The organism is Pseudomonas sp. MWU16-30317 (assembly GCF_020515695.1).
GTDB lineage: Bacteria > Pseudomonadota > Gammaproteobacteria > Pseudomonadales > Pseudomonadaceae > Aquipseudomonas.
The window spans coordinates 115,343-163,887 of the sequence record NZ_JAIWJA010000013.1 but is presented as its reverse complement, the minus strand read 5'-3'; the positions used below and the strand labels follow the sequence as shown (position 1 = coordinate 163,887).

Annotated in this window: 39 protein-coding genes and 1 rRNA gene (1 of these 40 cut by a window edge); 28 read left to right on the top strand and 12 right to left on the bottom strand. The window is 63.2% G+C overall.

Going from position 1 to position 48,545, the window contains the following annotated elements; all coding sequences use genetic code 11:
* Nucleotides 1-196 precede the first annotated feature (196 nt).
* From rrf to recD, 4 genes are all read left to right on the top strand, one after another.
* Nucleotides 197-312: ribosomal RNA gene (rrf, locus tag LIX93_RS27365) — 5S ribosomal RNA — on the top strand.
* Between the two features lie 232 nt (nucleotides 313-544).
* Nucleotides 545-4,012 (top strand): exodeoxyribonuclease V subunit gamma, encoded by a 3,468-nt coding sequence (recC, locus tag LIX93_RS27360; RefSeq protein WP_226507173.1) that lies wholly within the window; start codon nucleotides 545-547, stop codon nucleotides 4,010-4,012.
* Nucleotides 4,009-7,698: an exodeoxyribonuclease V subunit beta gene (gene recB, locus LIX93_RS27355; protein WP_226507172.1), complete on the top strand. Its 3,690-nt coding sequence runs from the start codon at nucleotides 4,009-4,011 to the stop codon at nucleotides 7,696-7,698. Before recC ends, recB begins: the two co-directional genes overlap by 4 nt.
* The gene (gene recD / locus LIX93_RS27350; protein ID WP_226507171.1) at nucleotides 7,695-9,785 is read left to right on the top strand and encodes an exodeoxyribonuclease V subunit alpha; all 2,091 of its coding nucleotides are present in this window, start codon (nucleotides 7,695-7,697) and stop codon (nucleotides 9,783-9,785) included. The genes recB and recD overlap by 4 nt, the downstream gene beginning before the upstream one ends.
* Nucleotides 9,786-9,839: 54 nt before the next feature.
* On the opposite strand, the gene LIX93_RS29670 is transcribed toward recD, so the two are convergent.
* From LIX93_RS29670 to LIX93_RS27320, 5 genes are all read right to left on the bottom strand, one after another.
* Complete coding sequence (locus LIX93_RS29670; protein WP_275948761.1) at nucleotides 9,840-11,372, bottom strand: amino acid ABC transporter permease/ATP-binding protein; 1,533 nt, start codon at nucleotides 11,370-11,372, stop codon at nucleotides 9,840-9,842.
* 137 nt (nucleotides 11,373-11,509) lie between these two features.
* The gene (locus tag LIX93_RS27335; RefSeq protein WP_226507170.1) at nucleotides 11,510-12,304 is read right to left on the bottom strand and encodes an ABC transporter substrate-binding protein; all 795 of its coding nucleotides are present in this window, start codon (nucleotides 12,302-12,304) and stop codon (nucleotides 11,510-11,512) included.
* A gap of 29 nt (nucleotides 12,305-12,333) precedes the next feature.
* Nucleotides 12,334-13,377, bottom strand: coding sequence for a 2-oxoglutarate and iron-dependent oxygenase domain-containing protein (locus LIX93_RS27330; protein WP_226507169.1), 1,044 nt, complete (start codon nucleotides 13,375-13,377; stop codon nucleotides 12,334-12,336).
* Nucleotides 13,374-14,240 carry a TIM barrel protein gene (locus tag LIX93_RS27325; protein ID WP_226507168.1) on the bottom strand — a complete coding sequence of 289 codons (867 nt, stop codon included), beginning with the start codon at nucleotides 14,238-14,240 and terminating at the stop codon, nucleotides 13,374-13,376. Before LIX93_RS27325 ends, LIX93_RS27330 begins: the two co-directional genes overlap by 4 nt.
* 193 nt (nucleotides 14,241-14,433) lie before the next feature.
* Nucleotides 14,434-15,399, bottom strand: a complete 966-nt coding sequence (locus LIX93_RS27320) for a LysR family transcriptional regulator (RefSeq protein ID WP_226507167.1) — start codon at nucleotides 15,397-15,399, stop codon at nucleotides 14,434-14,436.
* A gap of 162 nt (nucleotides 15,400-15,561) precedes the next feature.
* Here LIX93_RS27320 and LIX93_RS27315 point away from each other — a divergent pair, with 162 nt between their 5' ends.
* Nucleotides 15,562-17,088, top strand: a complete 1,527-nt coding sequence (locus LIX93_RS27315) for a CoA-acylating methylmalonate-semialdehyde dehydrogenase (protein ID WP_226507166.1) — start codon at nucleotides 15,562-15,564, stop codon at nucleotides 17,086-17,088.
* A gap of 11 nt (nucleotides 17,089-17,099) precedes the next feature.
* On the top strand, nucleotides 17,100-17,981 hold the full coding sequence (mmsB, locus tag LIX93_RS27310) for a 3-hydroxyisobutyrate dehydrogenase (RefSeq protein ID WP_226507165.1): 882 nt from the start codon (nucleotides 17,100-17,102) through the stop codon (nucleotides 17,979-17,981).
* A gap of 91 nt (nucleotides 17,982-18,072) precedes the next feature.
* Here mmsB and LIX93_RS27305 read toward each other — a convergent pair whose 3' ends face one another.
* Entirely contained in the window at nucleotides 18,073-19,359 is a 1,287-nt protein-coding gene (locus LIX93_RS27305) for an OprD family porin (protein WP_226507177.1), read from the bottom strand.
* A gap of 559 nt (nucleotides 19,360-19,918) precedes the next feature.
* On the opposite strand from LIX93_RS27305, the gene LIX93_RS27300 reads away from it, so the two are divergent.
* From LIX93_RS27300 to LIX93_RS27230, 15 genes are all read left to right on the top strand, one after another.
* Nucleotides 19,919-20,353 (top strand): biotin/lipoyl-containing protein, encoded by a 435-nt coding sequence (locus tag LIX93_RS27300; protein ID WP_226507164.1) that lies wholly within the window; start codon nucleotides 19,919-19,921, stop codon nucleotides 20,351-20,353.
* Nucleotides 20,354-20,373: 20 nt separating this feature from the next.
* On the top strand, nucleotides 20,374-21,729 hold the full coding sequence (gene accC, locus LIX93_RS27295; RefSeq protein ID WP_226507163.1) for an acetyl-CoA carboxylase biotin carboxylase subunit: 1,356 nt from the start codon (nucleotides 20,374-20,376) through the stop codon (nucleotides 21,727-21,729).
* Between the two features lie 5 nt (nucleotides 21,730-21,734).
* Nucleotides 21,735-22,154, top strand: a complete 420-nt coding sequence (locus LIX93_RS27290; protein ID WP_226507162.1) for a hypothetical protein — start codon at nucleotides 21,735-21,737, stop codon at nucleotides 22,152-22,154.
* Between the two features lie 10 nt (nucleotides 22,155-22,164).
* Complete coding sequence (locus LIX93_RS27285) at nucleotides 22,165-22,932, top strand: 5-oxoprolinase subunit PxpA (RefSeq protein WP_226507161.1); 768 nt, start codon at nucleotides 22,165-22,167, stop codon at nucleotides 22,930-22,932.
* Nucleotides 22,933-23,072: 140 nt separating this feature from the next.
* On the top strand, nucleotides 23,073-23,819 hold the full coding sequence (locus LIX93_RS27280) for an SDR family oxidoreductase (RefSeq protein WP_226507160.1): 747 nt from the start codon (nucleotides 23,073-23,075) through the stop codon (nucleotides 23,817-23,819).
* A gap of 96 nt (nucleotides 23,820-23,915) precedes the next feature.
* Entirely contained in the window at nucleotides 23,916-24,617 is a 702-nt protein-coding gene (locus LIX93_RS27275) for an amino acid ABC transporter permease (RefSeq protein ID WP_226507159.1), read from the top strand.
* A gap of 6 nt (nucleotides 24,618-24,623) precedes the next feature.
* Nucleotides 24,624-25,382: an amino acid ABC transporter permease gene (locus LIX93_RS27270; protein ID WP_226507158.1), complete on the top strand. Its 759-nt coding sequence runs from the start codon at nucleotides 24,624-24,626 to the stop codon at nucleotides 25,380-25,382.
* Between the two features lie 14 nt (nucleotides 25,383-25,396).
* A complete protein-coding gene (locus LIX93_RS27265; RefSeq protein ID WP_226507176.1) occupies nucleotides 25,397-26,125 on the top strand; it encodes an amino acid ABC transporter ATP-binding protein in 729 nt (242 codons plus the stop codon).
* A gap of 90 nt (nucleotides 26,126-26,215) precedes the next feature.
* On the top strand, nucleotides 26,216-27,049 hold the full coding sequence (locus LIX93_RS27260; RefSeq protein ID WP_226507157.1) for a transporter substrate-binding domain-containing protein: 834 nt from the start codon (nucleotides 26,216-26,218) through the stop codon (nucleotides 27,047-27,049).
* A gap of 51 nt (nucleotides 27,050-27,100) precedes the next feature.
* Nucleotides 27,101-27,370 (top strand): hypothetical protein, encoded by a 270-nt coding sequence (locus LIX93_RS27255; RefSeq protein ID WP_226507156.1) that lies wholly within the window; start codon nucleotides 27,101-27,103, stop codon nucleotides 27,368-27,370.
* A gap of 759 nt (nucleotides 27,371-28,129) precedes the next feature.
* The gene (locus tag LIX93_RS27250) at nucleotides 28,130-29,332 is read left to right on the top strand and encodes a pyridoxal phosphate-dependent aminotransferase (RefSeq protein WP_226507155.1); all 1,203 of its coding nucleotides are present in this window, start codon (nucleotides 28,130-28,132) and stop codon (nucleotides 29,330-29,332) included.
* A 176-nt stretch (nucleotides 29,333-29,508) separates the two neighbouring features.
* Nucleotides 29,509-30,222: a GntR family transcriptional regulator gene (locus LIX93_RS27245; RefSeq protein WP_226507154.1), complete on the top strand. Its 714-nt coding sequence runs from the start codon at nucleotides 29,509-29,511 to the stop codon at nucleotides 30,220-30,222.
* Nucleotides 30,219-31,256, top strand: a complete 1,038-nt coding sequence (locus tag LIX93_RS27240) for an ADP-ribosylglycohydrolase family protein (protein WP_226507153.1) — start codon at nucleotides 30,219-30,221, stop codon at nucleotides 31,254-31,256. Before LIX93_RS27245 ends, LIX93_RS27240 begins: the two co-directional genes overlap by 4 nt.
* A 66-nt stretch (nucleotides 31,257-31,322) precedes the next feature.
* A complete protein-coding gene (locus tag LIX93_RS27235; protein ID WP_226507152.1) occupies nucleotides 31,323-32,789 on the top strand; it encodes a cytosine permease in 1,467 nt (488 codons plus the stop codon).
* A complete protein-coding gene (locus LIX93_RS27230) occupies nucleotides 32,779-33,717 on the top strand; it encodes a PfkB family carbohydrate kinase (RefSeq protein ID WP_226507151.1) in 939 nt (312 codons plus the stop codon). Before LIX93_RS27235 ends, LIX93_RS27230 begins: the two co-directional genes overlap by 11 nt.
* Nucleotides 33,718-33,860: 143 nt before the next feature.
* On the opposite strand, the gene LIX93_RS27225 is transcribed toward LIX93_RS27230, so the two are convergent.
* The 3 genes from LIX93_RS27225 to LIX93_RS27215 form a co-directional block, all read right to left on the bottom strand.
* Entirely contained in the window at nucleotides 33,861-34,838 is a 978-nt protein-coding gene (locus LIX93_RS27225) for a biotin-dependent carboxyltransferase family protein (RefSeq protein ID WP_226507150.1), read from the bottom strand.
* Nucleotides 34,835-35,545, bottom strand: a complete 711-nt coding sequence (gene pxpB / locus LIX93_RS27220; RefSeq protein ID WP_226507149.1) for a 5-oxoprolinase subunit PxpB — start codon at nucleotides 35,543-35,545, stop codon at nucleotides 34,835-34,837. Before pxpB ends, LIX93_RS27225 begins: the two co-directional genes overlap by 4 nt.
* Nucleotides 35,546-35,611: 66 nt before the next feature.
* On the bottom strand, nucleotides 35,612-37,150 hold the full coding sequence (locus LIX93_RS27215; protein WP_226507148.1) for an MFS transporter: 1,539 nt from the start codon (nucleotides 37,148-37,150) through the stop codon (nucleotides 35,612-35,614).
* Between the two features lie 318 nt (nucleotides 37,151-37,468).
* Here LIX93_RS27215 and nac point away from each other — a divergent pair, with 318 nt between their 5' ends.
* Complete coding sequence (nac, locus tag LIX93_RS27210; protein ID WP_226507147.1) at nucleotides 37,469-38,386, top strand: nitrogen assimilation transcriptional regulator NAC; 918 nt, start codon at nucleotides 37,469-37,471, stop codon at nucleotides 38,384-38,386.
* Nucleotides 38,387-38,472: 86 nt separating this feature from the next.
* Here the strand turns inward: nac and LIX93_RS27205 are convergent, their stop codons facing one another.
* Nucleotides 38,473-38,787 (bottom strand): putative quinol monooxygenase, encoded by a 315-nt coding sequence (locus tag LIX93_RS27205; protein WP_226507146.1) that lies wholly within the window; start codon nucleotides 38,785-38,787, stop codon nucleotides 38,473-38,475.
* A gap of 181 nt (nucleotides 38,788-38,968) precedes the next feature.
* On the opposite strand from LIX93_RS27205, the gene LIX93_RS27200 reads away from it, so the two are divergent.
* Together LIX93_RS27200 and LIX93_RS27195 are read left to right on the top strand one after the other, a co-directional pair.
* Complete coding sequence (locus LIX93_RS27200; RefSeq protein WP_226507145.1) at nucleotides 38,969-39,550, top strand: NAD(P)H-dependent oxidoreductase; 582 nt, start codon at nucleotides 38,969-38,971, stop codon at nucleotides 39,548-39,550.
* Between the two features lie 64 nt (nucleotides 39,551-39,614).
* Nucleotides 39,615-40,511: a LysR family transcriptional regulator gene (locus LIX93_RS27195; RefSeq protein WP_226507144.1), complete on the top strand. Its 897-nt coding sequence runs from the start codon at nucleotides 39,615-39,617 to the stop codon at nucleotides 40,509-40,511.
* A gap of 29 nt (nucleotides 40,512-40,540) precedes the next feature.
* Here the strand turns inward: LIX93_RS27195 and LIX93_RS27190 are convergent, their stop codons facing one another.
* Together LIX93_RS27190 and LIX93_RS27185 are read right to left on the bottom strand one after the other, a co-directional pair.
* On the bottom strand, nucleotides 40,541-42,454 hold the full coding sequence (locus LIX93_RS27190) for a methyl-accepting chemotaxis protein (protein WP_226507143.1): 1,914 nt from the start codon (nucleotides 42,452-42,454) through the stop codon (nucleotides 40,541-40,543).
* A gap of 235 nt (nucleotides 42,455-42,689) precedes the next feature.
* On the bottom strand, nucleotides 42,690-44,273 hold the full coding sequence (locus LIX93_RS27185; RefSeq protein ID WP_226507142.1) for an aldehyde dehydrogenase (NADP(+)): 1,584 nt from the start codon (nucleotides 44,271-44,273) through the stop codon (nucleotides 42,690-42,692).
* A gap of 362 nt (nucleotides 44,274-44,635) precedes the next feature.
* On the opposite strand from LIX93_RS27185, the gene LIX93_RS27180 reads away from it, so the two are divergent.
* The 4 genes from LIX93_RS27180 to LIX93_RS27165 all read left to right on the top strand — a co-directional run.
* Nucleotides 44,636-45,664, top strand: a complete 1,029-nt coding sequence (locus tag LIX93_RS27180) for a response regulator (RefSeq protein ID WP_226507141.1) — start codon at nucleotides 44,636-44,638, stop codon at nucleotides 45,662-45,664.
* Between the two features lie 5 nt (nucleotides 45,665-45,669).
* Nucleotides 45,670-46,623 (top strand): sensor domain-containing diguanylate cyclase, encoded by a 954-nt coding sequence (locus LIX93_RS27175; RefSeq protein ID WP_226507140.1) that lies wholly within the window; start codon nucleotides 45,670-45,672, stop codon nucleotides 46,621-46,623.
* Nucleotides 46,624-46,747: 124 nt separating this feature from the next.
* A complete protein-coding gene (kaiC, locus tag LIX93_RS27170) occupies nucleotides 46,748-48,451 on the top strand; it encodes a circadian clock protein KaiC (protein WP_226507139.1) in 1,704 nt (567 codons plus the stop codon).
* Nucleotides 48,448-48,545 carry the start of a circadian clock KaiB family protein gene (locus tag LIX93_RS27165; protein ID WP_226507138.1) on the top strand. The gene runs 235 nt beyond the window's last position, so only the first 98 of its 333 coding nucleotides appear in the window; its start codon is at nucleotides 48,448-48,450; its stop codon lies beyond the right edge, outside the window. Before kaiC ends, LIX93_RS27165 begins: the two co-directional genes overlap by 4 nt.

Genomic DNA, 48,545 nt, shown 5'->3' with positions numbered 1-48,545 from the left:
CTAACCAATACTAATTGCCCGTGAGGCTTGACCATATAACACCCAAGCAATTTGCGACTCGAAAGAGCATCAGATTGCGGTGACTGTGGAGATGACACGAACCGAAAGTTCGTCGACTCTGAAGCGATACTCACAAATTATCACATACCCGATTCGCTGGAAGACCGCCCAAACGGTCTGCTGGCAAACAGAATTTCTTGACGACCATAGAGCATTGGAACCACCTGATCCCATCCCGAACTCAGAAGTGAAACGATGCATCGCCGATGGTAGTGTGGGGTTTCCCCATGTGAGAGTAGGTCATCGTCAAGATTAAATTCCGAAACCCCCATCTGCGAAGGCAGGTGGGGGTTTTGTCTTTGTGGGGCCTGGCAAAGTCAAAGTCAAAGTCAAAGTCAAGATCAACAGCTTCGCGGGCAAGCCTTGCTCCCACAGTTGTATGCCGTGCATACCGTGGGAGCAAAGCTGCCTTCCCACGGCCCGTTCTGCGGCACCAGCATGATAAAGTTCGTCCTTAGCCCTGCTCACCGCCAAGGAAGCCTGAATGTCGTCTGCCACCCCCATCACTCCTGGCTTCATGATCGTCCACGGCAACCGTCTGGATGAACTGCGCGGTCTGGTGGTGAGCTGGATGCGACGCTATCCCCTGCGTCCGCTGGAAAGCGAAATCGCGCTGGTACAAAGCAACGGCATTGCCCAGTGGTTGAAGCTTGCCTTGGCCGAAGACCCGGCAGACGACGATCTGGGCGGCTGCGGTATCGCTGCGGCAATAGAAGTACAACTGCCCGGCAGTTTCATGTGGCAGCTGTACCGAAATGTCCTCGGCAAAGAGGAAATCCCCGCTACCTCGCTACTCGACAAGGCGCCCCTCACCTGGCGCCTGATGCGCCTGCTGCCACAGCTTATCGACCAACCCCACTTCGAACCGCTGCAACGGTTCCTCACCGACGACACCGACCTGCGCAAGCGCTACCAACTGGCCGAGCGGCTCTCTGACCTGTTCGACCAGTACCAGGTCTACCGCGCCGATTGGTTGGAAGACTGGGCGGCCGGCCGCCACCAATTACGCAGTGTCCGCGGCGAAGCCAAGCCCTTGGCCGCTGCCAACTGCTGGCAGGCCGAACTTTGGCGGGCACTGCTGCATGACGTCGGGGCCGAAGGCATGGCGCAAAGCCGCGCTGGCGTGCATCAACGCTTTATCGAACGCATCGACGCTCTTGAGCAAGCCCCAGCCGGCTTGCCGTCCCGAGTCATCGTCTTCGGTATTTCCTCGTTGCCGGCCCAGGCGCTGGAAGCGCTCGCCGGTTTGGCACGGTTCAGCCAGGTGCTGCTGTGCGTACACAACCCATGCCGCCACCATTGGGCCGACATCGTTGCCGACAAAGACCTGCTGCGCCATCAATACCGTCGCCAAAGCCGCAAGCAAGGCACACCCCTGAGCATCGACGCCGGCGCCATGCATCAACACGCCCACCCGCTGCTAGCAGCCTGGGGCAAACAGGGCCGCGACTACATCAACCTGCTCGACAGTTACGACCAGCCTGACAGCTACCGCGCAGCCTTTCGCGAAGGTCGCATCGACCTGTTCAGCGAATCGACCACGCACACGCTGCTCAACCAGTTGCAGGACGACATCCTCGAACTGCGCCCGCTGGCCGAAACCCGCAGCACTTGGCCCGCAGTGGACATCACCCGGGACCGGTCCATACGCTTCCATGTCGCCCACAGCGCCCAGCGTGAAGTCGAGATCCTGCACGACCAGTTGCTGGCTCGCTTCAGCGCCGATCCGACGCTGCGCCCACGCGACATCATCGTCATGGTCCCGGACATCGACAGCTACGCCCCGCATATCCGCGCCGTGTTCGGTCAACTGCCACGCGACGATCAACGCTTCATCCCCTTCACCCTCACCGACCAGGGCCAGCGCGGTCGCGATCCGCTGCTGATCGCCCTCGAGCATTTGCTGAAACTGCCCGACAGCCGTTTCGCCGTGAGTGAGATCCTCGACCTGCTCGACGTACCGGCCCTGCGCGCCCGCTTCGGCATCGCAGAGCGTGACTTGCCCACGCTGCACCGCTGGATCGAAGGCGCCGGCATCCGCTGGGGCCTCGACGCCCACCAGCGCGCCGGCCTCGGTCTGCCCCACGGCCTGGAGCAGAACAGCTGGCACTTCGGCCTGCGGCGCATGTTGCTGGGCTATGCCGTCGGTGCAGGTGAAGGCTGCGACGGCATCGAACCCTACGACGAGATCGGCGGCCTCGACGCGGCCCTGATCGGCCCTCTGGTGGCGCTGCTCGACGCGCTTGCCGTCGCTCACCAGCAACTCTCGCAGCCGGCATTGCCGAGCCAATGGGGCGAGCGCCTGCATGGCCTGCTGCAAGTGTTCTTCCAGGCCACCAGCGAACACGATGAATACCTGCTGGTGCAGCTCGAAGACCTGCGCGAAGCCTGGCTGCAGACCTGCGACAGCGTCAGCCTCGAAGAAGCGCTGCCCCTGACTGTGGTCCGCGAAGCCTGGCTGGCCGGTCTCGATGAAGGCCGCCTATCCCAGCGCTTTTTGGCCGGTTCGGTAAATTTCTGCACCCTCATGCCGATGCGCGCCATTCCATTCAAGGTGGTGTGCCTGCTGGGCATGAACGACGGCGACTACCCGCGCGCCCAGCCGCCCCTGGATTTCGACCTGATGGGCAGCGACTATCGCCCCGGCGACCGTTCGCGGCGTGAAGACGATCGCTACCTGTTGCTCGAAGCACTCCTCTCCGCCCGCGATCAGCTGTACATCAGTTGGGTCGGCCGCAGCATCCGCGACAACAGCGAGCGTCCGGCCTCGGTGCTCATCGGCCAACTGCGCGACCACCTCGCCAGCGGCTGGCGACTGGCCGAGTCCGAACAAAACGACCCTGACGCTTTGCTGCACGCCTTGACCCTCGAGCACCCGCTGCAACCCTTCAGTGCTCGCTACTTTCACGAAGGCAATCAGCAGCTGTTCAGCTACGCCCGCGAATGGCAGCAACTGCACAACGCCTTACCACCGGGCGCAACCGCCACTGCCCTTGGCGCCTACACACCCAGCGCAGCCCTGAGCATCGCCCAACTACAGGACTTTCTGCGTCATCCGGTCCGGCACTTCTACAGCCAACGTCTGAAGGTCTTCTTCGAAGCGGCCCAAGCCCCCTCGCCGGACGAAGAGCCCTTCAGCCTCGACGCCTTGCAGCGCTACACCCTCAGCGAAAGTCTGCTGGCCGCGGGCATGGCCAACGTCGACAGCGTCGACCTGGCCCTGCAGTCCCAGGCCCGACGCCTGCAAGGCAGCGGCCTGCTGCCGATGGCTGGTTTTGGTGCCTGTCTGCAAGCCGAACTGATCGAGCCCTTGCCCGATCTGCTCGCCCGCTATCGCGATTTGCGTGTGCTCTGGCCGATCACCCTGGAGAGCGCTCTGCCGATCACCTTCAGCCATCAAGGTGTGACGCTGGAAGGATGGATCGGTGGCCTGCAACAGCGCGCCGACGGTGGCTTGCTCAGCGTTACCACCATTGCCAATGCCATCGGTGGCACGCGCACGCGCAAATGGCACCGCATGATCCGCTGCTGGGTCGAGCACCTGAGCGCCTGCGCGGTCGGCCTGCCATTGACCACGGCGCTGGTCGCCAGCGATGACACCCTGTTGCTCAAGCCACTGAGCGAGGACGCTGCCGCCGAACGCTTGCGCGACCTGCTCAGCGCCTGGCTCGTGGGTATGTCCGCGCCACTGCCGGTCGCGGTAAAGACCGCTTTCGCCTGGCTCGGCCAAAGCGACCCCGCCAAGGCCCACGCGGCAGCGGGCAAAGCCTACGAAGGCGACGGCATCACCTTCGATGGCGAGCGCCGCGAGAGCGTTGCCCTGGCACGGCAATTCCGCGACTTCGCCGCCATGCTCGCTGACGAAACCTTCAGCGGCTGGTGCGACACCCTGTATCGCCCACTGTTCGAAGCCCCTTGGCAATCCGTTGACGCCCAGGAGGCACAGGCATGACTCGATCCGCGCCCCTGGCCCTGACGTTCCCCCTGCGCGGCAGCCAACTCATCGAAGCCAGCGCCGGCACCGGCAAAACCTTTACCATCTCGGCGTTGTACCTGCGCCTGGTGCTGGGGCACGGTGGCGAGCCCAGCGGTTTCGGCCGCGAACTGCTGCCGCCGCAAATCCTCGTGGTGACCTTCACCGATGCCGCCACCAAGGAGCTTCGCGACCGTATCCGCACCCGCCTGGCCGATGCCGCACGGTACTTTCGTGACGAAATCCCCAGCCCCGATGCGCTGATCGAGCAATTGCGCGACGACTATCCGCCCGAGCACTGGGCGGCCTGCGCCAACAAGCTCGACATCGCCGCGCAATGGATGGATGAGGCGGCCGTCTCGACCATCCATAGTTGGTGCCAGCGCATGCTGCGTGAGCACGCCTTCGACAGCGGCAGCCTGTTTACCCAGACGCTCGAGACCGATCACAGCGAACTGCTCGGCGAAGTGGTGCGCGATTACTGGCGGCGCTTTTGCTACAGCCTCGAAGGCGACACTCTGACCTGGGTGCGCACGCACTGGAACAATCCGGCGGCGCTGCTGCCACGGGTACGCGCACTGTTCGGCACCCACAGCGCCAACAATGACGGCCGCGAACCTGGGGAGATCATCGACACCAGCCTGCAGCAACGCCGCGCCGCCCTGGTCACGCTCAAGCAGCCTTGGACGCAATGGGCCCAAGAGCTCCTCGCCTTGTTCCACACCGGCGTCTCCTCCAAATCTGTGCACGGCAAATACATCCAGGCGCGCTTCTTCGAGCCTTGGTTCGAAAAGATCACCGCTTGGGCGACCAACGAAGATCAACACCACCTTGATATCGGTACCGGCTTCACTCGCCTGACGCGCGAAGGCGTGAGTGAAGCCTGGAAGACCGACCCGCCCGACCACCCGGCGCTGGACGCGATGCTCGATCTGCCCAGCCAGCTCGACGGCCTGCCCAGCCCCGATGCCGCCGTGCTGCAGCATGCCGCGCATTGGATCGGCGAGCGCTTCGAAGCGGAGAAGCGCCGACGCGCCGAAATGGGTTTCGACGACATGCTGCTGCGCCTCGACGCAGCCCTGGGTGGCTCGTCCGGCGAGCGCCTGGCGAGCCTGATTCGCGAGCAGTTTCCGGTGGCGCTGATCGACGAATTCCAGGACACCGATCCGGTGCAGTACCGCATCTTCGAGCGCATCTACCACATCGAGGCCAACGACCCGGCCACTGGCCTGTTCCTGATCGGCGATCCCAAGCAGGCGATCTACGCCTTTCGCGGCGCCGACATCCATACCTACCTGCGCGCACGCCAGGCCACCACCGGGCGGTTGCACACGCTGGGCAAGAACTTCCGTTCCAGCGCCGAGATGGTCGCGGCAGCCAACCATGTATTCGCCGCTGCTGAGCAGCGCGAGCCGGGGCGCGGAGCCTTCCTGTTCAAGGACGGCGCGCAGAACCCGGTGCCGTTTCTGCCGGTGGACGCCCAAGGTCGCAAAGAGACGCTACGGATCGAAAACCTCGCCGTGCCGGCCGTGACGCTCTGGCAATTGCAAAGCGAGGCGCCGCTCTCTGGCGAGGTATATCGCACGCAAATGGCCGCCGTGTGCGCCAGTGAAATCGTCCGCCTGTTGATGGCCGGCCAGCACCAGCGCGGCGGCTTCGTCGCTACCGACGGCGCGCTGCGCGGCATCCGCCCGGCCGACATTGCTATCCTGGTGCGCGACGGCAAGGAAGCCCAGGCTGTGCGTGGGCAACTGGCAGCGCGCGGGGTGCGCAGCGTGTATCTGTCCGACAAGGACTCAGTGTTCGCCGCCCAAGAGGCCCACGACCTGCTGGCCTGGCTCAAGGCCTGCGCTGAGCCGGATGCCGAGCGCCCATTGCGCGCCGCCCTGGCCTGCATCACCCTCAACCTGCCGCTGACCGAGCTCGAACAGTTCAACCAGGACGAACTGGCCTGGGAGGCGCGGGTCATGCAGTTTCGCGAATACCGCACGCTCTGGCGCACCCAGGGCGTACTGCCGATGCTGCGGCGCCTGCTGCACGACTTCGCTTTGCCGCAGACCCTGATGCTGCGCAGTGACGGCGAGCGCGTACTGACCAACCTGCTGCACCTCAGCGAGCTGCTGCAACAGGCCGCCGGCGAACTGGATGGCGAGCAAGCGTTGATCCGTCATCTGGCCGAGCACCTGGCGCTGTCCGGGCAGGCCGGCGAAGAGCAGATCCTGCGCCTCGAAAGCGACGAGCAACTGGTCAAGGTGGTGACCATCCACAAATCCAAGGGCCTGGAATACCCGCTGGTCTTCCTGCCCTTTATCTGCTCGGCCAAACCGGTGGATGGCAAGCGCCTGCCGCTGGCTTATCACGACGAGCACGGCCTGGCCCACGTGACCCTCAGCCCGACGCCCGAGCAGATCGCCCTGGCCGACGACGAGCGCCTGGCTGAAGACCTGCGCCTGCTGTACGTCGCCTTGACCCGCGCGCAATACGCCTGCTGGCTAGGCATCGCCGACCTCAAGCGCGGCAATCACAAGGACTCGGTGCTGCACCGCGCCGCGCTGGGCTATCTGCTCGGCGGTGGCCAGCCGCTGGCGCAATCCACGGCTCTGAGCAGTTGGCTGCGCGACTTGCAACAGGGCTGCGCCAGCATCGCCTACCCGAGCCTGCCCGAAGCCGATGACCTGCACTTTATCGCGCCAGTCGATGACGCCCCCTTGCGTGCCGAGCTCACGCCCACTCGCAAGGCCGCCGAGAACTGGTGGATCGCCTCCTACAGCGCACTGCGTATCAGCGACGACCCGCTCGCCGCACCTGACAGTGCCCAGGCGCAAAAACTCTACGACGATGAACGCCTCGATCCCCTGGCACCTCGCGAAGTACAGGCCAGCAGCGGCGATATCCATCGCTTCCCGCGCGGGCCCAACCCCGGCACCTTCCTCCACGGCCTGCTGGAGTGGGCCGGTACCGAAGGCTTCGGCCAGGTCGATCAAGACGCCATCCAGGACAGCGTCGCCCGGCGCTGCAACCGTCGAGACTGGAGCGGCTGGATCACGACCCTGGTGGACTGGCTGCAGGCCCTGATCGCTCAGCCCTTGCCACTGGCCGAAGGGCAACCGGCGTGCGCCCTCAAGGACCTCACCGAATACCAGATCGAGATGGAGTTCTGGTTCGCCAGTCACCGCGTCGATGTCAGCCGCCTCGACGCGCTGGTTCGCGAGCACACCCATAACGGTGCCTTGCGCGCGCCGGCTCAGGGCGCCTTGTTGAACGGCATGTTCAAGGGTTTCATTGACCTGACCTTCGAATATCAGGGCCGCTATTACGTGGTCGATTACAAGTCCAGCTGGCTTGGCCCGGACGAGCAGGCCTACACCTGGGAAGCCATGGACCAGGCGATCCTTGATCATCGCTACGACCTGCAATACGTGCTCTATCTGCTGGCCTTGCACCGCCAGCTCAAGGCGCGGCTGCCGGACTACGACTACGACCTGCATGTCGGCGGCGCGCTGTTCATCTTCCTGCGCGGCGTGCATGCGCCGAGCCAAGGCTGCTATTTCGCCCGCCCGGACAAGGCCCTCATCGAGCAGCTCGATGCGCAATTCCGCGGTGAGGCCGCACCGCGCCCGCCCGCCGCCCAACAAGGCGATCTGTTTCAAGGAGCCGGCGCATGAGCCGCACGTTCGATGACCTGTTACCGACGCCCCTGGATGCCGAGAGCCTGGCGCGTTTGCAGCCGCTCACTGCGGGTGGCGATCTGCTGACGTTGCTCGAACGCTGGGTCGAGCGCGGTTGGCTGCGGGCGCTGGACAAGGCCTTTGTGGCCTTCCTCGCCGAGCTAGACCCTCAGGGCGATCCGCTGGTGTTATTGGCGGCGGCGCTGACCAGCCACCAACTCGGTCACGGCCATGTTTGCCTCGACCTGGGTGCCACTCTGGCCGAACCGGACTTCGCCCTGTCGCTGCCGCCCGAGGGCGATGCGCTGACCGGGCCGTTGCTGCTGCCCTCGCAATTGCTCGAACACCTGAGCCTGGAGGCGTGGCGCGAGACGCTGGCGGCCAGCGCGCTGGTCGAGCGCGCATCGCCTACCCCGGGCCACTCGACCACCGCCAATCAACGCCCACTGGTACTCGCCGGCCACCGCCTGTACTTGCGCCGCTACTGGGGTTACGAGCGCCGTATCGATCGCGCCCTGCGCCAGCGCTTGGCGCAAACCTCCAGTGCTCCAGCGGATCTCGCCGAACGCCTCGAGCAATTGTTCCCAGCGCAAAGCGAAGTGCCAGTGGACTGGCAGAAACTCGCTTGCGCCCTGGCCACCCGTAGCGCCTTCAGCATCGTCACCGGCGGCCCTGGCACCGGCAAGACCACCACCGTAGTGCGCCTGCTGGCGTTGCTGCAGGCGCCCGCGGTGCAAGCGGACAAACCCCTGCGTATCCGCCTCGCGGCGCCGACCGGCAAGGCAGCAGCACGCTTGACTGAATCGATCAGCGCCCAGGTCGCCACGCTCGACGTCGACCCGGCCGTGCGCGCACGCATCCCCGTGGAAGTGACCACGGTGCACCGCCTGCTCGGCAGCCGCCCCGGCACGCGGCATTTTCGTCACCACGCCGGCAACTTGCTGCCGCTGGATGTGCTGGTGGTCGATGAAGCCTCGATGATCGACCTCGAGATGATGGCCAATCTGCTCGACGCCTTGCCAGCCCACGCGCGGCTGGTGCTGCTCGGCGACAAGGACCAGTTGGCGTCGGTAGAGGCGGGGGCGGTGCTGGGCGACCTGTGCCGCGACGCCGAGGCCGGCCGCTACAGCCCCGAGACCCGTGCCTGGCTGGAACAAGTAGGGCATGAGCGCCTGGATGGCAGCGAACTGCTGGCGGGCACTGCCAGCGAACACCCCTTGGCCCAGCAAGTGGTGATGCTGCGTTATTCGCGGCGCTTCGGCGAAGGCAGCGGCATCGGCCAACTGGCGCGGCAGGTCAATCGCCAGGCGCCGGAGCAGGCGCGGGTGCTACTGCAAAAGGGCGAGTTCAAGGATATCTACTCGCTGCAGCTCAAGGGCGAACAGGACCGGGCCCTGGAAAAACTGCTGCTCAACGGCCAGGCGGCGACAGGCCCCAAGGGCTATCGCCATTACCTCGGGCTTATCCACAGCCAACGCCCGGCTCCGACGCTGGATCTGCAGGCACCGCAGTGGGCGCTGTGGGCACGAGCGGTGCTGAGTGCATTCGACGAGTTCCAGTTGCTGTGTGCGGTGCGCAAGGGCCCTTGGGGTGTGGAGCGCCTCAACCAGCGCGCGACCCAGGCGTTGTTCGCTGCAGGCTTGATCGAGAGCGATCAGCACTGGTACGAAGGCCGGCCGGTACTGATGACGCGCAACGACTATGGCCTGGGCTTGATGAACGGTGACATCGGCATCGCCCTGCGCCTGCCCGAGGCACCCGGCTCGCAGCATTTGGTACTGCGGGTCGCCTTCGCGCGCAACGATGGCGAAGGCGGCGTGCGCTTCGTGTTGCCGAGCCGGCTCAATGACGTCGAGACGGTGTACGCCATGACCGTGCACAAGTCCCAGGGCTCGGAATTCGCCCACACCGCGCTGATCCTGCCGGATGCGCTGAATCCGGTGTTGACCAAGGAGCTGATCTACACCGGCATTACCCGGGCAAAAAACTGGTTCACCCTGATCGAGCCGCGCAAGGGCGTGTTCGAAGAGGCAGTCAAGCGCAAGGTCAAACGCTTGAGCGGGCTGATGCTCGAAAGCTTGTAATGCCTGATGATAGGGTGGGGCTTATGGCCTCTTCGCCGCCATAGACCCACCCTGTCACCCCACCGCCAGACTCTGCTCCACCTCGATCCCCATGAACCGCCGTACCCGTTCACCCTCGGGCTGAGTACGGATCGCCAACGGCGCGGCATCGAGCTGGATATTGCCGTTCTCCATGAACAGCACGCGATCGGAAATCGACATCGCGAAATCCATCTCGTGCGTCACGATCACCAAGGTCATGCCCTCGCGCGCCAGTTGGGCGATCACCTTCAACACTTCGCCCACCAACTCCGGGTCGAGCGCCGACGTCGGCTCGTCGAACAGCATGATCTGCGGCTCCATCGCCAGCGCCCGGGCAATCGCCACGCGCTGCTGCTGGCCACCGGACAGCTGATGGGGATACTTGGCCGCATGGGCCAGCAACCCCACCTTGTCGAGCAAACGCCACGCTCGCTGCTCGGCTTCGGCCTTGGACACGCCGTGATAACGCGGCGCCAGGGTAACGTTGTCAAGGATGGTGCGGTGCGGGAACAGATTGAAGTTCTGGAACACCATGCCAATCTGCCGCACGCCCTTGCGCACCTGGGAGTTATTGGGCGCGTCATTGGCGTGGATATAGCTCTCGCCAAACAGCACGATCTCGCCCTTGTCGATGGTCTCCAGGCCGTTGATGGTGCGAATCAGCGAGGTCTTCCCCGACCCGGACGGGCCGATGATGGAGATCACCTGGCCGGGGGCGATGTTCAGGTCGATGCCCTTGAGCACCTCGTGGTGGCCGTAGCGCTTGTGCACAGTACGCAGTTGCAGCGCCGGCGTGGCATCCATGGTTTTAAGCGCGGTCGCGGCCAGCGCTGTAGGGGCGAGCTGTTGGCGAAACCGCGTGACCCCCTCGTCAGTGAGGGTCTGCGGCTTGCGCAGGCTCAAATCCAGATACCGTTCCAGGCACTGCAACAGCCAGCCGAACACGGTCACGATCAACACGTAATACACGCCGACCGCCGCCAGGGTTTCCATCACCAAAAAGTTTTGCGCATACAGGCGCTGGCCGACGGTGAGCAGTTCGGTCAGGGAAATCACCGAGATCAGCGAGGTCAGTTTCACCACCGTGATGTACTCGTTGATCAGCGTCGGCAACGAGATCCGAAAGGCCTGGGGAATCACGATCAAGCGCTGCAGGCCGAGCAGGCCGATGCCCAGCGCGCGACCGGCTTCCTTCTGCCCCTTGAGCACCGAGATCAGCCCGCCGCGATGGATCTCGGCCATGTACGCGGCCTCGGTCACCACCAGCGCCAACAGGCCGGAATAGAACGGCACCGACAGTACTCCGCCGGTCGAGGGAAACAGCTGCGGCAGGTTGTAGACGAACACCACCAGCACCAACAGCGGGATGCTGCGAAAGAACCAGATATAAATCGACGCCGGTACCCGCAGCCACGCCGAGGTCGAGAGCTTGGCCGAAGCCAGCAAGAACCCCAGCAGCATGCCGATCAGCCACGCCAGGGCGCTCAGCTCGATGACCGTCAGCGTCGCCTCCCAGAAGGCCGGCATCGAAAACAGCGAAACAAAATAAGACCAATCGAATTGCATAGATACCTCACCCAAACCGCTAGACCACAGCTGCCTTGCGTTACCTGTGGGAGCAGGCTCTGCGCGCGAAGCCTTCAGGCTTAAAAATCTTCGCGGACACAGCCCGCTCCTACAGCGGATGCAAGGCGCAAATGCAATCAGTCAGCTGCTTCCAGATCGTATTTTTTCAGGATGGCCGCGTAGGAGCCGTCCTTCTTGCTGGCATCGACCGCCTTGAGCAGCGCCTGGTAGGTCTCGTCATTGCCCTTCTTCACATAGATGCCCAAGGTCTGCGGATAGACCAGGTCATGGGAAGTCACCACCACGCGGCCATTGGTACGATCGGCGATCATGTGCGCGGCGCCGGCGATCTCGACCTGGGCCTGGATGTTCTTTGACAGCAGCGCCTGAGTGACTTCCGGCGCGGACGGGTATTCGCTGATGGTAATCGCGCCCTTGTTGTTCGGCAGGCAGTACTCGGTCGACAACTTGTTGAAGGCCGCCACCCATGTCGTGCCCTGTTCGAGGCCGACTTTGAGGCCGCACAGGTCTTCAGGCTTTTGCGGTTTCAGCTCGCTGTCCTTGGGCGTCATGATCGCCGCGCCGGTCTTGGCGTAAGGGATGGTCAGCGCTTGGGTCTGGCGTTCGGCAGTGATGTACATGCCCGAGATGATCGCGTCGTAGTGCCCGGCGTTCAGGCCCAGAATCAGGTTGGGGAACTTGGTGTCGACGAAGCTGGCCTTGACGCCCATCTCTTTGGCCAGGGCATGGGACAGCTCGGGATCGGAGCCGACCACGTTCTTGTTGGCATCGTAGGATTCGAACGGCGGGTAGGTGATTTCCATGCCCACTTTCAATTCGCCCGGTGTGGCGGTTGGCGCAGCGAGGGCAGCGCCGGCGGCCAGCAGCCCGGCAGCCAAGAGGGTCAAGCGCGTAACGTGAAGGTTCGACATAGGCGGTGCTCCAAGGAAAGGTGGGGGTTTCAGGACGCTTGCGACTGGTTTTTCAAATGGCCGAAGCTCGACGGCTTGCGCGCTTTGGCGGGCAACTGCGCTTCACCGTTTTCCACACGCTTGCGCAGGTACTGGTAGGTCTGCAGCGCCTGCCCGTACATGTGCTCGCCGATGGCGATTTCTTCGTATTCCTGACCTTCCTTGGCAAAGCTGGGCAGGGGTTTGATCTGGGTATGAAAGTCGCAGGCATAGAACAGCGGGAATGAATAGCGCTCCTCGCCGACTTTGCGCACCCGGTGGGCGGTGGCGACAAAGGTGCCGGCGGTCATCACTTCGAGCATGTCGCCGATATTCACCACAAAGGCATCAGCCACCGGCGGCGCGTCGATCCACTGGCCGAGGTCGTTCATCACCTCCAGGCCCGGCTGCTCGGAATGCAGGATGGTGAAGCACTCGTAATCGGTGTGGGCGCCGATCCCAGGCGCATCCTCAGCGTGCGCGTCGAAGGGGTAGTGGATCAGCCGCAGTTTGGACGGCGGGCGGGTGACCATGGCATCGAAGTAATCTTCAGGCAGGCCCAATGCCAGCGCGAAGCCGCCGAACAGTTTGCGACCCAGGGCGAAAATCGCCGCGTAGTAGGCCTGCACCGACGGCTTGAATCCCGGCAGCGTCGGCCAGTTGTTAGGCCCCAGCAGCGGCGTATTGGCCAGTACCAGCGGGTCATCGGCGGGTACTTCGAAGCCGACGTCGAAGGCTTCCTTGTGATCGGGCTTGCCCTTGGCATACACCTCTTCGCCCTCCGGTACGAAGCCCTTGTGGGTGGCCGAGGTGCCGATGTAGTGACGCATCTTGACGTCCAACGGCTGGGCGAAATAATCCTTGGCCGCCTGCTGCAGCCCGGCGATCAATTGCGGCGCGATGCCGTGGCCGGTGATGTAGAGGAAGCCCACATCGCTGGCGGCGCGGCCCAGTTGCTCGGCCACGGCCAGGCGATGTTCGAGTTCGACGCTGAACAGCCCGGCGATGTTCACCACCGGGATGCTTTTGAAGTTGGCGACAGGCTGGTCACTCATGAGTGGGCTCCTGGAAGGTGCGGCGATTGACTGAAGCGTTCGAAGTGCGCGCGCTCGGTGCGGCCCATCCACTGGTTGAGCGACCACAGATCGGCGACGGGAACGTTGGTGAAGGGCAGGTGATGCAGGTAGCCGTCGGCGCCGAACTCCGGGGTCAGGGTGCTGACGCTGAAGCCGCGGCGCTGCTGCGAGCGCCAGATGGCTTCCCAGTGCTGTTGATGGAACGCCAGCTCGCGGGCGTATTCCGGGGCGCCGGGGTGTGGCACCTGCGGGCCTTGGTCATAGCCGACACGGGCCTGAATATGGTGAACGCGTTCGATAAAAGGCGTGAGGTCATCGGCGGGGTCGTCCAGCAGCCGTTCGCAAGTGACGATCCAGTGGCTGATGTCACTGGTGAAGCGCAGGTCGGGCAGTTGCCGAATCAGTTCGAGCGTCACCCAGGGGCTGTACAGCGAACGGGAGCGATGAGTCTCGAACACGCAGGTCTGGCCGTGCTTGTGCGCGAGCGCCATGGCCGCGCCGAAAAACTCCACTTGCTCGCCCATGCCCCAGCGATCATTGCCGGCCAGCACGTTGACGAAACGCGGCGCCAGTTCGCCGACCCAGCCGAGCTTGCGGTCGAGATCGGTCAGGTGCTCGGCAGGCAGAGCCGATTGCACGGGCAACACATCGTAGGCAGTGAACAGAGTGGCGATATAGCCCAGCGCATTGGCGCGCAAAAAGGCCGCGAATTCGGCGCGTTCGGCGGCGTCCAGCGGCATGCGTGCTTCCATGCCGTCGAAGCCTGCGTCCAGCAATTCCTCAAGCGCCTGGGCCTTGCTGGCGGTATAGCCCCAGAGGGTACGAAAAATCTCCAGTTGCATCACGGTGCTCCTCTTGGCTACTGCGTGGCAACGCATCGGCCAGGCCGTGCGTGCGCGTTGTCATGGGCAGTAGCAAAAGGGGAACCGCTGGAGCCGCTACTCTGTGTCAGCGGTCTCGATGGGGCGATCTTAGGCAGGGCAGAGGAGGGGAAAGAATAGGCGCGGTGAAATCGATAGTTCAGGAAAATCTGAACTATCGTTCTGCAGCAAGGGGCTGCCGGAACCTCAGCGGCGCCGGCTCGCCCATGAGGAAGGCGTGGTTCATCTCGGTGACTTCGCGGATGTAATCCCACAGCAGGGTAATCCGCTTGAGCTTGCGCAGATCCTCCCGGCAGTACATCCAGAATTGCCGAGTAATCTCCACCTCCTCCGGCAGCACTGCAATCATCCGTGGATCCTGCGCCGCCAAAAAACACGGCAATATCGCCAGCGACCGCCCCTGCAGCGCCGCCACATACTGCGCGATCACGCTGGTACTGCGCAGATTGGCGCTGGCGCCGGGCAACAAGTTGGCCAGGTACAGGAGCTCGGAACTGAACGCCAGATCATCCACATAACTGACGAACGGATGGCTATTGAGGTCGCTCGGTTGCCGGATCGGTCCGTGGGAATCCAGGTAATCCTGGGTGGCATACAACCGCAGTGTGTAGTCGGTCAGTTTGCAGCACACATAGGGTCCATGCTCGGGGCGCTCCAGGGCGATGACGATATCGGCCTCGCGCTTGGACAGGCTGATGAAGTGCGGCAGCGGCAGGATGTCGACGGAAATCGCGGGGTAGGCATCGACGAAGTGGCTCAACTGTGGGGTGATGAAAAAACTGCCGAAGCCCTCGGTGCAGCCCATGCGGATATGCCCGGACAATGCCACGCCGGAGCCGGAGACCTGCTCGCAGGCCATGTGCAGCGTGCTCTCGATGGTCTCGGCATAGCTGAGCAGGCGCTGGCCCTCGGCAGTGAGCACGAAGCCGTTGGTACGCGACTTTTCGAACAGCAAGGTGCCGAGTGCAGTTTCCAGCGAGGAGATGCGCCGCGACACGGTGGTGTAATCCACGCCCAGACGTTTAGCGGCATTGCTGGCCTTGCGCGTGCGTGCCACCTCCAGGAAAAACTTGAGGTCGTCCCAGTTCAGCGCGTTTAACGAGGTGATGTTTTTTTGCATGTTGGACCGGCTTTATTCTGCATTTTTATTGGAAGTTTGCACATCTATACTCCAGTACGACCCCATTTTCCAAGCCATACCAAAGGTTGATGGCTCGTCTTCCTGATCGGCCATCTGAGCTCGATCAGACATCCGCACAATAAAAACAAGTCGGAGATTTCAATGAATGCTTCCCTCACACCCGGCCAGACTGCCGTGCAGTCCGCCAAGCTGCTGATCAACGGCCAGTGGGTCGAATCGCAGACCAGCGAATGGCGCGATATCGTCAACCCCGCTACCCAACAAGTCCTCGCCCGCGTGCCCTTCGCCACCCCCGACGAAGTCAACGCCGCCGTGGCCGCCGCCCATGAAGCCTTCAAGACCTGGCGGCACACGCCGCTTGGCGCGCGCATGCGCATCATGCTCAAGCTGCAGGCGCTGGTGCGTGAGCACTCCAAACGCATTGCCCTGACCCTGAGCGCCGAACAAGGCAAGACCGTCGCCGATGCCGAGGGCGATATCTTCCGCGGCCTTGAAGTGGTCGAGCATGCCTGCTCCATCGGCACCCTGCAGATGGGCGAATTCGCCGAGAATGTCGCCGGTGGCGTCGACACCTACACGCTGCGCCAGCCGATCGGTGTGTGCGCGGGCATCACCCCGTTCAACTTCCCGGCGATGATCCCGCTGTGGATGTTCCCGATGGCCATCGTCTGCGGCAACACCTTCGTGCTCAAGCCGTCCGAGCAGGACCCGCTGTCGACCCTGATGCTGGTGGAGCTGGCGCTGGAAGCCGGGGTGCCGCCGGGTGTGCTCAACGTGGTGCATGGCGGTAAGGAAGTGGTGGATGCCATCTGCACCCACCCGGATATCAAGGCGGTGTCTTTCGTCGGTTCCACGGCGGTAGGCACCCACGTGTACGACCTGGCCGGTCGTCACGGCAAGCGCGTGCAGTCGATGATGGGCGCCAAGAACCACGCCGTGGTGTTGCCCGACGCCAATCGTGCGCAAACCCTCAACGCCCTGGCTGGCGCAGCGTTCGGTGCGGCGGGTCAGCGCTGCATGGCGACCTCGGTAGCGGTGCTGGTGGGGTCCACCAAGGAATGGATCCCCGAACTCAAGGCGCTGGCGCAGAAACTCAAGGTCAATGCCGGCAGCGAGGCGGGCACCGACGTGGGCCCGGTGATTTCCAAGCGCGCCAAGGAACGCGTACTGAGCCTGATCGCCAGTGGCGTGGAGCAGGGCGCAACCCTCGAGCTGGACGGCCGCGACGTGGTGGTGCCAGGTTATGAGGAAGGCAACTTCGTCGGCCCGACGCTGTTTTCCGGGGTGACCACCGACATGCGCATCTACACCGAAGAAATCTTCGGCCCGGTGCTGGTGGTGCTCACCGTCGATACCTTCGACGAGGCCATCGCGTTGGTCAACCGCAACCCCTTCGGCAACGGCACGGGCCTGTTCACCCAGAGCGGCGCGGCGGCGCGCAAGTTCCAGAGCGAAATCGACGTCGGCCAGGTGGGCATCAACATCCCGATCCCGGTGCCGGTGCCGTTCTTCAGCTTCACCGGTTCGCGTGGCTCCAAGCTTGGGGACCTCGGCCCGTACGGCAAGCAGGTGGTGCAGTTCTACACCCAGACCAAAACGGTCACTGCCCGATGGTTCGACGATGACAGCGTCAATGACGGCGTCAACACCACCATCAACCTGCGTTAGGAGTTCATGCCATGCGTATTGCATTCGTAGGGCTGGGCAACATGGGCGCGCCGATGGCGCGCAACCTGCTCAAGGCCGGTCACGAGCTGCATCTGTTCGACCTCAATACCACAGTGCTCGCGGAGCTGGCCGAACTCGGCGGGCAGATTGCCCTGTCACCGCGCGACGCGGCCGCCCAGGGTGATCTGGTGATCACCATGCTGCCGGCAGCGGCTCATGTGCGCAGCGTCTATCTCAATGAAGACGGCGTGCTGGCCGGGATTCGCGCCGGTACGCCCGCCGTGGATTGCAGCACCATCGATCCGCAGACGGCGCGCGACATCAGCGCCGCCGCCGCCAAGCAGGGAATCGACCTGGGTGATGCACCCGTCTCCGGAGGCACCGGCGGTGCTCAGGCCGGGACCTTGACCTTCATGGTCGGCGCCACCCCGGCGTTGTTCGCGACGCTCAAGCCGGTGCTGGAGCAGATGGGCCGCAACATCGTCCATTGCGGCGAAGTGGGCACCGGGCAGATCGCCAAGATCTGCAACAACCTGCTGCTGGGGATTTCCATGATCGGCGTGGCCGAGGCCATGGCGCTGGGCGATGCGCTGGGGATCGATACCGGCGTGCTGGCGGGGATCATCAACAGTTCGACGGGGCGTTGCTGGAGTTCGGACACCTACAACCCGTGGCCGGGCATTGTCGAGACGGCGCCAGCGTCACGTGGCTACAGCGGCGGGTTCGGGGCGGAGCTGATGCTCAAGGACCTGGGCCTGGCGACCGAGGCGGCCAAGCAGGCGCGCCAGCCGGTGGTGCTGGGCGCGGTGGCGCAGCAGCTGTATCAGGCGATGAGCCTGCGCGGTGATGGCGGGCTGGATTTTTCGGCGATCGTCAAAGCCTATCAACGTTGACCGAAATCTGTAGCGAGGGGGCTTGCCCCGATTGCTTGCTGACTGACGCACAGCAATCGGGGGCCAGCCCCGTTCGCTACAGGGGTGGGGATCAGAACAGCGAGATCGGATAGTCGATGATCACGCGATATTCATCGGTGTCACGCTGCATGTCGGTGCGGAACACCCCTTGGCGCAATGCGGTGCTCAGGCCCTTGGCCGGCCCTGACTGCACGGTGTAGGCGAGGGTGGTATCGCGGGTCCATTCCTTGCCATCGGCGCCGGCGGTCTTGATGTGGTCGCCATTGGTGTAAACGGTTTTGATCGTCCAGCCCGGATAACCCAGCCCGGCGAAGTCATAGACATAGCGCAGTTGCCAGGCTCGTTCGCCAGCACGCTGGAATTTCCCGGACATGGTTTCGGTCATGAAGTAGCTGGTGGTCCCGGCGCCTTCGTTGAGCCACACCGCATCGCTGCTGCCGTTGACTTGCTGATAACCGGCGGACACCGCGTGGGCACCCAGGGTGTAAGTGAACAAGCCGCTGGTCAAACGGCTGTCGACCTTGCCGCGGGTCACGCCGTTGCCGTAATAGCCGGTGCTGAAGTAATCGGAGTCATGGCCGTTCTTGCCATCGGAACTGTTGTCCCAATGACGGAAGTCCGAGGTCAGGCGACCCGGGCCCAAGTTGATACCGTACAACGCGCCAACAAAGTGCTGTTTATAGAAATTGGTCAGGTTGGCGTAGTAATACTGCAGCGTCAGGTTGGGTGTGGCTTTATAAGTGGCGCCGCCATACCAGAATTCGTGAGAGTAGGTGCTGGTAGTGGTGTTGATACCCGGATTGGTCGGGTCGAGCTTGGCGTTGGAACCGGCGATCGACAAGCCCTCTTCGTCGGTCGACCCGCGCTCTTTGACCTTGTCGATACGCCCGGCGGTCAGGGTCAGATTGTCGATTTCCCGAGACTGCACTTGAACGCCGTTGAAGGTCTGGAACACCAGGCGGTCACTGGCCACCAGGATCGGCAGGTTGGGTTGCAAGGTGCCGTAACGGAACTCGGTTTTCGACACCAGCGCTTTCAGCGTCGCGCCGACACTGGCGAATTCGTCTACCGCGCGACCATCCCCGTCGGTGGGGAAGATGTTGCCGTTGCGCGAGCTACCGGTGGGGTTGTAATGCACGCCTTTACCGGAATCCAGCTTGATACCCAACATGCCTACGGCATCCACGCCAAAGCCGACCGGCCCTTGGGTGAAACCGGAAGTAAAGTTGAGGACGAAGCCCTGGCCCCACTCTTGAGTGTAATTAGGCGCTGCGGCCCCATCGCGGTTATCGGAGTTACTGTAAAAGTTGCGCGCCAATAAAGTCGCATGACTGTCATCAACGAAACCTGCTGCCATACCATTCTGAACTACCAAGAGTCCGAGAATCCCCGCGGAGTATTTAATCAAGGTCATGATGCTACCTAATGCCTTTGCATGATGTGTGAAATAGCGTGCTTTATTGGCAGTGGTGCGAGTGCGCAGGGTTTTAAGCAAAGCGACAGCGATACATCGCTTGCTAAAAGGCGGTTACTTCAAGATTGGCGCTATCCCCGGTGATCTGTGTCACGTCAGGCGCAGTACTCGGCACACCGCAAACCTACGCAAAAGTTTCATCTTGGGGTTAAGACAACTTTGCTCTGGCTGGATAGGGAACGCTTATGACTCACACAAGTGCAACTATTAAGGGCGGCCATCACAATAATGGTGCGCGCGACATCGCCGCTGCCTATGGCGGCATCGGTAAATGTGATCGACGTCAGTTCAATAATAAACATCACCCCGCGCCGGGTCATAAGTCGCACTTATCGCCCCAGCGGTAAACGCTCTTGGCGCGCTGACGCCCAGGCTCGGTACATTGGCCGCAGACCAAGGGCAATGCCGTGCCAGCCGAATGAGCAAGGGGCAGATAATCAACATGGATCAACAACGCATCAAACAGCTGATCGACCTGCTGGCCGAGTCGGACCTGAGTGAAATGACCCTCAGCGAAGGCGGCACCACGGTGACGCTGAGCCGCCATTCCACTGCATCGGCAGTGATGCCCCAGAGCCCTGAAGCGGCGCCGTCTGCGGTCGCCGAGATCGCCCCGCCAGCAGCCCCGATCAATACACCTGCCGCCAGCCAGATCTGCTCCCCGCTGTACGGCGTACTACACCTGACGCCATCACCCGATGAGCCGCCGTTCACCACGATCGGCGCCACCGTGGCGGTCGGGCAGACCCTGTGTATCGTCGAGGCGATGAAGATGTTCCATCAGGTCAAGGCCAATAAGGCCGGGCGCATCGACGCCATCCTCGCCCAGCCCGGCGACGAGGTGGAATCCGGCCAGCCGCTGTTCAGCATTCTCTAGCTCACCCACAGGTTGCCCCCATGTTCGATAAAGTACTGATCGCCAACCGCGGTGAAATCGCCCTGCGGATTCAGCGCGCCTGCCACGGCCTGGGTCTGAAGACGGTGATGGTCTATTCCGAGGCGGATGCCCAGGCGTCCTACCTGCAATACGCTGACGAGGCGCTGTGTATCGGCCCGGCCGCCCCCGGCCAGAGCTACCTGAATCAGCAAGCGATCCTGTATGCCGCCCAGGCCACCGGCGCCCAGGCGATCCATCCAGGCTACGGCTTTCTCTCCGAGAACGCGGACTTCAGCGAGCGTGTCGAAGCCGCTGGCATGACCTTTATCGGCCCCACCGCCGAGTGCATCCGGCAGATGGGTGACAAGGTCGCCGCCAAGCGCGCCATGCGCAAGGCCGGTGTGCCCTGCGTGCCGGGCCCGGAAGGCTCACTGCCGGATGATCCGGCCAGCATCCAGCGCATCGGTGACGAGATCGGCTACCCGGTCATCGTCAAGGCGGCGGGCGGAGGCGGCGGGCGCGGCATGCGCATGGTCGAGCGCGGCGAAGATCTGTTGCCAGCCGTCAGCGTCACCCGCGAAGAAGCGCGGCGCGCCTTCGGCAACCCCGAGCTCTATATCGAAAAGTTTCTTGGCCACCCGCGGCACGTGGAAATCCAGGTGCTCTGCGATAATCATGGCAAAGGTGTGTGGCTCGGCAGCCGTGACTGCTCGCAACAGCGCCGCCATCAAAAAGTCCTCGAAGAGGCGCCGGCTCCTGGTATCGACGAGGCGTTGATCGCGGCAGTGGGCGAGCGCTGTGTGCTGGCTTGTCAGCAGATCGGTTATCGGGGCGTTGGTACGTTCGAGTTCCTGTTCGAAGACGGCGAGTTCTATTTCATCGAGATGAACACCCGCCTGCAGGTCGAGCATCCGGTCACCGAATTGACCACTGGCATCGACATCGTCCAGCAGCAATTACGCATGGCCTTGGGTGAGTCGCTGACGCTCCAGCAAAGCGATGTGCGCACCCACGGCCACTCGCTGGAGTGTCGCATCAACGCCGAGGACCCGCAGACCTTCATCCCCACCCCCGGCCGCGTCACCCGCTGGGAAGTACCGGGCGGCATGGGCGTGCGGGTCGACTCTCACGTGACCGCCGGCTATCAGGTGCCGCCCTATTACGACTCGATGATCGCCAAGGTCATCACCCACGGCGCGACCCGCGATGAAGCCTTGGCGCGGATGCGTACGGCGTTGGCGCAGTTGCGTATCGAGGGCATCTCAAGCAACGTCGCGCTGCACCGCGACATTCTCCAGGACCCGGACTTCTGTGCAGGTTCGGTGGACATTCATCACCTGGAACGTTGGCTCAAGGCCCGTCGGGAAGCGGAGTAATCACGATGCACATCAGCAAGATTCGCCAGATCGTCGAATGGGTCAGCAGCGCCAACCTGGCGCAGTTCGAACTGCACAGCAGCGAGTTCAGCATCCGCTTGACTCGGCCGGCCAAAACGCCCGCCAGCACGCCGCGCCAGGCGTCCATCACCGAGGCACCGGCCATCGAGACACCGGCGCTGAAGATCGCCGCCATGGCTACCGTGTGCGGGCGCTTCCTGTCGCGGCATCCCTCGCGCGATGAACCCGAGGTGCGCCCCGGCGATGCCCTGGAGCCTGGCACTCTGGTCGGCCTGATCGCGGTGGGCGAGTTGCTGTTGCCGGTCACGGCCTCCGCCAGCGGCACCCTGGGCGCCTTCATGGTCGCCGACCAACAACTGGTGAGCTACGGCACACCGCTGGTATCGCTGGCCGAGCCAGCTTGAGGAGCAGCACATGAAAATCGATTTGAATGCGGACCTCGGCGAAGGCTTCGGCGCTTACCGAATGGGCGAGGACGAGGCGTTGATGCAGATCATCTCGTCGGCCAACGTCGCCTGCGGCTTTCATGCCGGCGACCCGCTGATCATGGACAGCACCGTGCGCCTGGCAATGGCGGGCGGGATCGATCTGGGTGCGCACGTGGGTTTCCCCGACTTGCTCGGGTTCGGCCGCCGCAAGATGCAGATCGAAACGCGCGAGCTGGCCACCTACGTCATCTATCAACTGGGCGCGCTGGCCGGTTTCGCCGCCGCTATCGGGCACCGCATGACCCACATGAGTTTTCACGGTGCGCTGGGCAACATGGCCGCCGCGGATGCCGACCTCGCCGATCCGTTGATCGCCGCGGTGGCCGCGTTCGACTCGAGGCTGATCATCAGTTCGTCCACCAGCCGCGCCATTGAAGCTGCGGCCGAACGTCACGGCTTGCGGGTGGCCACCACTTTCCTGGCCGATCGTGCGTACGATAAGAGCGGCCTGTTGGTGCCACGCCAGTTGCCCGACTCGGTCATCAAGGACCCGCTCAAGGTGCGCGATCGCGTGCGCCAGTTGCTCGATGAAGGCACCGTGACTTGCTACACCGGCGAGCGCATCAAGATCGATGCCTGCTCCATTCTGCTCCACGGTGATACCGCAGGCTCCGTGGAGCTGGCCCGCGGCATTCGCCGGGAAATCGAGCAGGGCGGCGGCGAAATCGTCCCTGTTTCACACCTGATCCCCTGATTTTACGGGGCCTTGCGGGGCCATAAGGCGGGCTTATCGCCACACAGCGATTACGTCTTGGCGCCCACAATCGCCGCCCAGTACAGTCGATACCAAGACCTGCCATGCGGGTCGTCGAACGCTTTGATGAGGAATGCGACATGCCATTTTCTGACTACAAAACCGCGCTGGTCACCGGGGCTTCTTCGGGCATCGGTGCCGCGACCGTCGAGCGTCTGTGCCGCGAAGGCATCACGGTGCATGCGGTGGCGCGCAATGCCGAGAACCTGGCAGCGCTGGCCGAGCGCACTGGCTGCATTCCTCACGCTCTGGACGTCGCCGATCTCAAAGGCATGACCGCTTTGGCCGAAGGTCTGGAAATCGACATCCTGGTCAACAATGCCGGAGTCGATCGTCCGGGTTCGATCCTCAACGCAGACGCCGAGGGCATCGATGCGCTGATCGACGTCAACCTGCGCGCGGTGCTACATCTCACGCGGCTGTTCGTGCCTGGCATGGTGGCGCGCGATCGCGGCCATGTGATCAATATCAGTTCCATCGCTGCGGCCTACAACTTCGGTGGCAATTCCACGTATCACGCCACCAAGGCGGCGGTGAGCATGCTCTCGCGCAACCTGCGTATCGATGTGTTCGGCAAGCGCGTGCGTGTCACTGAAATCTGCCCGGGCCGCGTGGCTACGGACATCTTCGCTCACGTGCATGGCAACCCTGAAGAGAGCCACAAGAAGTACATCGAAGGTTTCGAACTGCCGGTGGCCAGCGACATTGCTGACGCCATTGCCTTTGCCATCGCAGCCCCGGTGTCCATGAACGTCGGCCATATGGAAATCACTCCGACCCTGCAGGTGCCGGGCGGCCTGCAGACGACGCGCCCTCAGGAGAGTTGAGGCAGCAGCCGGACCAGAACGGGATCTCACCCGTCACGCCTGCGGGCTCCGGTTTTCATTTCATGCTGCCGCTACAGATATCCGAAGGTGATTCCCATGATTAAAGGTTTCGACTTGGGGCCGATTTTGACGGGCGAGTACGCCGCGCTGATGCTGCAGGGCGCGGAGTTGACCCTCAAGCTGATGCTCTGCGCGTGGCTGCTGGCCATGAGCCTGGCCTTTTTGCTGGTGGTCGTACGCCTGACCCACAACAGGCTGGCCGTGGCTCTGGTGGCGGGCTATGTGGCCTATCACCGCAACGTGCCGACGCTGGTGCAATTGATGCTCTGGTATTTCGGCGTACCGACCTTGCTGCCCGATAGCGCGCAGTTGTGGCTGGCCAACTACAGCACCGAATTCATTTTCGCGGTGATCGCGCTGGGCCTGTGCCAAGCGGCGTACTTTTCCGAGGACCTGCGTGCCGGCCTGCGTGCCATCCCCGATGGGCAGACCGAAGCGGCGCGGGCGCTGGGCATGGGCTACATGCGTTCGATGCGCTACGTGATCCTGCCGCAGGGCATCCGCAATTCGCTGCCGTCGCTGATCAACCACACCGTGCTGCTGTTCAAGAACACCAGTCTGGCCATGGCCATCGGCGTGGTGGAGCTGACCTACGCCACCCGTGAAGTTGAAAACTACACCTTCCGCACGTTCGAGTCGTACCTGGTCGCCACCGTCGGCTATCTGGTGGTCTCGTTGTTGCTGATGGGCATCGGGGCGCTTATCGCTCGCCGTTTCGATCTGGCCAGAGCGAGGTAATCAGTCATGTTCGATGTGTTCGCTATCCTCCACAACAACTGGGAATTGCTGCTGATCGGCCAGTACCCGAACGGTCCACTGGGCGGGCTGGTCAGCACGCTGATCCTTTCCGCGCTGGCGCTGGTAATTGCCTTCCCGCTGAGCATCCTGCTGGCCATGGCGCGCATTTCGCCATTGCGCGCGCTGCGTTACCCGGCCTTCGTGTGGGTGTACGTGCTGCGCGGTATCCCGTTGTTGCTGGTGGTGTTCTGGACCTACTTTTTGGTGCCAGTGCTGATCGGCCGCAACATCAGCGCCTTCACGACCATGCTCTGCACGCTGGTGATCTATCAGAGCGCCTACCTCAGCGAGATCGTGCGCGGCGGCATTCAGGCCTTGCCCAACGGTCAGTACGAAGCGTCGCGGGCACTGGGTATGGGCTATTGGCGGGCGATGACCTGGGTGATCCTGCCGCAGGCGCTGTACAACGCCTTGCCGAGCCTGATCAGCCAGTTCGTGTCGATCATCAAGGAGACCACGCTGGGCTACATCATCAATCTGCAGGAGCTGACGTTCTCGGCCAATCAGGTCAACAACCAGCTGCTGACCAAGCCGTTCCAGGTTTATTTCATTCTGGCGGCGAGCTACTTCTGCATCTGCTACAGCCTGACGCGAGTGGCCGGCGCCGTGGAAAAGCGCATCGAGCGCAAGCGCAAGGGTGACAACGGCAGCGCTCCGGCAGCCAAGGTCATTCCCGATCTCGTCTCCACCGATCTCTCCAGGTAATCGCCATGCAACCGATGATCACATTCGCCAATATCGACAAGTGGTACGGCGCGTACCGCGCCCTCACCACTATCAACGCCGAGATCACCAAGGGTGAAGTGGTGGTGGTCTGCGGGCCTTCGGGCTCGGGCAAGTCCACGCTGATCCGCACGGTCAATCGCCTTGAGGGCATCCAGGGCGGGCAGATTCTGTTCGAGGGGCACGATATCCATGGTACCGATGCCAACGTCAATCGCCTGCGCAGCCGTATCGGTTTCGTGTTTCAGAGCTTCAATCTGTTCCCCCATCTGTCGGTGCTCGACAACGTGATTCTGTCGCCCACCAAGGTCAAGGGCATCAAGGGTTCCGCGGCCAAGAAGCAGGCGATGGAGCTGCTCGACCGCGTCGGCATGACGCACAAGGCCGGGGCCTATCCGGGGCAACTGTCCGGTGGTCAGCAGCAGCGCGTGGCGATCGCCCGGGCGTTGGCCATGGAGCCGCCGGTGATGCTCTTCGACGAGCCCACCAGTGCGCTGGACCCAGAAATGGTCGGCGAAGTACTCAGTGTGATGCGCGGCTTGGCCAAGGAGGGCATGACCATGATGTGCGTCACCCACGAGATGAATTTCGCCCGCGAAGTAGCCGACACGATCTGGTTCATGGATGCCGGGCAGATCCTCGAAAAGGCTACGCCCGAGGTGTTCTTCAGCCAGCCGGCGCACCCGCGGGCGCAGCGTTTCATCAGCGATTTACGCTCTCATTGAGGCGCCGTCAGAGCCGCCCTTGAATTTTGCGCGGGCCTCCGCGCGTACTCAGCCTGCCGCCCCAACTACACACTTTTTGAGGATGGATGCATGCGTATCAAATCGGCCTGTCTGGCCCTGATGTTCACCCCCGTAATGGCCATGACCGCGCACGCTGATCAGTGGGCCGATGTGCAGGCCAAGCAGACCTTGAGCTGCGGCGTATATTCCGACGTCCCCCCGTTCTCTTCGCCCAGCCCCACCACCCGTGCGCTCGAAGGCATGGATGTGGACTTGTGCAACGCCCTGGCCAAGCACCTTGGCGTTAAGGTCGAGCTCAAACCGCTGTCGGGTGAAGCTCGAGTTCCGGAAGTGAAGATGGGGCGCGTCGACGTGGTCATCGCCAATCTGGCGTACACCAAGACCCGCGCCCAGCAGATCCAGTTCAGCGACCCCTACTACGTGGCCAAGGAAATGCTCGTGGTGAAAAAGCCACTGGCTGACGAACCGCGTTCGTACTTCGAAGGCAAGCGCATCAGCGCCACCAAGGGTTCGACATCCGAACAGTCGATTCGCATGGCCAAGGCTACCCCTGTGACCTTCCAGGACACCGGTTCGGCGTACCTGGCCGTGCAGCAGAACAAGGTGCTGGGCGTGGTGACCAACGCCATGTCGGCGACCAAGCTGGTGAGCCAGGCCGCCGCCGGTGGTGTCGAGCTGGGCATCGTCAAGGAGCCGATGGCGCTGGAGCCTGTGAGCGTAGGCATGCGCCTTGACGAGCCGGCCATGCTGGCGAAGGTCAACGACGCGTTGATGGCGATGGAAAACGCTGGCGAGATCGATCAGATCTGGGCCAAGTGGATCGGCCCGAACACCGAGTACAAGATGGTTCGCGAAGAGAAGGTGCAGAAACTCAGCGCACTCAAGTTCGAACCGCTGGAGTAATCAGCGGCTCAGTTGAACGATCGGTTTATCAAAGTCCACGGAGCGTCGAATATGAAAACGTTGATGGCGGTTGCGGCCTTGTTGGTTGCAGGTAACGCGATGGCGGCCGAGGACATGTGTTCTCTGCAGCTGCAAAAACTCACTGATGAGGCGACGGTTGCCAAGCCGGCGTCTACCACTGGGTCGTCTTCGGAGGTCAACAAGTTGATCGCTGAGGCCAAGGGGTACAAGGCCAAAGGTGATTTGGACAACTGCGCTCGTAGTGGTCAGAAGGCGTTGACGTTGATCAAGCAGAATGGCGGTAGTTCGGCTACGCAATAAGGCTGAGTGTTGCTGGGTGGCTTTATTGGTCGGTGGGGGGGCGTTGATTGGGGTGGTTCTGCTTTCGAGCCGGCCTTGGGGTCGCGGCCCCCGCCATTGGCCCCTCGCTGACGCTCGGGGTTCCCGCGCTTCGACGCACTGACGAGGGGCACGCCCCGATGGGCCTTCCGTGGCCCAACGGGGCTTAGCCGGCATCCATGCCGGCTATCCCCTCGTCAGTGCGTCGAAACGCGGCCTGCTGGAAGGGGGCCGCGACCCCAAGGCCGATTCGAAAGCAGAACAGTGACATCAGTGCCGTTGCTTCAAAAAAGCTTTAGGACGCTCCCCAAATCTCGGCTGGTCCTTTGCTGCGGGCCTGTGCGGCGCGCCCCTCCAGCAGGCCGCGTGGAGGCGCCTGAAGAGAGGGAGATCCCGGCAGGATGCCGGGTCAGGCGCGTTAGGCCATGGATGGCCTATTGCGCCGTGCCCTCTCTTCAGGTGCCGGAACGTGGGTACCCTGAGCCTAAGCGAAGGGCCAATGGACAGGGCGAGCCGCACAGGCCCGCAGCAAAGGGCCACACCCCAATCGCCCAATCGCCCAATCGCCCAGTCCACAAAGATAGCGCACGATGCTTGTTGTCGGCCGCCACACCGGTCCATCCATTTCTGTTATGTCTCCACAGCAAAGCTCTATTGGAGGCCGTCCGTTGTTTGCTTTTATGCTTTTCCCCAGCTCCCGAGCGCGCAACCCCGATCTCGCCACCACGAAGACTGACGCCAATGCCTGCTATTGCTGATCGCTTGAACAACGTAACTGTTTCCGCCTCTGTGGCCATGACCCAGAAAGCCCGCGACCTGGCAGCCCAAGGCATCAAGGTCATCGGCCTGTCGACGGGCGAGCCGGATTTCCCGACCCCGCAGCACGCCATCGAAGCCGCCTATGCTGCGGCCTGCGCTGGCGACACCAAGTACCCGCCCACCGATGGTACGCCGGCCCTGCGCGCGGCCATCCAGCGCAAGTTCAAACGCGACAACAACCTCGACTACGAGGTATCGCAGATCATCACCGCAGGCGGCGGCAAACAGATCATCTTCAACGCGATGCTCGCCACCATCAACGCCGGCGACGAAGTACTGATCCCGACCCCGGCCTGGATCAGCTACGCCGACATCGCCAAGTTCGCCGGTGCCACGCCGGTGCCGGTGAAGTGCTCGCAGGCCAACCACTTCAAGCTGCGCCCCGAAGACCTGGAAGCGGCGATCACGCCCAAGACCAAATGGCTGCTGCTCAACTACCCGAGCAACCCCACCGGTTCTGCCTGCTCGCGCGCCGAGATGGCCGCCATCGCTGAAGTGATGCTGCGCCACCCGCATGTGTGGATCATGACCGACGACATGTACGAGCATCTGATTTACGACGACTTCGAGTTCTGCACCATTGGTGATGTCGAGCCACGATTGCTTGACCGCGTGCTGACCGTCAACGGCATTTCCAAGGCCTATGCAATGACCGGCTGGCGCATGGGTTTCTGCGGTGGCCCGAGCGACTTGATCAAGGCCATGAGCAACGTCAATACGCAGAACAGCGGCGGCATCTGCACCCTTTCGCAGGCGGCGGCGATTGCCGTGCTGGACGGCCCGCAGGACCTGCTCAAGGAGCGTGCGGCCATCTACCAGCAACGTCGTGACTTCGTGCTCGGGCGCTTGGCCGATATCGAAGGCCTGCACTGCCACAAGCCGGAGGGCGCGTTCTATCTGTTCCCCAACATTGCCGAACTCATCGGCAAGACCTCCCGTGGCGGGCGCCTGATCAGCAACGACACGGACTTCGTCATGGCCTTGATGGAAGAGCACCACGTCACCACCGTCCAAGGCGCGGCCTATGGCATGAGCCCGTACTTCCGCTTGTCCTACGCCACCAGCCTGGACGTGCTGAGCGAAGGCTGTGATCGCATCGCGGCGTTCTGTGCCGGGCTCAAGTAACCGGATGGGCTGAACAGGCTGGTGCACAGCCGCTTATGTTGACTGACGAACGCCCTGGGCCGAAATGCCCGGGGCGATTTTCTGTGGCCGTCCCATGGGCTCCGGTGGTCGCGATTCAGAGGTGACATGCAAATAGCACTTGCCAATCGACCCCTTGCCGAGGTATCAAATTGTACATGACTAGACAGGTTCGATTTGACAAGAAATTCCGCGTCGTCCAAGCCCTTGCCGAGCGCATCGAGCGTGGCGAACTGGGTTCCGGCGCGCGTCTGCCTGGCGAGCACGAACTGGCCGCCGAGTTCGACGTCAGCCGCGGCACGTTGCGCGAGGCGCTGTCCGAGCTCAAGCGACGCAACTACATCGCCACCCAGACCGGCGTCGGCTCCATCGTCACCTACGATGGCGTGCCGCTCGACCAAAGCGGCGGTTGGGCCCGTGCCCTGGCGGCCGGCGCTGTACAGATGAATACCGAACTGTTGGGCATCACCCGCGTGCAGCGTCCGACATTGGCGCTGTTGGCGGGGAGCGACCAGTTCGTCCTGGTGGAGCGCCGGCGGCGTGCGGCTGATGGCAGCGTGGTGTCACTGGAGCGGGCATTGATTCCCGCGCGCGATGGCCTGGAGGCGCTGCCCGAAACGGGGCTGGTCGACGGTTCGCTCACCGCCACACTCGCCGCCCACGGTTATGAAGGCCAGCTCGGCAAGCAGTGGATCGGTGCCGAAGCCCTCGACACGGTGGCCGCCGAACGCCTGCAGCGCCCGTCGGGCACGGTGTTTCTCAAGACAATGCGGGAAACCTTCGATACCCAGGGGCGCTTCATGGAACAGGTGGAAAGCCTGCTCGACCCAGCCCACTTTCAACTTCATTTAAGTTTCGGAAGCCTGCAATGATCAGCCTCGAACAGACCCGCACTCGCGCCCTTGGCGCCTTCTATGGCCTGGCCCTGGGCGATGCCCTTGGCATGCCCACGCAGTCCCTGTCCCGGGAGCAGGTACGTGCCCGCTATGGCCGCATCACCACGTTGCAGGCGGCTGACAACGAACAACCCATCGCGCCGAACATGCCGGCCGGAGCCATTACCGACGATACCGAGCAAGCCATTCTGGTCGCCCACCGGTTAGTTGCCGGAAAGGGGCGCATCGAGCCTGCGGCCCTGGCCCAGGACCTGATCGACTGGGAAGCGGCCATGCGCGCCAAAGGCTCCCAGGACCTGCTTGGGCCGTCCACCAAACGCGCTATTGAAATGATCCTGGCCGGTGCCAGCTCCGAAGAAGCGGGGCGATTCGGCACCACCAACGGCGCGGCCATGCGCATCGCGCCGGTGGGCATCGCTGCCGACATCAGCGACCCCGAATATTTCATGGATCAGGTCGTGCAAGCCTGCCAGGTGACTCACAACACCGGCCTCGGCATCGCCAGCGCCGCCGCAGTGGCGGCGGTGGTGTCGGCAGGCGTGCAGGGCGCGGATCTCAAGACTGCACTTGAATTCGGCATCGAGGCGGCACGCTGGGGTCATCGCCGAGGCCACTGGGTAGCGGGTGGCAATATCGCCGCGCGCATCCTCTGGTCGCGGCAGGTGTGCGCCGGTTGCGATACCGCCAGTCTGCCCGATGTGATCTACGACGTGATTGGCACCTCGGTGGCCTCTCAGGAGTCCGTAGTGGCCGCCTTCGCGTTGGCTCAGGCAGTCGCCGAAGGCCAGCTGCACGTGTTCCCGGCGCTGTGCATGGCGGCGAGCCTGGGCGGCGATACCGATACCATCGCCGCCATGCTCGGGGCCATGCTCGGTGCGACCCACGGCCTGGAGGCCTGGCCCTTGGAGGCGGTGGCACAAATCAAAAGCGTGAACAGTCTTGACCTCGAATTGCTCACCGAACAACTGCTGGCCCTGCGCAGCGCGGGAGCCCGGCCGCAGCCCCTATAAGAACCCTCTGCCCGATTCATTTTCGACCTGCCCCCAACCACAACAAGTTATCGCAGGAGTCATGCAATGAGCACGTCCAACCACGCTGGGCAATTGGAAACCCGCGGCATTGAACCGGTACCCGAGCAGGAGTGCAACGGCCATCCGCTGCAGCTGTTCTGGGTGTGGTTCGCCGCCAACATCAGCATCCTCGGCTTGCCGCTGGGGGCCACGCTGGTGGCGTTTCAGGGCTTGTCGATCGGGCAGGCATTCATCGTTGCAGTACTGGGTGCGGGCGGTTCGTTCGCGGTGGTCGGACTGTTGTCCATCGCCGGACGGCGCGGACGCGCGCCCAGCCTGACGCTGTCGCGGGCGATTTTCGGAGTGCGTGGCAATATCGGCCCCACTCTGGTTTCGCTGGGCTCGCGCCTGGGCTGGGAAACCGTCAACACCACCACGGCGGCCTTTGTGCTGTTGTCGCTGGTGTCGATCATCCAGGGCAGCCCGATGGAAGCCAAATCCGCACCGCTGCTGACGCTGTTGTTCATCGCCGTGTTCGTGCTGCTGACTTTGTGCGTCTCGGGGCTGGGGCATGCCACCTTGCTGGTGATCCAGAAATGGGCGACCTGGGTGTTTGGTGCCTTGAACCTGATCGTCGGCGGCTTCCTGGCGTTGCATATCGATTGGACCGCCGTGTGGGCCGCAAGCCCGGCGCCTTTATCGGCCGTGCTGATCGGCGTCGGTACCATGGCCGCAGGCACCGGTATCGGCTGGGCCAACGCTGGCGCCGACATGTCGCGCTATCAGCATAAAAGCGTGAAAGCCGGTGCCTTGGTCGCCTCGGCAGCCTTTGGCGCGGGGATCCCGCTGGTGCTGTTGATCACCTTGGGCGGCTTGATTTCCGTCGGTAACGACCATCTGGCCTCGGCCGCCGACCCGATCGTGGCGATTCGCGAATTGTTGCCGGCCTGGATGGCGGTGCCGTACCTGATCACCGCCTTCGGTGGCCTGCTGTTGTCCAACAACCTGTCGGTCTACTCGGCAGGCCTCACCACCCTGACCCTCGGCCTGAAGGTCAAACGCGTGCACGCGGTAGTAGTGGACGTCATCGCCATCTTTGCCGGCTCCATCTACTTCATGCTGTTCGCTGACAGCTTCTATGGGCCCTTCATCACCTTCATTTCCCTGCTGGCGGTGCCGATCACGGCGTGGGTGGGCATCTTTCTGGTCGATCTGCTACATCGTCACCGCTACGTGCCCGCCGACCTGATGAACGTTGGCCCCAGCAGCGCCTACTGGTATCAGGGGGGTGTGGAGTGGCGTGCGCTGGGTGCCTGGGCCGTGGCCATTGTCCTGGGCTTCAGTTTCACCACGGTCAAGACCACTGCCACCAATGTGCTGTTCCATGGCTGGCTGGCGGACTCCTGGTTCGGCCAGAACGGTCTGGGCTGGATCGTCACGTTTGTGATTGCTGGCGGGCTCTATGGCTTGCTCGGCGGTTGCCGTGACCGTCATGTCGCCACCCACCTGCAAGAGCGTGTCCATGCCCGCTAGATTGCTCTATACCGGCCAGGTAGTCATCGATCTGGTGATGGCGGTGGACGCCCTGCCCACCGCCGGCCAGGACGTGCTGGCCCGCAGCGCCAGCTTCGAGGCTGGCGGCGGTTTCAACGTGATGGCCGCTGCTGCGCGCAATGGCCTGGCGACCTGCTACCTCGGGCGCCATGGCAGTGGCCGTTTCGGCGAACTGGCGCGCCAGGCCATGGCCGAGGAGGGGATCGAGGTCTTCCTCTCGGCCAGCAGCGAACAAGACACCGGTTTGTCCGTGGCGCTGACCGATGCCAGTGCCGAGCGCTCGTTCATTTCCCAAGTGGGCGCGGAAGGCGGATTGGCAGCCGCCGACCTCGTCGGGTTGGTGCCCGCCGCTGACGACTGGATCATGGTCAGCGGCTACAGCCTGCTGCATCCCGGCAAAGCTCAAGGCTTGTTGGACTGGCTGGCGCTCCAGGCCGGCCGTTGTTTCTTGGCCTTCGACCCGGGGCCTTTGGTCAGTGCGCCGGATGCGCCGATGATGGGGCGTCTGTTGCCCTGGGTAACGCTGTGGAGCAGCAACCGTGACGAAGCCTTGCGCTTCACGGCGGCTGCCAGCCTCGAGCAGGCCCTGCAGATGTTGGTAGAACGTTTGCCCAGCGGGGCGCTGGTGGTGGTGCGCGATGGCGCTGCGGGTTGTTGGCTGGCACGCGGCGCCTGGTGTGAACAGGTGGCGGGTTTCGCGGTGCAGGCTATCGACAGCAATGGTGCGGGCGATGCCCATGCGGGCGTGATGCTCGCGGCGTTGGCGAGCGGATCGAACGAAGTCGATGCGGCCCGGCAGGCCAATGCCGCCGCGGCGGTGGCGGTCACTCGGCACGGGCCGGCGACGTGCCCGGCGAGCGAGGAATTGCGGGCGTTCTTGGCAGGACGGCAGGGATGCTCTGGCTAGGAACGCTGCATGGCGGCCCGGCGATATCCGCCATCGAGCGGGCCTGGAGTCGTCGAAATGGCATTGGAGCCTTGACGGCCCCAGGCAGACTGAGGCCAGCGCAGGGTGTTGGCCTTTCTGGACTGTGGTTTCGCAGCCCGCGATCAGTGCTGCACCAACGCCCCGATCAGCCGCCCGATGTCGGCGAAGTAACCATCCAGCGCTTGCTCGGCTGACAGGGCGTCGGCGGTATCGGCTTTGACAAGCCGGATCTTGCTGCCGATGGCCGCCTGGCCCAGGCGCCACAGATCGACTTCGATGACCCCGGCGATCTTCGGGTAGCCGCCAGCGGTATTGGCGTCGCTCATCTGAATGATCGGCTCGCCGGCCGGTGGCACTTGAATGATGCCGGGGACCAGGCCGTAGGAGCGCATCTCGACCACGGTCTCCGGCTGGATGGCCGGGCCCGAGAGTCGGTAGCCAGTGCGGTTGCTCTGCGCCGAGATCTTCCAGCTTTGCGTCCAGAAGCGCTCGGCGTCGGCCGCGAACAGCTCGTACTCGCCAGCCGGGATGGCGCGTAGCAACAGGGTGCCGTCGTCCGCCACCGGGAAGTGCTCGGGCATTGCCGCACTCGGTGGGGTCACGCCAATGCCGCCGACGGGCAGTTGCGGCAGCGCTGCGTCGAGCGTCGCGAGGCTGTCGCCGACCACCAAGCTGCGGCCCTCGAGCCCACCAAAATTGCCACGCAACGAGGTGCTGCGCGAACCCATCAGCAACGGCACGTCGATCCCGCCGTTGACGCACAGATAGCCCCGCGCGGCGCCCTTGGGAAAGTTGAGTTCCAGCTCCTGGCCGGCCTGTACGGTGATCGCCCACCAAGGCAGCAGCGGCTTGCCGTCCAGGCGCGCCTTGCAGTCGGCGCCAGTGAGGGCGATGGCCAGGGGGCGGGTGAAACGCACCTTGAAGGGGAAGGTCTGCACCTCGATGGCGGCGCTGTCGGCGTCGTTGCCGAGCAGCAGATTGCCGACCCGCAAGGCGACGCTGTCCATGGCCCCGGCCGAGGCCACGCCGATGTTGCGATGACCGCGGCGCCCGAGGTCCTGAACGGTATTGAGGGGGCCGCTGGCGATGATCTCGATCACAGTTCGATCCTTTCGGGCAAGAAGCGCACGGTGTCGCCCGGCGCGAGGGTGGCGGGGACGTCGGCATAGGGGTCGAACATCGGCATGTCGGCGAAGCCCAAGGCGTTCCAGCCGTTGGGGCCGTCGAGCACCGAGAGGCCCGACTGCATGCCGCCGATGGTGACCATGCCCTTGAGCATGTTCAGCGACGGCACCTTCTTGCGGGGCATATAGAGGGTCGGGTCAAGGCCGCCCAGGTAGCCGAAGCCGGGGGCGCTGGCGATGGCGAACACGGTGTAGGTGGCGCGGTGATGACGACGGATCACTTCGGCAGCGGGCAAGCCGGAAAAGTCGCAGATGGCGGCCAGGTCGATGGCGTGCTCGCCGCCATAGCAGGTCGGGATCTCGATCAGGCGTCCTGGGCGGTCCAGCTCCTGCACCTGGCGCCAGGCCTGCTGCAGTTCATCGATGACCGCCTGCGGGTCGGCCGGGGTGCGCTGCAGCACGACCAACAGATTGGTCATCCCCGGCACCAGCTCTTCGACCAGCGTGTGGCCGTGCAGGGCCTTGCTCAATGCCCAGATACGCCGCTGGGCGGGCAGGTCGAAGTCGCCGGGGGCATCGATCAGAAACGCGCGGCTGCCGATCATCGAAACCTTGGCGGCCTGACTATTCAGGAGCAGCGCCGGGGCGACAGGGGCCTCGAGCGGCTGCGAACTGCTATTCATGGTGGGATTCCTGTAGCTCGGGAGATGGAAACTTCGGTACGCCGTCCAGGCCGCTGCGGGGAAAATTCATGGTTTGGCGCTCTGCGGCGCAAGGGGGGCGGGCATCAATTGCACCACTGGCAAGCGGCGCAGCACCAGCACGGCAATGACCGCCAGCAGCGCGCACAGCCCCAGCCCGATGGACATCGCCTGGATCAGCGCATGGCGGCCCAGGGTCAGCAGCGGCGGGGTCAGCTCGCTGGAGCCATGGCTCAGCACCTGCGGGTCGGCCAGCAGCGCCAGGGCCTGGGTTTGGCCGGCCCGTGCCAGCTGCTGGGCCAAGCGCCAGGCATACAGCACGTTGACAAGCGCGCCCATGCACGCTGTGCCGAGCAAGCCCCCCACCAGGCGCAACGATTGCTGCAGCGCGGTGGCGATGCCCAGGTACTGGCGTTCGACCAGCGTCTGAGTGAATACCGACAGGTTGAGAAAGATGAACCCCAAGCCCAGGCCAGCCAACAGGATCAAGCCCAGCAGGGTATTGAATCCCGCGTTGGTGCCGACCAGTGCCAGGCCGAGGCACGCGCAACCCAGCGCGATGAATCCGCCCAGGGGTAACCGATTGGGGTTGCTCATGCGCGTCATCACACGGCTGTTGACGATCGCCCCCAGGGTGATGCTCAACGCCAGCGGGGTGATCAGCACCCCGGCCTGTTGCGGTGAGTAGCCATAGCCGCCTTGCAGCAGCAATGGCAGATAGAACAGCAGCGTGAACATCACCGCGCCCGCCAGCAGGGCCAAGGCGAACAGTACGCGCATGCTGTGCTCGGCCAATAGCGCTCTGGGCAATAGCGCGGCCGGGCTGCGACGCTCCTGAAACCACAGGGCGATAAAGGCGACCAGGCTGAGCAATCCCAGGGCTGTGCAGACCAGCGCGCTGGAATGCCCAAGCCATTCGACGAACAACTGCAACGCGCCCAGCGCCACCGCGATCAGGCCGGCGCCGAGCCAATCCATGCGGATTACCTTGCCGGTTTTCGGGCGGTACCAGGGCAAATGCCGCCAGGCGAAGAACAGCGCCAGCCCGCCCAGCGGCAGGTTGAGCCAGAACACCGAGCGCCAGCCCAGATGCGCGGTCATGAAGCCGCCCAGGCCCGGCCCGATGGCGTTGACCACGCTGAACAGGGCACTGAGCAGGATCTGCCAGCGCAATCGCTGGCGGGTGTCGGGGAACAGTTCCGGCACGCAGGCGAAGGCGGTGCCGACCAGCATGCCGCCGCCGATGCCCTGCAAGGCGCGCCCAATCACCAGCGTCACCATGCCATCGGCCAGCGCGCACATCAGCGAGGCTGCCATGAAGATCAGCGTGGCGGCGATGACGAAGGGTTTGCGGCCGTAGTAATCCCCCAGGCGCCCGAAGATCGGGATGGTGACGATCGAGGCCAGCAGGTAACCCGTGGCCACCCAGGCATAGAGCTCGAAGCCGTTCAGCTCGGCGACGATGGTCGGCAGCGCGTTGCCGATTACCGTCTGGTCCAGCGCCGAGAGCATCAGCACCAGCGACACGCCCAGCATGGCCAGCAGCGCCTGGCGAAACGTCAGCGCGGGGTGCGCGGCAACGGTCATGACGAGGCTCGGTGGCAGGGAGAACGGCGGGCGGGCATGGGGCGGTCCTTGGGTTTCGGTAACCTAATTTAAGAGCTGCGGCGCCAGAGCAAAAAGACGGCTTCGTTCTGTACGGATAAGGACGCCTTATGACGCACTTTGTGTGCGCTTTTGCACCGTTTTGGTGCTCTTGGGCGGAGGTCTTGTGGTCGGCGCGGGGGCCAGTGGTCGGTCGCTCTGCCATAGGAAAGCCTTATGACCGGCATTTTGCCCCTGGCGGTGGCGGCTGGCGCGGCTCTTGCTCTGCTCCCGTCATGAACCTCGCCAGAGTATGACTTCGTGAATTTCCGTCGCTTGAAGTATTTCGTCAAGATCGTCGATATCGGCAGCATGACCCAGGCCGCCAATGTGCTGCACATCGCCCAGCCTGCATTGAGCCAGCAACTGGTGACGCTGGAGACCGAGATGCAGCAGCAATTGGTGATCCGCACCAAGCGCGGTGTCACGCCGACCGAGGCGGGCAAGGTGCTCTACGGGCATGCACAGTTGATCTTGCGCCAGTGCGAGCAGGCCCAGAGCGATGTCAACGCGTCCGGCCTGGAGCTGTCCGGGCAGGTGTCGGTGGGGCTGGCGCCGGGCACGGCGGCCTCGGCCTTGTCGGTGCCGCTGTTGCGCCGTGTACGTGAACGCCACCCGGGCATTCTGCTGTATCTCAACGAAAACTTCGGTACCACGCTGAGCGAGCTGATCATGAACGGCCGCATGGACATGGCGGTGCTCTATGGCGGCCGCGAGATCCATGGTCTGAGCTTCACGCCTTTGTTGCGCGAGCAGTTGTACCTGGTGAGCGCCGATCCGCAGTTCGCTGAACGCCCGACCATCGCCTTGGCGGAGTTGGCCGAGCTCGACTTGTTGCTGCCGCGCACCTACAACATCATGCGCCGGCTGGTGGACGACGCGTTCATGAAGATCAACCTGAGTGCGCGGGTGATCGCCGAGGTGGAATCGGCCTCGACCCTGGAGATCGCGGTGGCCGAGCAGTTCGGGTCGACCGTGCTGCCGGAGTCCGCCGCGCGGGCGATGCAGCAGCATCAGAAGGTGCACCTCAGCTGTATCGTCGAGCCGGAAATCGAAGCGCCCCTGGCCCTGTGCCTGTCCGGGCATTTGCCGCTGTCGGTGCCGGGCCAGGCGGTCAAGACCATCCTGCTGGAGATGATCGCCGAGATGCGCGAGACGCTGTCTTCGACTCGGCGGTGATTTTGCTGCGTTTGTGCGGGCCTCTTCGCCGCCGCGTGCGGACGCGAAGGGCCGGTGAACACAGCAAAATGCTTCCTGATTGCCCCTCAGCGTTGCGCCGACGAAGCACTCAGCATCTCGATCAACTGGAAATCGAAATCTTTCTCCAGATACTCCATCCGGTGTTCAGCGAACTCGACCATGTGTGGCAACGCCGAGTGCACGTCCAGATGCGCCTTGCTGGCCCAGATCTCGTAGAACATGAACAGGCTCGGGTCCTGTTTGTCGCGCAGCATGTGGTACTCGATGCAGCCCGGCTCCTGGCGGCTGGGCTCGACGAAGGCGGCGAATAGTGCCTCGAAGGCGTCGGATTTTTCCGGGCGGGTCTTGGCTTTGACGATGAATCCGTAGTGCTCGCTCATAGCGGCCTCCAATGAACAGTGAAAGCGCAGTCTATGGCAATAATTGCTGTGTATTCGTGCTTTCAGGGCAAATGTAATTTGTTTCACCCTCGGTTAATCCCCCGCAGCTGACTCGATAAGCTGGGCTCATTCAATTCGACAGGCCGCTCAGATCGGCCCTCACTCAGCTCACGAGGCTCCCATGAAAAAGATTCTGTTGCTCAACGGCGGCAAGCAATTCGCCCACTCCGCTGGCCGCTATAACGCCACCCTGCATGACGCCGCTGTGGCTCATCTGGACAGCAAGGGCTTTGATATACAGACCACCTTCATCGACGGCGGCTATGACATCGGCGCCGAGGTGCAGAAGTATCTGTGGGCCGACGTGATCATCTATCAGATGCCCGGCTGGTGGATGGGCGCGCCCTGGACCGTGAAAAAGTACATCGACGAAGTCTTCACCGAAGGCCACTCCAGCCTGTATGCCAACGATGGCCGCAGCCGCACCGACGCCTCGAAGAAATACGGCAGCGGTGGCATGATCCACGGTCGGCAGTACATGATCGCCGCCACCTGGAACGCCCCGCAGACGGCCTTTGACGACCCGAGCGACTTCTTCGAAGGCAAGGGCGTGGACGCCGTGTACCTCCCGTTCCACAAGGCCAACGAGTTCCTTGGCCTGAGTGCGCTGCCGACCTTCCTCAGCGTCGACGTGATGAAAGCGCCGAATATCGAGGCCGATGTGGCGCGCTATGTGGCGCATCTGGACAAGGTCCTGGGCTGAGCCAGGTTGCCCAACCGAGCCTGAAGCTCTAAGGTCGTCGCGTATCCCCTTCAGTGGACTTCACGTGAAAGCCCGATCCGACGAACTTCAGGTGTTTATCGCGGTGATCGACTGCGGCTCGATCTCCGCCGCGGCCGAGCAGTCCGGGCAGACGCCCTCGGCCATCAGCCGCACGCTGTCGCGCCTTGAAAGCAAACTCGACACCACGCTCATCAACCGCACCACGCGGCGCATGGTGCTGACGGAGGAGGGGCGGTATTTCTATGAGCACGCCAAGCAGATCCTCCAACAGATGGAGACGCTGGAAGAGCGTTTGGCGTTGCGTCATCAGACGCCTTCCGGGCGCTTGCGAGTCAACGCGGCCGCGCCGTTCATGTGGCATGCGATGGTGCCGTACATGGCCGAGTTCCGCGCGCGTTATCCGGACATCGTGCTGGAGCTGAACACCAACGATCTGATCATCGACCTACTCGAGCAGAGCACCGACATTGCCATTCGCATCGGCGCGCTGGCCGATTCGACCCTGCATGCGCGCTCGTTGGGCAGCAGCGCGTTGAGTATTCTGGCCAGTCCACAGTACCTGGCCGAGCATGGCGCGCCGCAGCGTGTCGAGGACCTGGCCGGCCATTCGTTGCTGGGCTTCACCCAGACCGAAACACTTAATCATTGGCCGCTGCGGCACGGGGGCGGGGATCGCTGGCTGATCCAGCCGACGCTGACGGCGTCCGGTGGCGAGACGCTGCGCCAGTTGGCGATCGCCGGTCACGGGATCACCTGTCTGTCGCACTTCATGACCCATGAGGATGTCAGCGCCGGGCGCTTGGTGGAGGTGCTGGCGGATGCCACCAGCGGCTATCGCCAGCCGATCCATGCGGTGTACTACCGCAATTCACAGCTGGCGCTGAGGATCCAGTGTTTTCTGGATTTCATGCAGGAGAAGCTGGAGCGTTACACCCGCTGAGTGGTGTGCAAGCGGTTAGATGCCACTGATTAAACCCGGAAATGGCTGACCATCATCTGCAATTGATTGCCCAACCGCGCCAGCTCGACGCTGGAGGCCGCGGTTTCTTCGCTGGCGCTGGCGGTCTGGTCGGAGACGTCACGCACGTTGACCACGCTGCGGCTGATCTCGTCCGCCACGGCCGTTTGCTGTTCCGCCGCCGCAGCGATCTGCTGGTTCATCGACTGGATGTTAGACACCGTGCGGGTGATGTTGCCCAGCGAGGTGCCCGCCCGGCGAGTCAGCTCGACGCTGCTGTCAGTCAGGGCCTGGCTGTTTTGCATGACCGCAGCCACCTGCTGGGTGCCCGCCTGCAGACCGGCCACCAGGCCTTCGATCTCTTCGGTGGATTTCTGCGTGCGCTGTGCCAAACCGCGAACCTCATCGGCGACCACCGCAAAACCTCGCCCGGCCTCACCCGCGCGAGCGGCTTCGATGGCGGCGTTGAGGGCCAGCAGGTTGGTCTGCTCGGCGACGGTCTTGATCACGTCCATCACGCTGCCGATCTTGTCGCTTTCTTTCTGCAGCACGTTCATGGCATCGAGTGAACGACGCATTTCGGTCGCCAGGCCCTCGATCTTGGCGATGGCTTCACCGACCACCTTGTCGCCGGCGCGGGCTTCGCCGTCGGCCTGGGTAGCGGCCTCGGAGGCTAGCTGGGCGTTGCGAGCGACGTCCTGCACGGTGGCGGTCATTTCGTGCATGGCCGTGGCGACCTGATCGGTCTCGACCTTCTGGCTGTTGACCCCGGCGCTGGTCTGCTCGGTGACTGCGGACAGCTCCTCGGCGGCACTGGCGATCTGGGTCACCCCGTCCCGGATGCCGGCGATCAGGTTGCGCAGGGTTTCGCCCATGTGCTGGATGCCTTGCTGCATCACGCCCAGCTCGTCGCGGCGGGTGACGGTAGCGGTGTGGGTCAGGTCGCCGGCAGCGATGCGTTCGACGGCCACCAGGGTTTCCTGCAGCGGCTTGGTGATCTGGCGGGTAATCAGCCAGGCGGCCAGCAGGCCGACCAGCAAAGCGGCGATGCCGGAGGAAATCTGCAGTATCTGCGAGGTGCTGCTTTCTTCATTGCGGCGAGTGGTTTGCAGCTGGACCATTTCGTCGTTGGTCTTGACGACCTGCGCGCCGCTCTTGGCCATGTCCGCCCGCGCTTGGGTGACGGTGGCAAAGGCGCTGCGGAAGCTTTCGAGCGCCTGGTTGTAGCTCTTCAATGCCGCCAGCAGCTGATTGATGCGTGCGGCCTGCTCAGGCAGTTGCGAGGTGATCCCGCCAATGACAGTGACCGCGTTGGCCAGTTGCTTGAACGCGGCTTGCTCGGATTTTTCGTTGGTGGTGCCGGTGTAACCGCGGGCCTCGTAGCGCACCAGGATCAGTTGCTCTTTGATGGCGTTGGCTGCGGCGATCTGTTGAGCGTCGCCACTGGCCGCCGCATCGGCGGTGATCTGGGTGGTAACGTCGATAGCGCTCTTGGCGGCGGTAGTCATCGCCTGGCGGGCGTTGGCGGTGGCATCGTAGCCGTCGCGCAACTGGTGCATCTGCTGGCTGTATTGCGCCAGACTGCTGGCCTGGTCCTTGAGCAACTCGACGTTTTTCGGGGTGACGAAGGTTTTCAGCAGACCTTGTACCTCAGCGCCCAGCGCGTCGATCTGGTTCTGCACCGTGGCGCCCAGCGCGGTGTCTTCACCACCGGCGCCGCTCATCATGTAGTTGTAGCGGTTGATGCGCGCGGCAGTGAGGTGGTTGCCCAGCGCCGAGATGTCGCTCATGCGATCGCCACGGAAAATCGCCTGGCTCAGGCTGTTCCAGCCGATCAGGCCAAGGATGACGGTGAGCAGCAGCACCAGGCCGAAGCCCAGGCTCAATTTGGCGCGCACGCTGATGTTGCCGAACCAGTGACTCATGGTGTTTCTCCAGGAACAAATAATCCATGTGATCGTTCGCTGGAGGAGTTCTTGTGTTTGTGTACCAGGCGAGCAGTCTGAACCAGACTTATCGGCGGCTTTCGTCAGAGCTGAAACATATGGATGAATATTTCGCGAAATAAGTGACGCTAAACAACGGCGGCCGAAATACGGGCACAAAAAAACGGCGCAGGGTGAGCTGCGCCGTCGTGCGGATCACATTACCGCGCCTCTATCAGGCGATCGGCAGCGAGCTCCACTCACCATTGACCAGGCGTTGCAGGCCCAGTGGGTTGGCGTTTTGCAGGGCCGGCGGCAACAGCGCATCCGGGTAGTTCTGGTAGCAGACCGGGCGCAGGTAGCGATCGATCGCCAGAGTACCGACCGAGGTACCCCGCGAATCGGAGGTCGCCGGGAACGGGCCGCCGTGAACCATGGCATCCGACACTTCAACACCCGTCGGGTAGCCGTTGACCAGGATGCGGCCGACTTTCTGCTCCAGTACCGGCACCAGCCAGTTGTAGGTTTGCAGGTCTTCGAGCTCGCCGATCAGGGTCGCGGTCAATTGGCCACGCAGGGCCAGCAGGGCAGCCTTGAGTTGCGCGTCGTCAGCGACTTCGATCACCAGGGTGGTCGGGCCGAAAACTTCTTCCTGCAGCAACGGATCACCGCTGAGCAGCACGCTCACGTCAGCCTTGAACAGCTGCGCCTGAGCCTGCTTGCCTTCTTGCGGCTTGCCGGCCAGGTGGGTCACACCTGGATGCGAGAGCAGGTGCTGCACGCCTTTTTCGTAGCTGCGCAGGCCACCCGCGTTGAGCATGGTCTGTGGGTTCTGGTTGCCGAACTGGCCTTGCAGCTGCTCGAGGAACTGGCTGAATTCAGGCGAGCTGATACCGATGACCACACCTGGGTTGGTGCAGAACTGACCCGCACCCAGGACGACCGAGGCGGCCAGTTCGGTGGCGATGGTTTCGCTGCGCACTTTGAGCGCCTGAGGCAGGATGACCACCGGGTTGATGCTCGACATCTCGGCGAAAACCGGGATCGGGGTCGGGCGCTCGGCGGCCATTTTGCACAGCGCGGTACCGCCGCCCAGCGAGCCGGTGAAGCCCACGGCCTGGATCGACGGGTGCTTGACCAGAGTCTCGCCCACGCCGTTGCCGAAGATCATGCTGAACACGCCTTTAGGCATGCCGGTCTTTTCGGCGGCGCGAATGATGGCGCTGGCCACCTGGTCGGCCGTCGCCATGTGGCCGCTGTGGGCCTTGACGATCACCGGGCAGCCTGCTGCCAGTGCCGAGGCGGTATCGCCACCGGCCGTGGAGAAGGCCAGCGGGAAGTTACTGGCACCGAACACGGCGACCGGGCCCACGCCAATGCGCGCCTGACGCAGGTCGACGCGTGGCAGTGGCTTGCGCTCAGGCAGCGGCAGGTCGATGCGGGCACCGAGGAAGTCGCCGCGACGCAGGATCTTGGCGAACAGGCGCATCTGGCCACTGGTACGGCCGCGCTCGCCCTGGATACGACCGGCGGGCAGGGCGGTTTCCTGGCAGACGATGGCCACGAAGTCGTCGCCCAATGCGTCGAGTTCGTCAGCGATGGCGTCCAGAAACTCAGCGCGACGGGTCGGGCTCAGCTGACGGAATTCGGGGAATACAGCTTCTGCGGCCTTGGCGGCAGTGTCGACTTCGGCTTCGGTGGCCTGATAAAAGGTGAACGGCAGTGGCTCGCCGGTCGAAGCATCTATGCTTTTGAGTTTAGGTTCGCCGCTGGCGCTACGAGTGCCGGCGATGAAGTTTTGACCGAGAACGTCAGGCATTGTTGTCTCCTTGTCCTGTTAGCGGGGGGTGATCCGGAGCTTACCGGATCAAGGCCTCAAGTGGAGTGGATCGACCTTGTCGAGTTCCACTGCTTGGGAAAAGCGATGTTGACTGACATCATACAACCTGAAAAACCGCCTCACAAGGGTAAACGGCAGCGCAAGGATTGTAGACCCGGGCAACCGCCCCTGTTGAACCGCCAGGCGAACAGTCTGTCGGTATTTGGACATTTGCGGTGTTTCATACCTGAGAGCGTCAATCAACTGGCAAAGTGCCACGCCTTTTAGGTAAAGTCGGACAATCAGACACAGGCTCAGCTAGAGCCTGCGCCCCAGGGCGGCCAAGCCGAGACGATCCAGTCATGAATGCCATTACCCCTACCGCCGTGCCGCTGCTCATTTGCGACGACTCGAACATGGCGCGTAAACAGTTGCTGCGGGCTTTGCCCGAGCAATGGGCTGTTTCGGTCACTCAGGCCCACAACGGTCTGCAGGGGCTGGAGGCGATCCGCCGTGGTTTGGGCCAGGTGGTACTCCTCGACCTGACCATGCCCGAGATGGACGGCTACGAAGTCCTCGCCGCCATGCGCGCCGAAGGCTTGCGCGCGCGTGTGATCGTGGTCTCCGGTGACGTTCAGGACGAGGCCGTGCGCCGCGTGCTGGCGTTGGGCGCCACCGCCTTCCTGAAAAAGCCTGCCGATCCGGCCGAGCTGAAAAAAGTCCTCGACCGCTGCGGCCTGCTGAGCAAGCAAACCGGCGCCGTCGCGACGCAGCAAAAGGTGCCGGCGCGCCCGGCCAGCGACGGCCGCATCAGTTTTCAAGACGCCTTTCGCGAAACCGTCAACGTCGCCATGGGCCGCGCCGCTGCCCTGCTGGCGCGGGTGCTGGGAGTGTTCGTGCAGCTGCCAGTGCCCAACGTCAATATTCTCGAAGTGGGCGAGCTGCACATGGCTCTCGCTGATGCCCAGAGCGGCGACCGCCTCACGGCCATCTGCCAAGGCTACATCGGCGCCGGTATTGCCGGCGAGGCACTGTTGATGTTCCACGACAGCGATCTGGGCGACATGGCGCGGCTGATGCAACGGCCCTGTCGTGACGACTGCAATATGGAGATGCTGCTGGATCTGTCGTCGATCCTGATCGGCGCCTGCCTGAGCGGCATCGCCGAACAGATCGACGTGGTGTTCTCGCAAAGCCACCCGCAGATCCTCGGCCAGCACAAGGTCATCGACGACCTGATCAAGGTCAACCAGACGCGCTGGAAGAAGACCCTTGCCGTTGAGATCAGCTACAGCCTCGAGGGCCACGATATCCACTTCGACTTGCTGCTGCTGTTCACCGAAGACTCCCTCGAGCGCCTTGAAGGCAAGCTCGACTACCTGATGAATTGAGCCCGATGAACACCTCCATCGAACTGACCGAACTGCACTGGTTGCTGACCATCACCCAAAGTATCGATGTGGGCGTGGTGGTGTTCGACCGCGATCATCAGGTCAAGGTGTGGAACACCTTCATGGAAAACCGCTCGGGCGTGCAGCCCAAGGACGCCGTCGATCGCTCTTTTTTCGAGTTGTTTCCCGAGGTCGATCGCGAGTGGTTTAGCAAGAAGGCCGACAACGTCGCCACCCTCGGCACGCCGTCGTTCACCATCTGGGAGCAGCGGCCGTACCTGGTGCACTTCGATAACTACCAGCCGATCACCGGGCAGGAGGCGTTCATGTACCAGAACACCACCCTGCTGCCCCTGCGCTCGACCAACAACAAGGTCGAGCACCTGTGCCTGGTGATCTATGACGTCACCGATGTGGCCACCAACCGTCGCCAATTGTTGTCGGTCAACGACCAACTGCAAAAGCTCTCCAGCACCGACCGCCTGACCAATCTCTACAACCGTGGGCACTGGGAAGAGATGCTCAAGCTGGAGTTTGCCCGGCATCTGCGGTATGGGCATAACGCGGCGTTGATCATGTTCGACATCGACCACTTCAAACGCGTCAACGACACCTACGGCCATCCGGGCGGCGACAAGGTCATCCAGTGCGTGGCCGATATCGTGCGCGACCACATCCGCGATGTTGACGTGTGCGGGCGTTATGGCGGCGAGGAGTTTGCCATTCTGCTGCCCGATACCGACAAGGCCGGGGCACTCATTCTGGCCGAGCGCTTGCGCCAGGCCATAGAAGAGGTGAACGTGGTGCACGAAGGCCGGGTGATCCGCTTTACCATCAGCCTCGGCGTGGCCGATCTCGCGCCATCGGCCAACGATCACAAAGCGCTGATCGAATGGGCCGACCAGGCGCTGTATACGTCGAAAAAAGCCGGGCGCAATCAGGTGACGGTACGTGGCTGATTGCTATCATCATTAGATATTCCCACGGATTTATTACTCCGCCCCACGGTCGGATGCTGTGAGCCGATGTGCGACTCGCACGCATTGGCAACTTATTCGAGCCGACTATTCCAGGTGATAGCCCTTGACCGTTGACCCCGTAGTTCTGAACCCCGTCCCATCGTCTTTGCACAAGGTGGCCACTGGCATCGTCGGCTTCGATGACATCACCCTTGGCGGCTTGCCGGCCGGCCGACCGTCGCTGATCTGTGGTGCCGCAGGCTGTGGCAAGACGCTGTTCGGGGTGACGTTCCTAGTGCGCGGCGCCGTCGATCACGACGAGCCGGGTGTGTTCATGAGTTTCGAGGAACGCCCCCGCGATCTGGTCGACAATGTCGCCTCGCTGGGCTACGACCTGCAAGGCCTGATCGATCAGAAAAAGATCGCCATCGATCACGTGCACATCGACCGCAGCGAAATCGAAGAAACCGGCGAGTACGACCTCGAGGGGCTGTTCGTACGGCTCGGTTACGCCATCGACACCATCGGTGCCAAGCGCGTGGTGCTGGACACCATCGAGGCGCTGTTTGCCAGCTTCACCGATACGGCGGTCCTGCGCGCGGAGCTGCGCCGGTTGTTCTACTGGCTCAAGGAGCGTGGCGTTACCGCCGTCATCACGGGCGAGCGTGGCAACGGCCAGCTGACCCGTTACGGCATTGAAGAATACGTCTCCGACTGCGTGATCCTGCTCGACAACCGTGTGGTCGAGCAGATCACCACCCGTCGCCTGCGGGTCATCAAGTACCGCGGCTCGTCCCATGGCACCAACGAATACCCGTTCTTCATCGACGAATACGGCATCACCGTGCTACCGGTCACGGCGGCCGGGCTCAACCACTCGGCATCGTTGCAGATCGTGCCCAGCGGTATCGAAGGACTCGACCGCATGCTGGGCCGCGGCGGCTTTTACCGGGGCTCCAGCGTGCTGGTGTCGGGGCTGGCCGGTACCGGCAAGACCACCTTCGGCGCGAGCTTCGTGGATGCCTGCTGCAAGCGCGAAGAGCGTTGCCTGCTGTTTTCCTTCGAAGAATCGCAAAGCCAGCTGGTGCGCAACCTCGAATCGGTCGGCCTGAACCTCAAGCCCTATATCGACAGTGGCCTGCTGCGGGTCGAGTCGGCACGCCCCAGCCTGTATGGTCTGGAAGTGCACCTGGCGCGGATGTACCGGGAGATTCTCGAGTTCAAGCCCCATGCCGTGGTGATCGATCCGATCTCGGCGTTCCGCGGACCGGAGTCAGAAGTGCACGCCACCTTGTTGCGCCTGGTCGACTTGCTCAAGGAGCACAACATCACGGCTATCTTCACCAGCCTGTCCGAGGCCAAGGCGCGGGCTCAAGGCCTCGATCGCGAGGTCTCCTCGTTGATGGACGTGTGGCTGTCGCTCGGCATGGTCGAGGCCGATGGCGAGCACAACCGCCTGCTGTACGTGCTCAAGGCGCGCGGTATGGGCCACTCCAACCAGGTGCGCGAATACCATATCGACAGTAACGGCATTACCCTGGTGCGCCCGTATATCGGCCCCCATGGCGTGCTCACCGGCTCAGCGCGGCTCAATCAGGAAGCCCGTGAGCACCGCGAGGCGGACGTGCGCAAACAGCTGGTCGAGCAGCGCCGCCGCGAAAAGGAAAAGAACCGCACCCAGTTGGAGCGCAAGATCGCCGAAATGCGCGAGGCGCTGGAGGCCGAGGAGCTGGAAGAAAACCTGCTGCTGGATGATGAGTCGCGCCAATTGATCACCGACGACGATGTGCGCCAGCGTCTGGTGTTGGCCCGGGGGGCGGCAGAATGAGCGAAACCACCGTGCAACCGATCGACCCCAATGGCGTCGGGATCGATGGCCATTACTCGCTGCGCCTCTACGTCGCTGGCCAGACTCCGAAGTC

Excerpts from the sequence above, each read along its gene's own strand:
- LIX93_RS27240 (WP_226507153.1), top strand. The coding sequence starts at position 30,219 with ATGATCAGCCTCGAACAGACCCGCACTCGCGCCCTTGGCGCCTTCTAT.
- LIX93_RS27175 (WP_226507140.1), top strand. The coding sequence starts at position 45,670 with ATGAACACCTCCATCGAACTGACCGAACTGCACTGGTTGCTGACCATC.
- LIX93_RS27255 (WP_226507156.1), top strand. The coding sequence starts at position 27,101 with ATGAAAACGTTGATGGCGGTTGCGGCCTTGTTGGTTGCAGGTAACGCG.
- accC (WP_226507163.1), top strand. The coding sequence starts at position 20,374 with ATGTTCGATAAAGTACTGATCGCCAACCGCGGTGAAATCGCCCTGCGG.
- LIX93_RS27325 (WP_226507168.1), bottom strand. The coding sequence starts at position 14,240 with ATGCAACTGGAGATTTTTCGTACCCTCTGGGGCTATACCGCCAGCAAG.
- pxpB (WP_226507149.1), bottom strand. The coding sequence starts at position 35,545 with ATGAATAGCAGTTCGCAGCCGCTCGAGGCCCCTGTCGCCCCGGCGCTG.
- LIX93_RS27245 (WP_226507154.1), top strand. The coding sequence starts at position 29,509 with ATGACTAGACAGGTTCGATTTGACAAGAAATTCCGCGTCGTCCAAGCC.
- LIX93_RS27280 (WP_226507160.1), top strand. The coding sequence starts at position 23,073 with ATGCCATTTTCTGACTACAAAACCGCGCTGGTCACCGGGGCTTCTTCG.
- LIX93_RS27290 (WP_226507162.1), top strand. The coding sequence starts at position 21,735 with ATGCACATCAGCAAGATTCGCCAGATCGTCGAATGGGTCAGCAGCGCC.
- LIX93_RS27300 (WP_226507164.1), top strand. The coding sequence starts at position 19,919 with ATGGATCAACAACGCATCAAACAGCTGATCGACCTGCTGGCCGAGTCG.
- LIX93_RS27180 (WP_226507141.1), top strand. The coding sequence starts at position 44,636 with ATGAATGCCATTACCCCTACCGCCGTGCCGCTGCTCATTTGCGACGAC.
- LIX93_RS29670 (WP_275948761.1), bottom strand. The coding sequence starts at position 11,372 with ATGCAATTCGATTGGTCTTATTTTGTTTCGCTGTTTTCGATGCCGGCC.
- LIX93_RS27250 (WP_226507155.1), top strand. The coding sequence starts at position 28,130 with ATGCCTGCTATTGCTGATCGCTTGAACAACGTAACTGTTTCCGCCTCT.
- LIX93_RS27270 (WP_226507158.1), top strand. The coding sequence starts at position 24,624 with ATGTTCGATGTGTTCGCTATCCTCCACAACAACTGGGAATTGCTGCTG.
- LIX93_RS27190 (WP_226507143.1), bottom strand. The coding sequence starts at position 42,454 with ATGAGTCACTGGTTCGGCAACATCAGCGTGCGCGCCAAATTGAGCCTG.
- LIX93_RS27200 (WP_226507145.1), top strand. The coding sequence starts at position 38,969 with ATGAAAAAGATTCTGTTGCTCAACGGCGGCAAGCAATTCGCCCACTCC.
- LIX93_RS27235 (WP_226507152.1), top strand. The coding sequence starts at position 31,323 with ATGAGCACGTCCAACCACGCTGGGCAATTGGAAACCCGCGGCATTGAA.
- LIX93_RS27205 (WP_226507146.1), bottom strand. The coding sequence starts at position 38,787 with ATGAGCGAGCACTACGGATTCATCGTCAAAGCCAAGACCCGCCCGGAA.
- LIX93_RS27315 (WP_226507166.1), top strand. The coding sequence starts at position 15,562 with ATGAATGCTTCCCTCACACCCGGCCAGACTGCCGTGCAGTCCGCCAAG.
- LIX93_RS27230 (WP_226507151.1), top strand. The coding sequence starts at position 32,779 with ATGCCCGCTAGATTGCTCTATACCGGCCAGGTAGTCATCGATCTGGTG.
- LIX93_RS27305 (WP_226507177.1), bottom strand. The coding sequence starts at position 19,359 with ATGGCAGCAGGTTTCGTTGATGACAGTCATGCGACTTTATTGGCGCGC.
- LIX93_RS27320 (WP_226507167.1), bottom strand. The coding sequence starts at position 15,399 with ATGCAAAAAAACATCACCTCGTTAAACGCGCTGAACTGGGACGACCTC.
- LIX93_RS27215 (WP_226507148.1), bottom strand. The coding sequence starts at position 37,150 with ATGACCGTTGCCGCGCACCCCGCGCTGACGTTTCGCCAGGCGCTGCTG.
- mmsB (WP_226507165.1), top strand. The coding sequence starts at position 17,100 with ATGCGTATTGCATTCGTAGGGCTGGGCAACATGGGCGCGCCGATGGCG.
- recB (WP_226507172.1), top strand. The coding sequence starts at position 4,009 with ATGACTCGATCCGCGCCCCTGGCCCTGACGTTCCCCCTGCGCGGCAGC.
- LIX93_RS27330 (WP_226507169.1), bottom strand. The coding sequence starts at position 13,377 with ATGAGTGACCAGCCTGTCGCCAACTTCAAAAGCATCCCGGTGGTGAAC.
- LIX93_RS27275 (WP_226507159.1), top strand. The coding sequence starts at position 23,916 with ATGATTAAAGGTTTCGACTTGGGGCCGATTTTGACGGGCGAGTACGCC.
- LIX93_RS27185 (WP_226507142.1), bottom strand. The coding sequence starts at position 44,273 with ATGCCTGACGTTCTCGGTCAAAACTTCATCGCCGGCACTCGTAGCGCC.
- LIX93_RS27285 (WP_226507161.1), top strand. The coding sequence starts at position 22,165 with ATGAAAATCGATTTGAATGCGGACCTCGGCGAAGGCTTCGGCGCTTAC.
- LIX93_RS27260 (WP_226507157.1), top strand. The coding sequence starts at position 26,216 with ATGCGTATCAAATCGGCCTGTCTGGCCCTGATGTTCACCCCCGTAATG.
- recC (WP_226507173.1), top strand. The coding sequence starts at position 545 with ATGTCGTCTGCCACCCCCATCACTCCTGGCTTCATGATCGTCCACGGC.
- LIX93_RS27265 (WP_226507176.1), top strand. The coding sequence starts at position 25,397 with ATGATCACATTCGCCAATATCGACAAGTGGTACGGCGCGTACCGCGCC.
- LIX93_RS27335 (WP_226507170.1), bottom strand. The coding sequence starts at position 12,304 with ATGTCGAACCTTCACGTTACGCGCTTGACCCTCTTGGCTGCCGGGCTG.
- recD (WP_226507171.1), top strand. The coding sequence starts at position 7,695 with ATGAGCCGCACGTTCGATGACCTGTTACCGACGCCCCTGGATGCCGAG.